Origin of the sequence: Collinsella aerofaciens (assembly GCF_009876115.1) — a bacterium.
GTDB classification, from domain to species: Bacteria; Actinomycetota; Coriobacteriia; order Coriobacteriales; family Coriobacteriaceae; genus Collinsella; species Collinsella aerofaciens_N.
Map to the genome: position 1 here is coordinate 1 of NZ_WWSY01000015.1, position 49418 is coordinate 49418.

General features: G+C 59.7%; 45 protein-coding genes and 1 pseudogene. 39 read left to right on the plus strand and 7 right to left on the minus strand.

The genetic code is table 11. The features are described from left to right. Positions 1-156: 156 nt before the first annotated feature. Positions 157-933 carry a biotin--[acetyl-CoA-carboxylase] ligase gene (locus tag GT571_RS07730; RefSeq protein ID WP_161156480.1) on the minus strand — a complete coding sequence of 259 codons (777 nt, stop codon included), beginning with the start codon at positions 931-933 and terminating at the stop codon, positions 157-159. Positions 934-1109: 176 nt separating this feature from the next. Between GT571_RS07730 and GT571_RS07735 the strand changes: the two genes are divergently transcribed. The 27 genes and pseudogenes from GT571_RS07735 to GT571_RS07865 all read left to right on the plus strand — a co-directional run bounded on the left by GT571_RS07735 (position 1110) and on the right by GT571_RS07865 (position 22063). Further along, complete coding sequence (locus GT571_RS07735; RefSeq protein WP_161156482.1) at positions 1110-2069, plus strand: 3-oxoacyl-ACP synthase III family protein; 960 nt, start codon at positions 1110-1112, stop codon at positions 2067-2069. A gap of 52 nt (positions 2070-2121) precedes the next feature. Next, positions 2122-2358, plus strand: a complete 237-nt coding sequence (locus GT571_RS07740; protein ID WP_006235019.1) for an acyl carrier protein — start codon at positions 2122-2124, stop codon at positions 2356-2358. Positions 2359-2360: 2 nt separating this feature from the next. Further along, positions 2361-3305: an enoyl-[acyl-carrier-protein] reductase FabK gene (gene fabK, locus GT571_RS07745; RefSeq protein WP_161156485.1), complete on the plus strand. Its 945-nt coding sequence runs from the start codon at positions 2361-2363 to the stop codon at positions 3303-3305. Beyond that, complete coding sequence (locus GT571_RS07750) at positions 3293-4219, plus strand: ACP S-malonyltransferase (protein WP_161156486.1); 927 nt, start codon at positions 3293-3295, stop codon at positions 4217-4219. The genes fabK and GT571_RS07750 overlap by 13 nt, the downstream gene beginning before the upstream one ends. Positions 4220-4249: 30 nt before the next feature. After that, positions 4250-5023: a 3-oxoacyl-[acyl-carrier-protein] reductase gene (fabG, locus tag GT571_RS07755; RefSeq protein WP_118266299.1), complete on the plus strand. Its 774-nt coding sequence runs from the start codon at positions 4250-4252 to the stop codon at positions 5021-5023. A gap of 39 nt (positions 5024-5062) precedes the next feature. Then, the gene (fabF, locus tag GT571_RS07760) at positions 5063-6310 is read left to right on the plus strand and encodes a beta-ketoacyl-ACP synthase II (protein WP_117629228.1); all 1248 of its coding nucleotides are present in this window, start codon (positions 5063-5065) and stop codon (positions 6308-6310) included. Positions 6311-6313: 3 nt separating this feature from the next. Then, positions 6314-6787 (plus strand): acetyl-CoA carboxylase biotin carboxyl carrier protein, encoded by a 474-nt coding sequence (gene accB, locus GT571_RS07765; protein ID WP_118266298.1) that lies wholly within the window; start codon positions 6314-6316, stop codon positions 6785-6787. A 9-nt stretch (positions 6788-6796) separates the two neighbouring features. Further along, positions 6797-7219 (plus strand): 3-hydroxyacyl-ACP dehydratase FabZ, encoded by a 423-nt coding sequence (fabZ, locus tag GT571_RS07770; RefSeq protein ID WP_099432064.1) that lies wholly within the window; start codon positions 6797-6799, stop codon positions 7217-7219. Positions 7220-7229: 10 nt separating this feature from the next. After that, on the plus strand, positions 7230-8573 hold the full coding sequence (locus GT571_RS07775) for an acetyl-CoA carboxylase biotin carboxylase subunit (RefSeq protein WP_117647602.1): 1344 nt from the start codon (positions 7230-7232) through the stop codon (positions 8571-8573). Then, the gene (accD, locus tag GT571_RS07780; protein WP_089572485.1) at positions 8560-10284 is read left to right on the plus strand and encodes an acetyl-CoA carboxylase, carboxyltransferase subunit beta; all 1725 of its coding nucleotides are present in this window, start codon (positions 8560-8562) and stop codon (positions 10282-10284) included. The genes GT571_RS07775 and accD overlap by 14 nt, the downstream gene beginning before the upstream one ends. Before the next feature lie 40 nt (positions 10285-10324). Continuing rightward, complete coding sequence (locus GT571_RS07785) at positions 10325-11539, plus strand: PTS sugar transporter subunit IIC (RefSeq protein ID WP_161156488.1); 1215 nt, start codon at positions 10325-10327, stop codon at positions 11537-11539. 150 nt (positions 11540-11689) lie between these two features. After that, a complete protein-coding gene (locus tag GT571_RS07790; protein ID WP_240136147.1) occupies positions 11690-12844 on the plus strand; it encodes a cation diffusion facilitator family transporter in 1155 nt (384 codons plus the stop codon). A gap of 39 nt (positions 12845-12883) precedes the next feature. Then, entirely contained in the window at positions 12884-13510 is a 627-nt protein-coding gene (locus tag GT571_RS07795; protein WP_089572482.1) for a histidine phosphatase family protein, read from the plus strand. 450 nt (positions 13511-13960) lie between these two features. Continuing rightward, the gene (rplC, locus tag GT571_RS07800; RefSeq protein ID WP_035137484.1) at positions 13961-14581 is read left to right on the plus strand and encodes a 50S ribosomal protein L3; all 621 of its coding nucleotides are present in this window, start codon (positions 13961-13963) and stop codon (positions 14579-14581) included. Positions 14582-14627: 46 nt separating this feature from the next. Further along, positions 14628-15254 (plus strand): 50S ribosomal protein L4, encoded by a 627-nt coding sequence (gene rplD, locus GT571_RS07805; RefSeq protein ID WP_006235032.1) that lies wholly within the window; start codon positions 14628-14630, stop codon positions 15252-15254. Further along, entirely contained in the window at positions 15255-15542 is a 288-nt protein-coding gene (gene rplW, locus GT571_RS07810; RefSeq protein ID WP_022094197.1) for a 50S ribosomal protein L23, read from the plus strand. Positions 15543-15721: 179 nt separating this feature from the next. Beyond that, the gene (gene rplB, locus GT571_RS07815; protein ID WP_055250219.1) at positions 15722-16552 is read left to right on the plus strand and encodes a 50S ribosomal protein L2; all 831 of its coding nucleotides are present in this window, start codon (positions 15722-15724) and stop codon (positions 16550-16552) included. A 32-nt stretch (positions 16553-16584) separates the two neighbouring features. Next, positions 16585-16845: a 30S ribosomal protein S19 gene (gene rpsS, locus GT571_RS07820; protein WP_006235035.1), complete on the plus strand. Its 261-nt coding sequence runs from the start codon at positions 16585-16587 to the stop codon at positions 16843-16845. Between the two features lie 14 nt (positions 16846-16859). Then, complete coding sequence (rplV, locus tag GT571_RS07825) at positions 16860-17231, plus strand: 50S ribosomal protein L22 (protein WP_117773442.1); 372 nt, start codon at positions 16860-16862, stop codon at positions 17229-17231. Between the two features lie 6 nt (positions 17232-17237). Then, positions 17238-17948: a 30S ribosomal protein S3 gene (gene rpsC, locus GT571_RS07830; protein ID WP_006235037.1), complete on the plus strand. Its 711-nt coding sequence runs from the start codon at positions 17238-17240 to the stop codon at positions 17946-17948. Beyond that, positions 17948-18364, plus strand: a pseudogene (gene rplP / locus GT571_RS07835) (50S ribosomal protein L16); the annotation flags it as partial. The gene rpsC and the pseudogene rplP, both read left to right, overlap by 1 nt. Positions 18365-18450: 86 nt before the next feature. Further along, a complete protein-coding gene (gene rpmC, locus GT571_RS07840) occupies positions 18451-18666 on the plus strand; it encodes a 50S ribosomal protein L29 (RefSeq protein WP_006235039.1) in 216 nt (71 codons plus the stop codon). A gap of 16 nt (positions 18667-18682) precedes the next feature. Then, the gene (rpsQ, locus tag GT571_RS07845) at positions 18683-18943 is read left to right on the plus strand and encodes a 30S ribosomal protein S17 (RefSeq protein WP_006235040.1); all 261 of its coding nucleotides are present in this window, start codon (positions 18683-18685) and stop codon (positions 18941-18943) included. A gap of 118 nt (positions 18944-19061) precedes the next feature. Next, positions 19062-19430: a 50S ribosomal protein L14 gene (gene rplN / locus GT571_RS07850; protein WP_006235041.1), complete on the plus strand. Its 369-nt coding sequence runs from the start codon at positions 19062-19064 to the stop codon at positions 19428-19430. Between the two features lie 13 nt (positions 19431-19443). Further along, positions 19444-19749: a 50S ribosomal protein L24 gene (gene rplX, locus GT571_RS07855; RefSeq protein ID WP_099432059.1), complete on the plus strand. Its 306-nt coding sequence runs from the start codon at positions 19444-19446 to the stop codon at positions 19747-19749. A 484-nt stretch (positions 19750-20233) separates the two neighbouring features. Beyond that, complete coding sequence (locus tag GT571_RS07860; protein WP_161156492.1) at positions 20234-21313, plus strand: Gfo/Idh/MocA family protein; 1080 nt, start codon at positions 20234-20236, stop codon at positions 21311-21313. A 3-nt stretch (positions 21314-21316) separates the two neighbouring features. Next, the gene (locus tag GT571_RS07865) at positions 21317-22063 is read left to right on the plus strand and encodes a DeoR/GlpR family DNA-binding transcription regulator (RefSeq protein WP_161156494.1); all 747 of its coding nucleotides are present in this window, start codon (positions 21317-21319) and stop codon (positions 22061-22063) included. A 115-nt stretch (positions 22064-22178) separates the two neighbouring features. Here the strand turns inward: GT571_RS07865 and GT571_RS07870 are convergent, their stop codons facing one another. Together GT571_RS07870 and GT571_RS07875 are read right to left on the minus strand one after the other, a co-directional pair. Continuing rightward, on the minus strand, positions 22179-22838 hold the full coding sequence (locus tag GT571_RS07870) for an RluA family pseudouridine synthase (RefSeq protein ID WP_233508892.1): 660 nt from the start codon (positions 22836-22838) through the stop codon (positions 22179-22181). 15 nt (positions 22839-22853) lie between these two features. Then, a complete protein-coding gene (locus tag GT571_RS07875; protein ID WP_161156496.1) occupies positions 22854-25349 on the minus strand; it encodes a U32 family peptidase in 2496 nt (831 codons plus the stop codon). Between the two features lie 300 nt (positions 25350-25649). On the opposite strand from GT571_RS07875, the gene GT571_RS07880 reads away from it, so the two are divergent. Beyond that, positions 25650-26027, plus strand: coding sequence for a RidA family protein (locus GT571_RS07880; RefSeq protein WP_035137477.1), 378 nt, complete (start codon positions 25650-25652; stop codon positions 26025-26027). 112 nt (positions 26028-26139) lie between these two features. Here GT571_RS07880 and GT571_RS07885 read toward each other — a convergent pair whose 3' ends face one another. Then, the gene (locus tag GT571_RS07885) at positions 26140-26796 is read right to left on the minus strand and encodes a helix-turn-helix transcriptional regulator (RefSeq protein WP_338400646.1); all 657 of its coding nucleotides are present in this window, start codon (positions 26794-26796) and stop codon (positions 26140-26142) included. Between the two features lie 352 nt (positions 26797-27148). Between GT571_RS07885 and GT571_RS07890 the strand changes: the two genes are divergently transcribed. The 5 genes from GT571_RS07890 (at position 27149) to xdh (ending at position 36525) form a co-directional block, all read left to right on the plus strand. After that, a complete protein-coding gene (locus GT571_RS07890; protein ID WP_055285183.1) occupies positions 27149-28543 on the plus strand; it encodes a uracil-xanthine permease family protein in 1395 nt (464 codons plus the stop codon). Positions 28544-28738: 195 nt separating this feature from the next. Beyond that, positions 28739-30094 carry a putative aminohydrolase SsnA gene (gene ssnA, locus GT571_RS07895; RefSeq protein WP_161156498.1) on the plus strand — a complete coding sequence of 452 codons (1356 nt, stop codon included), beginning with the start codon at positions 28739-28741 and terminating at the stop codon, positions 30092-30094. A 150-nt stretch (positions 30095-30244) separates the two neighbouring features. Further along, positions 30245-33244, plus strand: a complete 3000-nt coding sequence (gene ygfK, locus GT571_RS07900; protein WP_161156500.1) for a putative selenate reductase subunit YgfK — start codon at positions 30245-30247, stop codon at positions 33242-33244. An 11-nt stretch (positions 33245-33255) separates the two neighbouring features. Further along, on the plus strand, positions 33256-33735 hold the full coding sequence (locus tag GT571_RS07905; protein ID WP_055252516.1) for a 4Fe-4S binding protein: 480 nt from the start codon (positions 33256-33258) through the stop codon (positions 33733-33735). 12 nt (positions 33736-33747) lie between these two features. Beyond that, positions 33748-36525 carry a selenium-dependent xanthine dehydrogenase gene (gene xdh / locus GT571_RS07910; RefSeq protein WP_161156502.1) on the plus strand — a complete coding sequence of 926 codons (2778 nt, stop codon included), beginning with the start codon at positions 33748-33750 and terminating at the stop codon, positions 36523-36525. Between the two features lie 344 nt (positions 36526-36869). Here the strand turns inward: xdh and GT571_RS07915 are convergent, their stop codons facing one another. After that, on the minus strand, positions 36870-37868 hold the full coding sequence (locus GT571_RS07915; RefSeq protein ID WP_161156504.1) for a hypothetical protein: 999 nt from the start codon (positions 37866-37868) through the stop codon (positions 36870-36872). 529 nt (positions 37869-38397) lie between these two features. On the opposite strand from GT571_RS07915, the gene GT571_RS07920 reads away from it, so the two are divergent. The 6 genes from GT571_RS07920 to GT571_RS07945 all read left to right on the plus strand — a co-directional run bounded on the left by GT571_RS07920 (position 38398) and on the right by GT571_RS07945 (position 48088). Further along, positions 38398-39789 (plus strand): ATP-binding protein, encoded by a 1392-nt coding sequence (locus GT571_RS07920; RefSeq protein ID WP_161156506.1) that lies wholly within the window; start codon positions 38398-38400, stop codon positions 39787-39789. A 275-nt stretch (positions 39790-40064) separates the two neighbouring features. Continuing rightward, positions 40065-41270 (plus strand): ATP-binding protein, encoded by a 1206-nt coding sequence (locus GT571_RS07925; protein ID WP_338400647.1) that lies wholly within the window; start codon positions 40065-40067, stop codon positions 41268-41270. A 449-nt stretch (positions 41271-41719) separates the two neighbouring features. Further along, the gene (locus tag GT571_RS07930) at positions 41720-42460 is read left to right on the plus strand and encodes a 3'-5' exonuclease (RefSeq protein ID WP_204987216.1); all 741 of its coding nucleotides are present in this window, start codon (positions 41720-41722) and stop codon (positions 42458-42460) included. A 191-nt stretch (positions 42461-42651) separates the two neighbouring features. Next, positions 42652-44982 (plus strand): EcoAI/FtnUII family type I restriction enzme subunit R, encoded by a 2331-nt coding sequence (gene hsdR / locus GT571_RS07935; protein WP_138113050.1) that lies wholly within the window; start codon positions 42652-42654, stop codon positions 44980-44982. A gap of 19 nt (positions 44983-45001) precedes the next feature. Next, entirely contained in the window at positions 45002-46480 is a 1479-nt protein-coding gene (locus tag GT571_RS07940; RefSeq protein ID WP_006235244.1) for a class I SAM-dependent DNA methyltransferase, read from the plus strand. Continuing rightward, positions 46481-48088 (plus strand): restriction endonuclease subunit S, encoded by a 1608-nt coding sequence (locus GT571_RS07945; protein ID WP_138113048.1) that lies wholly within the window; start codon positions 46481-46483, stop codon positions 48086-48088. On the opposite strand, the gene GT571_RS07950 is transcribed toward GT571_RS07945, so the two are convergent. Then, positions 48078-48872 carry a tyrosine-type recombinase/integrase gene (locus GT571_RS07950; protein WP_161156510.1) on the minus strand — a complete coding sequence of 265 codons (795 nt, stop codon included), beginning with the start codon at positions 48870-48872 and terminating at the stop codon, positions 48078-48080. The two genes, GT571_RS07945 and GT571_RS07950, sit on opposite strands and share 11 nt — an antisense overlap. A 33-nt stretch (positions 48873-48905) precedes the next feature. Then, a partial coding sequence (locus GT571_RS07955) for a restriction endonuclease subunit S (RefSeq protein WP_192934321.1) occupies positions 48906-49418 on the minus strand: 513 nt, incomplete at its 5' end.

The window sequence follows — 49418 nt, forward strand, 5'->3', positions numbered from 1 at the left end:
GGAGGAATTCCGGAATCAGTCCCTATGTGCGGCGTAGGCCGCTTATTAGCCCGTCCAAGAATTGGGGCGCAGTTCATTACGGTAGCGGGGCTCTTTTGTTTTGCATGATGGGTTTTGACCGCCTGGTAATGCTGCTGAGTAGGTGGCTGCGGCGCCCTATTCGCCCAAGGGGCGCAGCGACGCCTCCTCAAAATGGAAGGATCGCAAGCCGTCTTCCTTTTCGATACACGCGCGTCCAAAGGTATCGACGGTTTTAAAGATGCCTCGCGCCAGCTCGTCACCGGCAGGGGAGCGGGCGATAACGTGCTTTCCAATCCAATTGAGGTGAGCGACATATTCGCCGTGGACGGGCGCGAGCGGTCCGGCGTTTTCTTCCATGGCGTTGAGCAGATCTGCCCACGCGTCTACAGCGTTTACGACGGTGTGATAGACCTCATCGAGGAGCATATCGACGGCGGGAACGTTCTCGTTGAGGTCCGAGAGACCGATTGCCGGCAGGCCACCATCGGGCACCTCCGCGGGCACATAGTTCACGTTGACGCCGATGCCACAGACCGCAAAGGGGTTGCCTTCGTTATCGCGTGCGGCTTCGACCAGAATGCCGCCGAGCTTGCGTCCTCGCGCGACCAGGTCGTTGGGCCATTTGAGGCCAATCTCGTTTGCAAGACCCTGCTTTTCGAGCGCCTCGAGCACCGCTAGGCCGCTGACGGCGGCAAGGCCAGAGTACTTGGCGGGATCAACACGAGGACGTAGGACAATCGAGAGTAACAGATTGCCGGCGGTTGAATCCCACTTGTGGCCGCGTCGGCCGCGTCCTGCTGTCTGAGTCCGGGCGGCAAGTCCTGTGCCGTGCGGCGCTCCCTGTTTTCCTGCTTCGAGCAGGTCATCGTTGGTCGATCCGGTTACGTCGACTATCGTTAATTGGGCATCCATAGCGGCTGCTACCTCCCTAATGAATAAGTGAATGACGCAATGGTGTCGATAGATAGACACAATGTGAAGCCTTTGTCGCATTTGGACAATTTAATGTTAACACGTCAACAAGGTGAAGAATGCGCTATCCTCTCTTGGTCGATGTAAACACGTCAACAACTCAAAGGAGGTTAGTGATGGGTTTCACGATTCTTGGAACAGGCTCGGCGCTTCCCAAGCGCAGTGTTTCCAATGACGAGCTGTCCGAGTTCCTCGATACCTCGGATGAGTGGATTTTTACCCGCACAGGCATCAAGAGCCGTCATGTGTGCACCACCGAGTCGCTCGACGACCTTGCCGTGGCAGCGAGCGAGCAAGCGCTCCAGACGTCCGGAATCGATGCGAGCCAGCTGGATCTTATCGTCTGTTCGACGACGACGGGCGATCATCTCGTTCCTGCCGAAGCGTGCGCCATTGCTGAGCGCCTGGGTGCCACATGTCCTGCTTTCGACGTTTCGGCGGCCTGTGCCGGCTTCGTATTTGCGCTCGATGTCGCCGAGGGCTATATCACCCGCGGTCGTGCCGAGCGTGTGTTGGTCATTGCTGCCGAGCAGATGACGCGCGCGCTCGACTGGACCGACCGCGCCACCTGTGTGCTCTTTGGCGATGGGGCAGGCGCCGCGGTGATTGAGGCTGGGGGAGACAGCCCCCTTGCCGTTGAGCTTTCGACGGCGCCCGACGTCGAGACGCTGTGCGTTCCCGGTCTGGTCGGCACCTCGCCGTTTAAGGCCTCCGCAGATAGCGAGAGCGTGCTGTCCATGAATGGCCGCCGCGTGTTCAAGTTCGGCGTCAACGCCATCTGCGACACGGTCCATAAGCTTGCGAGCGATGCGGGCATTTCGGTCGAGGGCATCGACCATTTTGTATTCCATCAGGCTAACGAACGAATCCTGAGTCAGGCGGTCAAGCGCCTCGGCGTGCCAGGCGAGCGCGTGGTTCGAACGCTGCGCGAGACCGGCAACATTTCGAGCGCCTGCATTCCCTTTGCGCTTGACCGGCTGGCACGCACCGACGCACTGAATGCGGGCGACACCATCGCCCTCGTTGGATTTGGCGCCGGTCTGGATATAGGTGGCTATCTACTTCGTTGGAAGTAGCCGCACATAGGAAATAAAAACGCCCCTAGGGCACAAACAAAGGAGAACTACCATGGCAGATCAGAAGACCTTCGAGCGCGTTTGCGATGTTATCCGCGAGACCGCCGGTCTTGACGACGTCGAGATGAAGCCCGAGTCCACGCTCGAGGAGATTGGTCTCGACAGTCTGGGCACCGTCGAGATCCTCGTCGCCGTTGAGGACGAGTTTGGCATCCAGCTCGATACCGAGGAGAACCCCAAGACGGTCGGCGAGTTCGCCGATACGGTCGAGGCGGCATTGGAGAAGTAGAGATGCTCAAGACTCCTCTCTGCGATCTGCTCGGCATCGAAAAGCCCGTGTTCCAGGGCGGTATGGCCTGGATCGCCGACGCCTCGCTGGCGTCCGCAGTGTCCGAGGCGGGCGGCTTAGGGATTATCGCGGCCATGAACGCCGACGCCAACTGGCTGCGCGACCAGATTCATGAGCTGCGCGCCAGGACGGATAAGCCCTTTGGCGTCAACGTCATGCTCATGAGCCCGTTTGCCGACGAGGTCGCGCGGGTCGTGATTGACAAGCGAGTGCCGGTCGTCGTGACGGGTGCCGGCAATCCCACCAAGTACATGAAGGCGTGGAACGAGGCGGGCATCAAGGTCATCCCGGTCGTTGCCTCGGTGGCGCTGGCGCGTCTCGTGGCGCGTCGTGGAGCCACTGCCGTGGTTGCCGAGGGTACCGAATCAGGCGGCCATATTGGCGAGACCTCGACGATGGCACTGGTGCCACAGGTTGTCGATGCGGTCGATATTCCCGTGGTTGCGGCTGGCGGTATCGCAGATGGCCGCGGCGTGGCGGCCGCCTTTATGCTGGGCGCCGCCGGCGTGCAGGTGGGTACGCGCTTTCTGATCGCAGATGAGTGCACCGTATCGGAACAGTACAAGGAGATGGTCCTGAAGGCCAACGACACCTCGACGCGTGCGACCGGCCGCTCGACGGGACACCCGGTGCGTGCCCTCAAGAGCCCCTTCACCAACGCCTACGCAAAGAGCGAGGCGGCGGGCGTAAGCGTCGAGGAGCTCGGGGCCATGGGCACGGGCGCCCTTCGCAAGGCCGCCAAGGACGGCAATTACGAAGAGGGCTCGTTTTTGTGTGGACAGATTGCCGGCATGGTCAACGAGCGCCAAAGTGCACGTGAAATCGTTGACGACCTGGTCGATGGCGCCGAGCACGTCCTGAAGGGTGCGTGCGCATGGGTGGCGTAGCGTTTCTGTTTGCCGGCCAGGGCGCCCAGCACCCCGCGATGGGCGTCGACCTGATCGAGGCATCGCCGGCGGCCGCCGAGGTGTTCGCCATTGCCGACGAGGTGCGCCCGGGGACCAGTGAGCAGTGCCGAAGCGCCTCCAAGGAGGAACTCTCGCAGACCGAGAACACGCAGCCGTGCGTGTTCGTTCACGATCTGGCAGCGGCTGCCGCCCTGCGTGAGCGCGGCGTGGTACCTACCGCCTGTGCGGGTTTTTCGCTTGGCGAGGTCGCCGCGCTCACCTTTGCGGGGGCGTTCGATACGCGAGCGGGCTTTGAGCTCGTGTGCGAGCGCGCGGCGCTGATGGCCGCGGCTGCCGAGCGCCATCCGGGCGGCATGCGCGCCGTCATCAAGCTCGATGCGGCGCAAGTCGAGAACCTGGCAAAACAGGCCGGCGAGGACTGCTGGCCGGTCAACTACAACAGTCCGCAGCAGACGGTTGCTGCCGGAGCGCCCGAGGCGCTGCAGGAGCTCGACGTCCTAGTAAAAGAGGCTGGTGGCCGCGCTATGAAAGTCGCGGTGTCGGGCGCATTTCATAGCCCCTATATGGCCGAGGCGACTGAGGGGCTGGCGACGTATATCCAAGCCGGCCACGCGCCGTCACCGCTGCTGATTCCGGTCATGGCAAACATGACGGCGGCGCCCTATCCGGCGGACCCGCGAGCGGCATCGGATGTCTTGGCCAATCAGGTGAGTCATGCCGTTCGTTGGGTCGACACGCTGCATACTCTGCAGAATCAGGGCATCGACACGTTTATTGAGGTCGGCCCTGGCAAAACGCTGTCGGGCCTGGTCAAGCGTACGCTGAGCGACGTTCGCGTGTATTCGTGCGAAACGGCCGAGCAGGTCGCAGCTATTGCCGACGAGCTCGCATAGTCCACAGGGCTGTAACCCGAAAGGAATGACATGGGCAACTTGAACAACGGCGCGCTCGAGCGCAACGACTCACGTCGCGTGGCACTGGTCACGGGTGGCTCGCGGGGTATCGGCCGCGCCTGCGCTGTCGGTCTGGCGGAGGACGGCTTTGATATCGCCGTCGTCTATGCCGGCAGCGTCGATGCGGCGCGCAAGACGTGCGAAGCCTGTGAGGCGGTTGGCGCCACGGCACGCGCATATCAATGCGACGTGACCGATCCCGCTGCCGTCAACGCGTGCGTGGAAGCGGTCCTCAACGACTTTGGTTCCATTTGGGCGCTCGTCAACAACGCCGGCATCACCCGCGATGGCCTGCTCATACGCATGGGCGATGACGCATTCGATCGCGTGCTCGATGTCAATCTCAAGGGAACATTCAATATGACGCGCGCGCTCACCAAGACCTTTATGCGCCAGCGCGGCGGTTGCGTCGTCAACATGAGCTCGGTCGTGGGCCTGATGGGCAATGCCGGGCAAGCCAACTACGCTGCTTCCAAGGCAGGCGTGATAGGGCTTACCAAGGCGGTGGCGCGCGAGCTTGCGCCTCGTGGCGTACGAGCGAACGCGGTCGCCCCCGGGTTTGTCGAGACAGATATGACGGCAAAGCTCTCGGAGAAGGTGCGTACGGCAACCGAGGAACAGATTCCCCTTAAGCGCATGGCACGTCCCGAGGAAGTGGCCGGCGTGGTGCGCTTTTTAGCGAGCGATGCGGCTGCTTACATTACGGGCGAGGTCGTGCGCGTCGACGGCGGAATGGCGATGTAGAAACCAGGGCCGAAGAACGGCTTGGATGAGGAGACCATGATGGAACAGAGAGTTGCAATCACCGGCATCGGTGCCGTATCGCCGCTCGGCAACACCGCGCTTGCCACCTGGGCGGCCATGTGCGCCGGGACCTGTGGCATCGGCCCGATCACGCACTTCGATACCGATGCGTTTACCGTCAAGGTGGCGGCCGAAGTCAAGGGCTTTGACGGCAACGAGTACTTTGGCAAGCGTGACGCCAAGCATCTGGACCCCTGCGTTCAGTTTGCGATGGCGGCTTCGGACGAGGCAATGCACGATGCGGGCTTTGATGTCGAAGGCGCCATCGATCGTGAGCGCCTGGGCGTCTACGTGGGCTCGGGCGTGGGCGGCATGACGACGCTCGTCGACAACGTCCACACGATCGCCGATCGTGGACCTCGCCGCGCATCGCCCTATATGATTGCGATGATGATCCCCAACATGGCTTCGGGCAATATCGCGATCCGCCACAAGGCAAAGGGACCGACCCTGCCAGTCGTGACTGCTTGCGCGACCTCGGCCCATGCGGTGGGCGAGGCGTTCCGCGCCATCAAGCACGGCTATGCCGACGCGATCCTCGCGGGCGGCGCCGAGGCGGCCATTATCCCCGATGCCGTTGCAGGCTTTACGTCCTGCCGCGCATTGACCACCAACCCCGATCCTGCGACGGCTTGCCGCCCGTTCGATGCAGACCGCGACGGCTTTGTGATGGGCGAGGGCGCTTGCGTGCTGGTACTCGAGAGCATGGAACATGCGCAGGCGCGCGGTGCGCACATTTATGCCGAGGTCGTGGGCTACGGCAACACCGATGATGCTTATCACATCACGAGTCCCGATCCCGAGGCTGCCGGCATTGCCCGCGCGATATCGCTGGCGGTGGCCGAGGGCGACGTCAAGCCTTCCGAGGGCCTCTACATCAATGCCCACGGCACCTCGACCAAGCTTAATGATTCGTCCGAGACGGCGGGCATTAAGCGAGCGCTCGGCGAGGACGCGGCGCGCGCCGCACATGTCTCGTCGACCAAGTCGATGACGGGGCACATGATCGGTGCCACGGGGGCCATTGAGGTCATGGCCTGCGCCATGGCACTCGAGCAGGGCGTGGTGCCGCCGACCATTAACTACCACACGCCCGATTCCGCCTGCGATCTTGATTACACGCCCAATCGCGCGGTTCGCGCCGACCTTACCTGGGCGCTTTCGACCAACCTAGGCTTTGGCGGGCACAACGCCGCCATCGCGCTGCGTAGATATACGAGGAGCTAGAGCATGGATTCCAAAAGACTTGCCGAGATAGCCGATGTGATGGAGGACCGCGGCCTCACGCGCGTACGCGTTGAGGAGCCCGATGGCACCGCGGTCGAACTCGAGCGCGCGAGTGTGGCGCAGCCGGTTGCCGTGCCCATGCCTATGCCGGGTGCCGTGGCCGCTCAAGTTGCAGCTCCCACAGTCGCGCCTGCCGCACCGGAACCCGCCACGCAGACACCTGCCGCCGCGCCGGAGCCCAAGGGCACCGAGGTGACTGCTCCCATGGTGGGCGTCTTCTATGCTGCCCCTGCGCCGGGCGACGAGCCATTTGTGCGCGTGGGCTCCAAGGTCAAGGCCGGCGAGACCCTCTGCATCATCGAGGCCATGAAGGTTCTCAACGAGGTGACGGCCGAGGCAGACGGTGAGGTGCTCGAGATCTGCGTGGCCGACGGCGACCTCGTGGAGTTTGGCAGCTGCCTCATGAGGATCGGATAGGTGATATCCATGAACAAAGAAGAGCTCAAGAAGCTGTTACCGCATCGCGAGCCGATGCTTTTGCTCGACGAAGCCGAGCTGGTGGGCGACGAGGCCCACGGCAAGATCACGATTACAGGCGACGAGTACTTTTTGCAGGGACATTTTCCGGGAAACCCGGTCGTTCCCGGCGTGATTCAGTGCGAGATGCTCGCCCAGAACTGCTGCGTGCTGCTGATGGGCGATGAGGAGGCGCGCGGCGCGACGCCGTTCTACACGAGTCTGGACAAGGTGCGCTTTAAGCGTCCGGTGCGCCCGGGCGACACGGTGGATCTAGTGTGCTCCATCACGCGTGCGCGCGGGCCGTTCCGCTTTGCGACGGGTACTGCGAGCGTCAACGGTGAGGTTTGCTGCCGCGCCGATATGTCTTTTGCACTCATGCACGAAAGTTAAGGAAGGCTCCATGTTCGACAAAGTGCTCATCGCCAACCGCGGCGAAGTTGCGGTCCGTGTTATCCGCGCGTGCCGCGATATGGGCATCAAGACCGTCGCCGTTTATTCCACGGCCGATGCGGACGCGCTACACGTGCAGCTTGCCGACGAGGCGTATTGCATCGGCGGCCCGCGTCTTGCCGAGAGCTACCTCAACGACGATGCCGTGCTCACCTGTGCCGTAAAGTCGGGAGCTAAGGCAATTCATCCCGGCTATGGCTTCTTTTCCGAGAAGGCGAGCTTCGTGCGCGACTGCGACAAGTTCGGTCTGGCGTTTGTCGGTCCTTCGGCCGAGGTGATCGACAGCATGGGCGACAAGGACGCCGCACGCCGAACGGCCGCTGCTGCGGGCGTGCCCATCGTGCCGGGCTGCGATTTGCTCAAAAGCCCCGAGGAAGCAACGGCCGAGGCCGAGCGCATCGGCTGCCCCGTGCTTATTAAGGCGCGCGCGGGCGGCGGCGGTCGCGGTATTCGCAAGGTCGAGCGCGTGGAAGATGCGGCAAAGGCGTTCATCGAGGCGCGTGCCGAGGGTGAGGCCGTTTTTGGCGACGGCGAGTGCTACATGGAGAAGTTCGTTGCGCCGGCGCATCACGTTGAGGTACAGATTATGGCCGATAAGCAGGGCCATGTGTTTTCGCTCGGCGAGCGCGAGTGCTCGGTGCAGCGCCGCAACCAAAAGCTGATCGAGGAGAGCCCCGCGCCGTGCCTCGACGGACGCGATGATATTCGCGCGCGCATGCACAAGGCCGCGCGCGACCTGGCTCGTGCCGTTGGCTATGAGGGCGCTGGCACCATCGAGTTTTTGTACTCAGATGACGGCAATTTCTACTTTATGGAAATGAACACGCGCTTGCAGGTGGAGCATCCGGTTACGGAGTTTGTGACCGATACCGACCTGGTCAAGTGGCAGCTGCGCGTGGCTGCCGGCCAGCCTCTGCCCTTTGAGCAGGAGGACGTACCGGTCCGCAACCACGCCATGGAGTGCCGCATCAATGCCGAAACGCCGGACTTTCTACCGTCATGTGGAACGGTCACCGCGTTGCGTGTGCCGGGTGGTCCGCGCGTGCGCTGGGATTCCGCCATGTTTACCGGAGCGAAAGTTCCGCCGTACTACGACTCCATGCTCGGCAAGCTCATCGTGTGCGCGCCCACGCGTGACGGTGCCATTCGCAAGATGCGCTCGGCCCTGGGCGAGCTCGTGATTGAGGGCGTGAGCGAAAATAGCGAGCTTCAGCTCGACGTGCTGGCAAACGACGAGTTTTTGTCGGGCATGTATCACACCGATCTGATGGGGCATCTCTATGCTGATGAATAGAAAAGCGAAGACGGTCAATGTCCTTGAGGGGCCGATAACCGAGTCGTGCGCCGAGTTCCCCGCGCGCCACGTGTTTGTCAAATGCCCGGAGTGCCGCCGTGTGATCGATGAGGCGCGCCTGCACGACAACCTCGAGGTCTGCCCTCGTTGCGGCAAACACTTTCGCGTGAGCGGTCGCGCGCGCATGCGCATGACGGTCGACGCGGGTACCTTTGAGGAATGGGATGCCAATCTGGCGTCGAAGGACTTCCTCTCGTTTCCCGGTTATGCCGACAAGCTTAAGAGCGTGAGCGAGCGTTCGGGCGAGCGCGATGCCGTTGTGTGCGGCAGGGGCAAAATCTGCGGCTGCGATACCGCGCTCTTCTTTATGGATGCCAACTTTATGATGGGCTCAATGGGCTCCGTGGTGGGCGAGAAGATCTGTCGTGTCTTTGAGCGCGCGGCCGAGTTGGGGCTGCCGGTCGTTGGCTTTACCGTATCGGGCGGCGCCCGCATGCAGGAGGGCGTGACCTCGCTCATGCAGATGGCCAAGATTTCTGCGGCGGTTAGGCGCCACAGCGAGGCGGGCGGCCTGTATATCACGGTGCTCACCGATCCCACGACCGGAGGTGTAACCGCGAGCTTTGCCATGGAGGGCGACATTATCCTGGCCGAGCCCGATGCCCTGACGGCATTTGCCGGCCCGCGCGTGATCGAGCAGAACATGCACAAGCGTCTGCCCAAGGGATTCCAGCGTTCCGAGTTTTTGCTGGAGCACGGCTTTTGCGATGCCGTTGTTCCGCGTGGTGAGATTGCGCTCACGGTAGGCGAGCTGCTGGCGCTGCACGAAGGGCACGCGCCCGGCCTGGGGGCACCGCATGAGATCGTGCATACGGGTCGTCGCGACAAAAAGCTGGGACACTTGTTTAAGCGCTCGGCCGCACCAAAAAGCGCGCTCGAAATCGTCAAACAGACTCGCTCGGCGAACCGCGCCACGGCAGGCGAGATGATCTCGTTGGGTCTCGACGGATTCGTAGAGCTGCACGGCGACCGCTACTTTGGCGACGATGCTGCCGTGGTGGGCGGCATCGGCTGGAAAGACGGGCGACCCGTGACGGTTATCGCCATCGAGCGCGGTACCACGACCAAAGAGCGCATGCGTCGCAACTTTGGCATGGCGCATCCCGAGGGCTACCGCAAGGCACGTCGCCTGATGCACCAAGCCGAGAAATTTGGTCGGCCGGTTCTGTGCCTGGTTGATACTTCGGGCGCGTTTTGCGGCATCGGTGCCGAGGAGCGCGGCCAGGGCGAGGCGATTGCCCAGAATCTCATGGAGATGAGCGGCCTTAAGACGCCGATTGTCTCGGTGGTGACAGGCGAGGGCGGCTCTGGTGGCGCGCTGGCGCTGTCCGTGGCCGACCGCATCCTGATGCTCTCGAGCTCGGCCTATTCGGTCGTGAGCCCCGAGGCCTGTGCGTCGATCCTGTGGAAGGATACCGAGCGCGCGAATGAGGCCGCTGAGGCGCTTAAGCTCACGGCCCCCGATCTGTTGGCGCTCGGCATCATCGACGGCATTGTTGACGATAGGGGCCTGTCGCATGAGGAGATCGCCGGTGTCGTCATGTCCTCGGCATTTGATGCCTTCGATACGCTTGGGCAGCTCGACGACGCGACCCTCACAAACCTCCGCTACGAAAAGTACCGCGCAATCGGTCAGTACCGCACGATGTGACAAAGGGACAGTCCGCATGTCACATTGGGAAAGGCGTTCCATGTCACAAGTTTCTAACACCTCGTTTACAACGACGGTTTCATCAAACGCCATGGCCGTGGTGGACTATCTGTCCAAAAGCATGATGTCGGCGTTGCCGTTTATTGTCTGCGCGGCGCTGTTCCGCACCGTTGCCGTCATTATGGGCGAAGGCATGCTTGGTCTATGGCCTGCCGATTCCGAAATCTATCGCCTGTTTTACAGCTGGCTGTATAACGCCGGCTACTACTTTTTGCCCATTTATCTTGGTTGGGCCGCTGCCCGCCAGCTCGGTTGCTCGGAGCAGCTGGGCATGATGCTGGGCGGCGTATTGATTGTGCCCGATCTGCTTAAGCTCGTCGATGCCGCATCGACGACGGGGGCATCGATGACTTTCGTGTATGGTCTGCTTCCCGCGCCGGTCAACGATTACACAACGACTGTTATTCCGGTTCTCATCTCGGTACCCGTGCTATGGCGAGTGGAGTGTTTCTTCCAGCGCGTTATCCCTAAGGCCGTGGCGTTTTCGTTTGTTCCGTTTGCAACCATGCTCGTCATGGTTCCGGTCTCGCTGTGTATTACGGCGCCGGCGGGCAGCTATCTGGGCATGCTGTTGGGACAGCTTATGTTTATGCTTGGCAATTCCGGTGGCATCGTGTCGCTGCTCACGCTTATGGGGCTTGCCGCGGGTTGGGAGTTTCTTAAGATCGCGGGTGTCAGCAACGTTGTCCTATCGCTCGCCTATGCGCAGTTTATGAGTGTGGGAACGGATTCGTGCATTCTGATCGCCGCGACGATGGCGACGTTCGCCGTTTGGGGTATGCCCTTTGGCGCGTCGCTCCGCGTTGCGGATAAGGACGAGAAGGCGCTCATGCTGGGCTATTCAATCTCGGGTATTCTTGGCGGCGTAAGCGAGCCAGCGCTGTACGGATGCGGCTTTAAATATGGCAGGTGTCTGACGTGCATGGCCGTTGGCGGCGCCGTCGGAGGCCTTGTTGCGGCCGTAGGCCACGTTACGGCTTATACTATCGGTATGACGAATGTCCTTATGGTCATTGGCTTTGCCACGGGCGGCATTTCGAACCTGCTGTGGTGCTGCGCTGCCGGTGGCACGGCATTTGCGGTGTCTGCGGCGCTGAGCTGCTGTTTTGGCGTGGTGCCGACAAAGGTGCAGGCGGCAGAAGACGAAGTTGATTCGCTCGAAACAGTGGCGAGCGCTGCTGAAGCAAACGCATAAATCTGTGCGACAAAAGGACGATTCCTTTGTCATATTCCAAGGCTGCGGCCCGTGTGGGTTGCGGCCTTTTTGTATCTGGGGGACAAAGTGGCTACACTACAATCCGTTTGAGCAATAGATATATAGGTAGTACCGTGGGGGCGGATGCAGATGGTCGAGTGGATTGTTCGTCGTGCGCAGGGCGACCGTGCACGCGTGGGAACGTTGACGGGCATGGTGTGTATTCTCGCCAATGTGGCACTATGCGCTGCGAAGGGTGCAATTGGCGTGCTGTCGGGATCGGTTTCGATTGTGGCGGACGCTATGAACAACCTGTCTGATGCCAGCTCGAACATCGTGAGCGTGCTTGGCTTTAAGCTGGCGGGCAAGCCGGCCGACCCCGAGCATCCTTACGGACATGGCCGCTACGAGTATCTCTCGGGTCTGGTCGTGGCGGCGCTCGTGCTGCTGATTGGCGTTGAGCTGGTGAAGTCCTCGGTTGAGCGCATCATCCACCCCGAACCTGTCGAGTTCTCGCTTGCCCTGGTGGCAGTCTTGGTGCTTTCGATGATTGTTAAGCTCTGGATGGCGGCCCTCAACCAAAAGCTCGGCGATCGCATTGAGTCCGAGACGCTGCATGCGACCGCTCAGGACTCAAAGAACGATGTCCTAGCTACGGGCGCCGTGCTGGCGTGCGCAATTGTTTCGCAGGTGACGCACATCAATCTTGACGCATGGGTCGGCCTTGCCGTTGGCGCCTATATTGGCTGGAGCGGCTTTGAGCTTATCCAGGATACGGTGAGCCCGCTTTTGGGCCAGGCGCCCGATCCTAAGCTGGTCAAGCACATTCGAGACAAGATCATGAGCTACCCCGGCGTTTTGGGCGTTCACGATCTGATGGTTCACGACTACGGCCCGGGCAGGAAGTTCGCAAGCGCTCACGCTGAGATGGCAGCCGAGGCAAGCCCGCTGGAAAGTCACGACACGCTCGATAACATCGAGCAGTCGTTTAGAAACGAAGACGGCATGATCGTCACGCTCCATTACGACCCCATCGTGACCGACGACACCAAAGTGGCGAGCATGCGCCTGCGCATCAACGCCATGGCTCAGGAGATTGATAGCCGCCTTTCGATTCACGACTTGCGTTGCGTACCGGGCCCCACGCACACCAATGTGATTTTTGACTGCGTGCGACCCTCGGATTTGGCGATGAGCGCCGAGGACCTAAAGCGCGCGTTGGCGAAACGTGTCGAATCGGAATATCCCAAGTCGATTGCCAAGATCACGATCGACGAAGACTACGTAGGGCATACCCACGAGTAAGGCTGTGCCGGCAAAGCAGGTTATGCAGAAGGGGAGAGCATGAAGAAGCTGTATCTACTCCGCCACGGTCAGACGGAGTTCAACGTCAAAAAGCTGGTCCAGGGCCGCTGCGATTCACCGCTGACCGACCTGGGTCGTCAGCAAGCCGGGATGGCAGCCGCGTGGCTCAAAGCCCACAACGTCGTTCCCGACAAAGTGGTCTCTTCGCCCTTAGGCCGAGCCATGGACACGGCAAGTCTCGTCGCAACCGAACTCCTCGGCCGGGATGCAGCAGTCGAGCCCTGCGAAGGCATCATCGAGCGCAGCTACGGCACCTTCGAAGAAGGCCCCCACGACGCCCTACCCACCGACGTCTGGGACCCCGGCGAGGACCTGATCCCATTTGGCGGAGAAGGAAGCCATGCCCTGCAGGAGCGCATGGTGGGCACCCTCACCAATCTCATGGGCGCCGAGGGCATCGAAACCCTCCTAGCAGTAAGCCACGGCAGCGCCAGCCGCCAATTCATCAAGGCTGCAGCCCCAGAGGGCTTCGAGCTCCCAACAAAACTCCCCAACTGCGCCATTATGATTTTCGATTTTGATGAGGCGGAGCCACAAGTAGAGGGCGAGCCAATGCAATGCAAGTTCACCCTCCAGCAAATAGTGGACCCCCAACAAAGTCATTAGCCTGAGCGAGCAGAGTTAAGCAGACATCAACGTGTCGTCTCCCGAGCACGGCGGAGGGCCGGAGAAATATATTAAGGTCATCGCGAGTTCCGCACGCAAAGGAGAGCACTTAATGTGCTCTCCGTCTTGCGCAGGACTGTAGAGCAGGGACCTTAATATATTTCTCCGGCCCTCCGCCGTGCTCGGGAGCCATCCACGCACTTTACCTGCGTAAACAATGTGAGTGAAATATGAATCTCGATGGATACGCCCGCAGCCGTGTATACTAAACAGCTGTGTGAAACCAGGGGAGTATTCTGGCTGGACAAAATGCCTGCTTAATAGGGTTGTCAGGTAGTCCGGGCGAAATACAAGGCTGGGGAGCACGTCGTGTAAGTAGTGGTCCTCTAGGGGCGTACGCTCGGTGGTGTACGCATTGTCCCAAGACCACGCGAGAGTTGGGATCATATCTTGATCAGCATGATTCTCGGCCGCAAGATTGGCATGACCCAGGTTTGGGACGAGGACGACAACGTCGTTCCCGTCACGGTCATCCAGGCTGGCCCCTGCGCTGTCTCGCAGGTTAAAACTCAGGCAACCGACGGCTATGACGCCGTCCAGATCGGTTTCGGCGACATCAAGGCCAAGAACGTGAACAAGCCCATGGCTGGTCACTTCGCCAAGGCTGGCGTCGAGCCTGTCCGCTTCCTTCGTGAGGTCCGCGTCGAGAACGGCGAGGAGCACAAGGTCGGCGAGGTCGTCACCGTCGCTGATTTCGCTGATGTCGAGAAGGTCGACGTCATCGGTACCTCCAAGGGTAAGGGCTTCCAGGGTCGCATCAAGCGCTGGGGTCAGCGCCGCGGTCCTATGACGCATGGTTCTCACTTCCAGCGTCACCCCGGTTCTATCGGTCAGTGCGCCTATCCTGCGCGCGTCCTCAAGGGCGTCAAGATGGCCGGTCACATGGGTAACGAGCGCGTTACCGTCAAGAACCTTTCCGTTGTCCGCATCGATGCCGAGCAGAACCTCATCTTGGTCAAGGGCGCTGTCCCGGGTGCCAAGAATGGTCTCGTCGCCATCCGTATGGCCTAAGGGCCCAGCCCATTTAGCCCAGCGTCATACCAAGGAGAACACTTAAATGGCAAAGTTTGAAGTAAAGAACAGCGAGGGCAAGAAGGTCGCCGAGGCCGAGCTCGCCGCTGAGGTGTACGGCATCGAGCCGAACATCCACGTTATGCACCACATCGTCAAGTGCCAGATGGCCTCTTGGCGTCAGGGCACCCAGTCCGCTAAGGGCCGCTCTGAGGTTTCCGGTGGCGGCAAGAAGCCTTGGCGTCAGAAGGGCACCGGCCGTGCCCGCCAGGGTTCCATCCGTGCTGCCCAGTGGCGTCACGGTGGCGTTGTCTTCGCCCCCAAGCCCCGTTCCTACGCTAAGCGTATGAACAACAAGGAGGTCAAGCTGGCTATGCGCTCCGCGCTGTCCGCCAAGCTGGCCGATGGCGAGCTCGTGCTCGTCGACGACTACGGCTTCGAGAAGCCTTCCACCAAGGCTGCCGTTGCCATGCTCAAGGCTCTTGGCCTTGAGGGCAAGCGTCTGACCATCATCGTTCGCGATGAGGACGTCAACGCCTACCTGTCGTTCCGCAATATTCCCAAGACGTTCATCATCACCGCTGACGAGGCCAACACCTACGATCTCGTCAACAACAACGCTGTGCTGATGCCCGCCGACATCGCCGCTCACTTCGGGGAGGTGCTTGCATAAATGACCGCCCACGAGATCATCATCCGTCCGATCGTGTCCGAGCGTTCCTTCTCCGGCATGGAGCTGAACAAGTACACGTTCGAGGTCGCCAAGGATGCTAACAAGTATCAGATCAAGGACGCTGTCGAGGAGATCTTCGGCGTCAAGGTCGTTCGCGTGAACACCCTGACGGTCAAGCCCAAAACCAAGCGTGTGCGCTATGTCGCCGGCAAGACCCGTTCTTGGAAGAAGGCCATCGTCACGCTGGCCGAGGGCGACACCATCGAGGTCTTTGGCAATCAGGCCTAAGACTCGCTGCTGTTGAGTGAGCTCATGCCTCCCAAATAGGGGAGGCGAGAGCTCAAGGTTTCGGGCGTATAAAATGGACACGCCCGGAACCGTGTATACGTCCGGTGTCATCGCACCCGAGGCAGAACCTCGAATCCCTGTCTGCGATGGCTAACGGATTCCTATTGAAAGGGATTGTAATGGCTGTAAAGCACCTTAAGCCGACCTCCGCTGGTAGGCGTTGGCAGACGATCTCCGATTTCTCCGAGATCACCTGCACCAAGCCCGAGAAGTCCCTTCTCGAGCCCCTGCCCAAGAAGGCCGGTCGTAACAACAACGGCCGCATCACCACCCGCCACCAGGGCGGCGGCGTGAAGCGTCGTTACCGCGTGATCGACTTCAAGCGCAACAAGGACGGCGTGCCCGCCAAGGTTGCCACGATCGAGTACGATCCGAACCGTTCCGCTCGCATCGCTCTGCTGCACTACGCTGACGGTGAGAAGCGCTACATCCTGGCCCCCAAGGGCCTCGAGGTCGGTCAGACCATCATGTCCGGTTCTGACGCCGACATCAAGCCGGGCAACGCTCTGCCCCTCGCCGACATCCCCGTCGGTACGCTCATCCACGCCGTCGAGTTCCAGCCGGGCAAGGGCGCTGCTATCGCCCGTTCCGCCGGTAACTCCTGCCAGCTGATGGGTAAGGAGGGCAAGTACGCTATCGTCCGTATGCCTTCCTCCGAGATGCGCCGCATCCTCGTTACCTGCCGCGCCACCGTCGGTGAGGTCGGCAACGCCGATCACGCCAACATCGTCATCGGCAAGGCCGGCCGTAAGCGTCACATGAACGTGCGCCCGACCGTCCGCGGTACCGTCATGAACCCTGTCGACCACCCGCACGGCGGTGGCGAGGGCAAGAACCACACCTCTGGTCGTCCCTCTGTTACCCCCTGGGGTAAGCCGACGAAGGGCCTTCGTACGCGCAAGAAGAAGAAGGTCTCGAACCAGCACATCATTCGTCGCCGTAAGAAGTAATTTCGGATACCGAGTTTTAGGAGAAAGCACTTATGAGCAGAAGTCTCAAAAAGGGCCCGTTCGTGGAGACTCGCCTTCTCTCGCGTATCACCGCGATGAACGAGGCTGGCAAGAAGGACGTCGTGAAGACCTGGTCCCGCGCGTCCACCATCTTCCCCGAGATGGTTGGTCACACCATCGCCGTCCACGACGGCCGCAAGCATGTGCCCGTGTATGTTACCGAGTCCATGGTTGGTCACAAGCTCGGCGAGTTCGCGCCGACTCGTACGTTCCGTGGCCACAAGGCCAAATAGGGGGTTAACCGTAAATGGCAACTAAGTCTATTGAAACTGAGGCCACCGAGGTTCGCGCCGTCGCTAAGTACGTGCGTGTTTCCCCCAGCAAGGCCCGCCTGGTGGTCGATCTGATCCGCCGCAAGCCTGTCACTCAGGCCTTCGACATCCTCCACTTCTGCGACCGCGCCGTCGCCGTGGATGTCGAGAAGGTTCTCCGTTCCGCCGTTGCGAACGCCGAGAACAACAACGGTCTGCGTGCCGACAACCTGGTTGTCGCCGCTGCCTATGTTGACGAGGGTCCGACGCTTAAGCGCATCCGTCCCCGCGCCAAGGGTTCCGCTTCTCGCATTCTGAAGCGTACTTCCCACATCACCGTCGTCGTTGCTCCTCGAAAGGAGGCGTAAAGCTGTATGGGTCAGAAAGTCTACCCCACCGGCTTCCGTCTTGGCATCACCGAGAACTGGCGCTCCCGCTGGTTCGCAGAGAAGGATTACGCTAAGACCCTCGGTAACGATCTCGAGATCCGCAAGTACCTCGAGAAGCGTCTTTCCCGCGCAGCTGTCTCCCGCGTCGAGATCGAGCGCGCTGGCGACAAGGTGAAGGTCATCATCCTCACTGCTCGCCCCGGCGTTGTCATCGGTAAGAAGGGTGCCGAGATCGATACCCTCCGCACCGAGCTCGAGAAGGTCGCTGGCGTCTCCAAGGGCCAGCTCTCCGTCGACGTTGTCGAGATCAAGCGCCCCGAGCTCGACGCCAACCTCGTTGCTCAGTCTATCGCCGAGCAGCTCGAGGGCCGCGTTGCCTTCCGTCGCGCTATGCGCAAGGCTGTCCAGTCCGCCCGCAAGGCTGGCGCTAAGGGCATCCGTATCCAGTGCTCCGGTCGTCTCGGCGGTGCCGAGATGGGCCGTCGTGAGTGGTACCGCGAGGGCCGCGTGCCTCTGCACACCCTCCGTGCCAAGATCGACTACGGCACGGCTGTCGCCAGCACCACCATGGGCGCTTGCGGCGTGAAGGTCTGGATCTACCTGGGCGAGAAGCTCCCGGGCCAGCCTGTTCCCAACCCTGCACTCGAGGGCTCTTCCCGTCCTCGTCGTCGTAACTCCGAGAGGAGGGGTCAGTAGTGCTTGCCCCTAAGCGTATTCTTCACCGCAAGGTGCAGCGTGGCTCCATGAAGGGCCAGGCCAAGGGTAATACCGAGCTGCATTTCGGCGAGTTTGGTATCCAGGCTCTCGAGGCCCATTGGATCACCAACCGTCAGATCGAGGCCGCTCGTATTGCCATGACCCGCTACATGAAGCGTGGCGGTCGTGTCTACATCACGATCTTCCCCGATAAGCCCATCACCAAGAAGCCTGCCGAGACTCGCATGGGTTCTGGTAAGGGTAACCCCGAGGAGTGGGTGGCCGTCGTCAAGCCCGGCCGCATCATGTTCGAGGTCAAGGGCGTGCCCGAGGAGGTCGCTCGCGAGGCTCTGCGTCTTGCACAGCACAAGCTTCCCATCAAGACCAAGATTGTTGCTGCTAAGAACGCTGAGCAGCGCATCGAGAAGGAGATGGCTGAGGAGGCCGCTCTCGAGGCCAAGTGGGCTGCTGAGGACGCCGCCGCCGCCAAGGAGGAGAACTAATGAAGCCCGCAGAGATTCGTGAGCTCTCGGACGCTCAGCTCGTTGAGAAGCTGAAGGAAATGCGCGCCGAGCTCTTTAACCTTCGTTTCCAGATGGCCACCAGCCAGCTGGACAACACCGCTCGCGTCAACACCGTGAAGAAGGACATCGCTCGCGTCCTCACGGAGCAGCGCGCCCGCGAGATCGCAGCGGAGAAGTCCGCTGTCGCCGAGTAGGACCTAAGGAGAGAACATGACTGATTCGCGTAACTCGCGTAAGGTCCGTACGGGTGTCGTTACCTCCGTCTCCGGTGCCAAGACCATTGTTGTCACCATCACCGAGCGCAAGCGTCACCCCAAGTACGGCAAGATGATGACCAGCTCCAAGAAGCTGCACGCTCACGACGAGGAGTGCACGGCTGGCGTGGGCGACACCGTCCGCGTTATGGAGACCCGTCCTATGTCCAAGATGAAGCGTTGGCGCCTCATCGAGGTCGTCGAGCGCGCTAAATAAGCAGTCGCTCTTACGACTTGTACGTTTCCGAAGATGTGCGTATGCCTGGCTTGCATACCACGGGCCGTATACAGGCTGCGCACCTCTCTTCGGTTCTTAGTTCGGAGGAACATCTACCATGATTCAGATGCAAACCATGCTGAACGTCGCCGACAACTCCGGCGCTCGCAAGATTCGCTGCATCAAGGTGCTTGGCGGTTCCAAGCGTCGTTATGCAGGCATCGGCGATGTGTTCATCGGTGCTGTCCAGGAGGCTACCCCTGGCGCCAACGTCAAGAAGAAGGACGTTGTCCGTTGCGTCGTCGTTCGCACCGTTAAGGAGATCCGCCGCAAGGATGGCTCCTACATTCGCTTTGATGAGAACGCCTGCGTTGTCATCAACAACGATGGTTCGCCCGTCGGCACCCGTATCTTCGGGCCCGTCGCTCGCGAGCTTCGTGACAAGAAGTACATGAAGATCGTCTCGCTCGCTCCCGAGACCCTGTAGTTAGGGGAGATATATGTATATCAAGAAGGGCGATAAGGTCCAGGTTCTCTCTGGTAAGGATCGCGGCAAGCAGGGCGTTATCCTGCGTGCTCTCCCCGCCGAGAACAAGGTCGTTGTCGAGGGCGTTTCGGTCGTCAAGAAGGCCGTCAAGCCCAACGCTGCCAACCAGCAGGGTGGTATCGTTTCGCAGGAGGCTCCCATCGATGCCTCCAACGTCAATCTCGTTTGCCCCGAGTGCGGTAAGGTTACCCGCGTCGGTCACGAGAAGGACGGCAAGAACAAGCTGCGCGTCTGCAAGAAGTGCGGCCACAAGTTCTAAGCTGCCCGCAACATCAAGTTGCTAGCAAAGGCCCGGATGCCCCACGGCACCCGGGCCTTTTTCTATCCCTACTCATTGCACTCATTGGGGACAGACTTAAATGAGTGGGGTAGCCGTTGGGGAAGGTCCTTCGCGGGCAGGGCGATCTTCATGGCATTCCTAGGGTCCTTTCGACCGATATCTCCTGTGCAAATCTTCCGGCCTGAGACGTATCGGGGATCAACCTACTGGATGCATCAAGCATAGATTCTTATCCGCCTAAGAGCCAATATCGGTCGCGCGTCGTGCTCTGTAAATTGCATGCTTGCGTGTCTGTGCGCGTTCCTTTGCGTTTTATTGCGCACCCCCGCGTATATATGCGCCGTTTACGGGGAAAAAATGACCGTTTAGAGGTAAGATACGCAAAAACGCGCATAGACGCGCGTGTTTGTGCGAATATAGAGCTATCAGAAATGCAAGACGTTCTATGACACAGGAGGCACATATGGCAGATTCCAAGCAGGCTCCGCTCGACGCCGCGGCAGCCGCCAAAGCAGCGTTCGCTTCGGTCCAGGACAAGTCGTTCCCCGACGATATTTTTACGGCTCCCGAGCTTCGTTGGGCCGTGATCGGTTGCGGCGTTATCGCCAACCAGATGGCTCAGTCCCTCGCTCTTGCCGGTCGCAAGCTTGCGGGCGTTGCCAACCGTACGCTGTCCAAGGCTCAGGCTTTTGCCGAGCAGTATGGCGTCGAGAAGGTCTACGACACGGTTGAGGACCTCTACGCCGATCCTGACATCGACGCCGTCTATATCACCACGCCGCACAACACTCATATCACCTATCTGCGCGCTGCCCTGGCAGCCGGCAAGCACGTGCTCTGCGAGAAGGCCATTACCCTCAACTCCGCCGAGCTCGACGAGGCCCGTGCCATTGCCGACGAGCACAACGTGGTCCTTATGGATGCCACCACGGTGCTCCACATGCCGCTGTATCAGGAGCTGCGCCGCCGCATGGATGCCGGTGAGTTTGGCCGCATGAATCTCGCCCAGCTCAACTTTGGCAGCTATAAGGAGTACGGCGACCTGAGCAACCGCTTCTACAACCGTAGTCTTGCCGGCGGCGCCATGCTCGATATTGGCGTGTATGCACTGTCCGTCATGCGCCTCTTTATGGCAAGCCAGCCCGCTGAGGTCGTTTCGCTGGGCAACACCTGTGAGACCGGTGTCGACGTTGCGGGCGGCATCGTCTGCCGTAATGCCGAGCAGCAGCTGGGCGTCGTGAGTCTTACGCTTCACTCCAAGCAGCCCAAGCGCTCGATTATTAGCTTCGATAAGTGCTATATCGAGGTCAACGAGTATCCACGTGCCGATCACGCGAACATCGTGTGGACTGCGAACGGCCATCGCGAGGAGGTCCACGCCGGCACCGAGGCTTACGCCCTGTGCTACGAGATGGCCGATCTTGAGAAGGCCGTTGCCGGCGACGACTCCAAGCGCGAGCAGCTGGATTATGCTTCTGATGTTATGGAGCTTATGACCAAGCTTCGCGCCGACTGGGGAGTCGTGTACCCCGAGGAGGAGTAAGCGATGCTAGCGGAAGATAGGCTCAACGCGATTGTGTCGATGGTGCAGCAGGCTGGCTCGGTTACTGTGCCAGAGCTTGCCGATACCCTGGGCGTGACGGCGTCTACCATTCGGCGCGACCTGCAGACGCTCGATCGAGCGCACCGCATCGCCAAGGTCCACGGTGGAGCGACGAGTCTTGAGCGCGCGCATGTGACGCGCAACCTAACGCTCAATGAGCGCAGCGACCTCCATAACGACGATAAAGAGCGTATCTGCGCCCGCGCTGCGGCGCTTGTGGAGCCCGAGAGCTTTGTATACATCGACTCGGGCTCGACGACGCTCAAGCTCATCGAGCATCTTCCACACCTTGAAGGTGTCACCTTTGTGACCGATTCCGTGCTTCACGCTCAGCACCTTGCTTTGCGCGGCATGCGTACCGTGGTGTTGGGTGGCGAGCTCAAACCCGAGACCGAGGCACTCGTTGGCCCCGATGCCTTGGCAACCTTAGACCGCTACAACTTCAACTGTGGCTTCTGGGGCTCCAACGGCATTGCCGCCGAGCAGGGTTTTACGACTCCCGATATCGAGGAAGCGCAGGTCAAGCGTATCTCGATGCGCCATACGGCCAAACGCTTCGTAATCTCGGACGCCAGTAAATTTGGCATGGTGGCGCCCGTCAAGTTCGCGGACTTCCGTGACGCAACGATTATTACCGCAGGCGATGTCCCTGCCAAGTACCGGGCAATGGACAACGTCATCACGGTCTAACAGCAGGGGACGGGCTAAGGCCAAAACCACCGCGAAGGGGCAGGAACCTTTGTGGTGGTTTTGACGTTTGTCAGATAAAACCTGCCAAAATAAACCTGTCCCTTTTCGGCAGGTTTTAGGGCTCCCAGGGGCAGGGGGCTTCGATGTGGATGTGCTCGCCGGTTACGGGATGCGTAAAGGACACGCTGTGGGCATGGAGCATGAGGCCGCAGGGGCGCGGCGTTCCGTACAGGTCGTCGCCAACTAGGGGATGATGCTCGCTTGCCAGGTGCACGCGAATCTGATGCTTGCGGCCGGTGAGCAGCTCGACATCGATATATGAGCGCGTGGGCAGGCCGCGGCGGCTCTTAAGGCGCTTGAGCACCTTCACGCGCGTTTGAGACGGCTTGCCGCTGGCGCCGACGCGCATCTTTCGGCTGTCGTGACGGTCGCGGGCGATGGGCTTGTCGATGAGCTTTTCGTTCCAGTCGATCTTGCCCTCGGCGAGCGCCAGGTAGTGCTTTTCGAACGCGTGGTCGATGACCATCTGGTCAAAGGCGGGCTGCGTCTGCTTGTCGAGCGAGAACAGCACCACGCCGGTGGTGTTGCGGTCCAGGCGATTGAGCGGCTGCATGTCGGTCGCGGCAAAGCCATCGCCCATCGCCAACAGCAGGTCGCTGGCGTAGTCGGTGAGCGTGCGCTCGCCGGTGCCGTCGCCGTGGACGATCATGCCGGCGGGCTTGTCGATGGCCATGAGCCAGGCGTCGCAATAGAGGACTTGAGGTTCTTCGTTCACGTGTAAGCCTTTCGGTTAGCTAATTCCCACAAACATGCAGCCCGAGGTGGCGCCGCGCAGGCGGGCAGCTGGCTTGCGGCCGGCTTGAGCCGCCTCGACGGCGCGACGGACGCGGGCGACGGCACGGCCCACCTCATCCGTCTCGAGCAGCGTTCCGTCCACCATGAGACGACGCACGCCAGCATCGAGCAGCTGAGGAACCTGCGGCGTGAGGTCGATGGGGTAGGCGTCGTACAGGCGAGAGCGGCCGTGGATGTCGGTGCGGACGGGCATGACCTTTCCGTCGATATTCTTGAGCGAGAGCTTGCGGGCACGCAGGCGGCAGTTGGCACAATCGTGGATGCAGCCGTTGACAACCTGCAGAATGCAATGCTCGCTTGTCATGACGCGCGGCCGGCCAAAGACGGTGATGCCCAGAGCCGCGGGCGCGGTGGCGCCGAGCGAGACAATCTCGTCGAGCGTGATCTCGGGCGAGAGCCAAAACGCACCGGCTCCGCGCTCGGCAAGCGCCTCCATGCAGGGCGTGTTGTGTACCGGCAGGCAAGAGCGAATCTCGGCCGTGGCGCCAACCTGGGCGGCCAGGGCAAGCTCAGAGATGTTGCCAATAGCGACCGTGGCGCCGGCAACAACCCATGGGTCAACGCGGACGTGGTCAACGGCGCGGCAGACCTCATCGAGCACGGGTACGATGCCCTGCTCAAACGTATCGGCGGTGGAGAGCTTGGCCGCATCGAGCGCGTCGGTGGTCATGTAGATGCGCGTTGCACCCTCCGCCCGCGCCGCCTCGGCGGCCTCGAGCGAGGTGACGGTGGCGCAGATCTGCGGCTCGTCGCGGTAGTGCTCGGGCGCGGGGCGGGAATCACTGGTGACAATCGCCGGCAGCTCGAGCGTTTTTGCGCGCTCCGCGTACGGCGCCAGAATGGCCTCTTCCAGCGCCTTGCAAGCGGCGGCGCGCACCTTATGTACGGCGGAGAAGCCCATGCCGCAGCCCTCATCGAGTGCCACATCAAAGCTTGCGGCCTCAAAGGGCGAGGAACCCATGCGGCCCACATGCTCAACCAGATCGGACGCCTCGACCGCGCGGGTCTTGGCGGCCTCGACGGTAAAGCCCGTGGCCGTGGCCGTAAGCGATGGGTCGTCGCAGCAAGTAAGCGTGACGGCAAACGGTTCGCCCAGACGCGCCACAACGGTTACATCAACGGCGCGGCGGCGCAGCACGTCGCGCTTGAGCGCGGCGCCGGCGGCGTCGATGGCGCGCTGGCTGCGGATGACACGCACGCGGCAGCCCTCGGGCATGCTGCGGGGCACGCGACACTCGATGATGTCACCGGCGGCGGCATCATCGGTAGCGATAGTGGTGAGGAACTGGTCGAACTCGTCGTCGTGGCGAAGTTCCAACAAGTCGCCCTTGCCCACGGGCTCAAACAGCTCAATGCGGGCGATGGCGGCGCGGCGACGACGGTCGTCGGGTTTGAGCCCACGCACGTCGCGGTTGGCCAGACGGCTGCCCAGTACCGTGCCCACAATCTGGCCACGGTTGTTGGAACGCTCGTAACTCATCATCTCGTCGCCCGAGGTGCCGTCCTGATAGGCGTGCGTAAAGTCGCGGTTAAAGCAGCGCTTGAGTTGGCGCTGGCGAGCGGCGTCCTCGTGCTTATCTACGGCGACCCCGGCGAGCATGTCATCGATCTGATAGCGATACACATCGACGATGGAGTACACGTAGTCGGGCGCCTTCATGCGGCCCTCGAGCTTGAGCGATGCGGCGCCGGCGTCATACAGACGGCGAACGAGCTGCGAAGTGTTGGTGTCGCGCGGGCATAGAGCGCGCTCGCGACCGGCGGGGGAGAGCGTACGGCCGTTCTCGTCGATTAGCTCGTAAGGCAGGCGACAGGGCTGAGCGCACATGCCGCGGTTGGCCGAGCGGCCCGCCATGGCAAAGCTCGACAGCAGGCACAGGCCCGAGTAGCAAAAGCAGATGGCGCCGTGGCTAAAGACCTCCAGGTCAACGTCGGGCGCGGCATTGTGAATGGCGGCAATCTCGTCGATGGAAAGTTCGCGCGAGAGGGTCACACGGTCGGCGCCCTGCTCGCGGCACCAGATAGTTCCGCGGTCATCATGGATGTTCGCCTGGGTCGAGATATGTGTCTCGATGCCGGGCATGGTGCGCTTGACCTCAAAGAACAGACCCCAGTCCTGGATAATGAAGGCATCGGCGCCCAGCGTGGAGCAGCGGTGGATGAGTTGCAGCGCATCGCTCATCTCGGACTGCTTGATGACGATGTTGACCGTGACGTAGACGCGCGAGCCGGCCAGGTGTGCAGCACGGCAAGCCTGCTCAAAGGCCTCGTCGGTAAAGTTCGTTGCCTTGCGGCGGGCGTTGAAGCTGCCCATGCCACAGTAGATGGCATCGGCGCCGGCGGCGAGTGCGGCGGCAAAGGGCTCCGGGCCTCCGGCGGGGGCCAAGAGCTCGGGTCTGCGGTTGGTGGTTCGACTGGCGGTTGCGGTCATATCCTGCCTTTCAAAATGCTCAGATACTCAAAAGTATAGTGGTGCCGTCGCGGCAGACGATGCCCGTGCTCCAAGCGGGATAAAGTCTTCAGCAGCTTGGACTGGCTGCTCCACATGTGAACCGTTCAGCGGTCCGGGGAAACCGTTGGGCGATAAAATATTCTCGCAAGCTGATAATTATCTTGCATCAAACGGAAACCTTGAGTACTATCCCAATCAAGCGCGGTGTTCAGACCGAACTGTGCCTCCCGGTGTGAACGCCGCGCTCACGCTTTCTCAACTGATCGTAAGGAGATAAACATGAGCAAGACCGTCGTGTCTTCCGATAACGCACCCGCAGCCATCGGCCCGTATTCCCCTGGTATCCAGACCGGCAACATGGTGTTCCTGTCCGGCCAGCTGGGCATCGATCCCGCAACTGGCAAGATGCCCGAGGGCGTCGAGGCCCAGGCCAAGCAGTCCCTTGCTAACGTCGAGGCCCTGCTGACCGCCGCCGGCGCCACCTTTGCCGATGTCGTCAAGACCACAGTCTACCTGGCTGACATTGCCGACTTCGCTGCCGTAAACGAGATCTACGCCTCCAAGTTCGAGGCCCCGTTCCCCGCGCGCAGCGCTTTCCAGGTTGCCGCTCTTCCGGCTGGCGGTCTGGTCGAGATCGAGGTCGTCGCCGCTCTCTAAGGCGTTGGCCACAACTAAACATGACATGCAAAAAGACCCTGCAGCGCGTGCGAGCTGCAGGGTCTTTTGTCAAGTGACGAATCGCTTGTGGAGCCGCGCTCCATTTTGCTCGTTAGCCCTCCTTGCGGACTTTTTGCAGGTAGCGGTACACGCTGGGCTCCGAGATGCCCAACGCGGTGGCAGCGCAGGTCACGGCGCCCTTGAGCATGAACACCCCGTTGCCGTTGAGGTGGCGAATGACGTCCACGCGGTCGCTCTGACCAAGCGACGCTACATCCAGCCCGCGCGCGCTCAGCAACTCGGCAATGCTGCGGTCGATGAGCTCCTGGGTGGACTCCGAAAGGCTTTCGACCTCGATAGGGGCGGGCTCCGTGCGCGTCGGCGCTGCGTCGAAGCACGCCATGAGCTGCTGCGCCATGGCGTTTATGGAGCGTACGGTCGAGAGGTCGGTGTTGACGCAGAGCATACCGACGATCTCGTCATCCTCGCGGATAAAGAACGTCGCGGACTCCAGCGTCTTGCCTCCGGCGCCGCGGCCCTCGTAGCCCGTAATAAACGGCAGGTCGCGATACTTGGCATCGTGCATGATCTTGAGCGCCAGATCGGTGGCGGGACCGCCGACCTTACGGCCGCTCACAATGCCGTTGCGAATATCGACGATGGCGTGGTCGGGATCCGAGAAATCGTGCAGCACGATCTCGCTGTTCTTACCGAGTATCTGCTCCAGGAAATCGACCATCGGCAAAAAGCGGCGTACGGTCTCGTTCACGGGCAACTCCTTTGGGTGAAATCGGAAATGTTCATAACAATTTTTTCTCATGGTAACACGGTGTCTATTGACTCGCATATTCGCAGGTACATTGCGTAATACAGACGAGCGGTAGGATTTTGGCGGTAAACGGTTGACCAAAAGAAAAGTTAGATGTTATTTTGACCGGACACTTTCCTGACCTGCGGAAATGCATTGTCTCAGCTTAAGAATAGTCTGATAACAAAAAATTATTATTGAGAATGAGAATCATCTTTAATACGATATGCAACGAAGGCACAACCTCAACCCCGCACTGCGTCACAATAGAGCGTTAGATGCGAAAACAACTACTTCGAGGATTGGTGGTCAAATGACCCAGGAGACGGTTACGAACGGCACTGAAGCCCTGTTCACTCGCGAAGGCATGCCTCCCGTTAAGGAAATGATCCCGTGTGCCCTTCAGCACGTACTGGCATCGTTTGCCGGCATCATTACCCCGGCGGTCATCATGGCCGGCGTCTACGGCTTTAATAGCCAGCAGAGCACCGACATCATTCAGGTCGCGCTTATTCTTTCGGCGATCGATACGGCCCTTCAGGCCTTCGCTCCCTTCCGTCGCATCGGCGGCGGCCTGCCCATCGTCATGGGCGTTTCGTTCGCGTTCCTGCCGGCCCTGCAGGCCATGGGTGCCTCGGGCTTTAGCTTTGGTGCGCTGCTGGGCGGCGAGATCGTCGGCGGCGCCGTCGCGGTCCTCTTTGGTCTGGCCTACAGCAAGATCAAGTGGCTGTTCCCGCCCGTCGTGACCGGTACGGTCATCTTCTCCATCGGCGTTTCGCTGTATCCCACGGCCGTCAAGTATATGGCCGGCGGTATGGGTACGCCGCTGTGGGGCACCCCGCAGGCCTGGTGCGTCGCTCTTATCACCTTCGCCGTGGTCTTTGCGCTCGCTAACTTTGGCAAGGGCACGCTCAAGCTGGGATCCGTGTTCTTTGGCATGATCGTTGGCATGATCGTCTCCATTCCCTTTGGCATGATCGACTTCTCCAGCGTCGCCACCGCTCAGGTCTTCGCCCTTCCCAAGCTCATGCCCTACGCGCTCGAGTTTGATCCCGAAGTCTGCATTACCCTCGCCGTCGTGTTCCCCATGGTTGCCATCCAGGTTATCGGTGACGTCTCCGCCGCCTGCCTGGGCTCCATCGACCGTATGCCCACCGAGCGCGAGCTCTCCGGCGCTATCGTGTCCCAGGGCCTCACCTCTATGGTCGGCGGCCTGCTGGGCGGTCTTCCCACCAGCGCCCTTGGCCAGAACGTGGGCATCATCTGCTCCAACAAGGTCGTCAACAAGTGGGTCTTTGTGATCATCGCGGCCGTCTTTGCCATCGCCGGTCTGTTCCCGCAGCTCTCTGCCGTCCTTTCCGCTATCCCGCAGCCCGTCATCGGCGGCGCGACCGTCGGCGTCTTTGGCACCATCACCATGAACGGCGTGCGCATGTTCACCCGCGAGGGCCTCACGCAGCGCACTACCACTATCGTCGGCACCTCCGTCGTCTTTGGCCTGGGTATCTGGATGGCCAGCGGTTGCCTTGCCGGCGAGGGTATGCCCGCCTGGGTGTCCACCGTCATCGGCTCCAATGCCGTAACCCCCACCGCCATCATGGCCATTGTCCTTAACCTGATCCTTCCGCAGACGCCGGTCGTGGCTCAGCACATCGATGCTGCCAAGGACGCTGCCGTGGATCTGGTCTTGCCCGAGAGCAAGAAGTAACCAATTCGGTGCTATTCGTCGGCGGACGTATCGCCTCGTCCGCCGACGTCATGCGGCGCCAGGCCGCACTTCAAAGGGTTTGTCCCTTTGGTGAAGCGTTGACGGGAGAGGGCCCGTTTCCGGTGTAGGCCGGCGCTTCGCACTCCGCCATGTCAGAGGTGTCAAACCCCGCCTCTGATGTCGAAGGGAGCATCCATGCTTCTGGTCGCTAACGGTTCCGTTTTTACCCGCAACGTTCAGACCCCGTTCATTCCAAACGGTGCGGTCGCCATTGACGGAGATACGATCGTCGAAGTGGGCCCCGAGTGCGAGCTCAAGGCCAAGTACCCGGATGCCGAGTACGTCGACGCCCAGGGCAACCTCATCATGCCCGGAATTATCAACTGCCACACCCACATCTACTCGGGTCTGGCCCGCGGCCTTGCCATTAAGGGCTGCAACCCCACCAACTTCCTGGAGAATCTTGAGCAGCAGTGGTGGAAGATTGACGACAACCTGACGCTCGACGGCACCAAGGCCAGCGCCTATGCCACGATTCTGGACTCCATCCGCGATGGCGTCACCACGATCTTCGATCACCATGCGAGCTTCGGCGAGATCCCGGGAAGCCTCTTTACCATTAAGGATGCAGCTCAGGAGCTGGGCATGCGTTCGTGCCTGTGCTACGAGGTCTCCGATCGCCGCGGTCAGGAAAAATGCGACCAGGCCATTGCCGAGAACGCCGAGTTTGCCCAGTGGGCCGCCAAGGAGCGTCGCGATAACGACAACCATATGATCGCCGCCATGTTTGGCGGTCATGCCACCTTTACGCTTTCGGACGAGACCATGGACAAGATGGCCGAGGCCAACAACGGCCTGACCGGCTTCCACATCCATGTGTGCGAGGGCATGAACGACGTGTGGGATTCCCGCCTCAACCGCGGCGGCATCAGTCCCGTCGAGCGCCTGCTGCAGCACAACCTGCTGGGTCCCGACACCATGCTGGGCCACTGCATCCACGTGACGCCTGCCGAGATGGATATTGTCAAGGAGTCCGGCACCTGGCTCGTCAACAACCCCGAATCCAATATGGGCAACGCCGTGGGCTGCGCCCCCGTGCTCGAGTTCTTCCGCCGCGGCATCCCCGTGTGCATGGGCACCGACGCCTACACCCACGATATGCTCGAGAGCCTTAAGGTCTTCCTGATCATTCAGCGCCACAACGCCGCCATGCCCAACGTGGGCTGGTGCGAGGCCATGACCATGCTGTTCGAGAACAACGCCAAGATGGCGAGCAAGTACTTCGATCGCAAGCTCGGCGTACTCGAGGCCGGTGCTGCCGCCGACGTCATCGTCATGGACTACAAGCCCTTTACGCCGCTGAGCGAGGAGAACATCGACGGCCACATGCTCTTTGGCATGATGGGCAAAAACTGCCGCACCACCATCATCAACGGCCGCGTCCTGTACAAGGATCGCGAGTTTGTCGGTATCGATGAGGACAAGATCAACGCGTGGACCATGGCCGAGTCCAAGAAGCTCTGGAGCACGCTCAACGATCGCACCTACTAATTCACAAGTAGATTCGCGCGCGTCGGATGTTTCGCCGCATCCGACGCGCGTATAGGCGACCTCCGCGGGGTCGCCGGCGCTTGTGCTAGCGCTACACCGTATTTGCGCCCGCCGCGCGGTCTCGCCGGGCGTTACAGAGAGGAGCTCGCTATGAGCGACATCATGAGGCCGATCCCGTTTTCGCAGCTGATGAACTGGATCATCGAGGAGCACAAGACCCAGGGCGCCATCTTTGGCGTTCGCAAGATGGTCACGACCAACCAGGAGGGCGCGCTTCCCATTTTTGACGAGCGCATCGAGACTCCGTTTGGCCCGGCTGCCGGCCCCAACACGCAGCTGGCCCAGAACATCGTGGCCTCCTACGTGGCCGGTTCCCGCTTCTTTGAGCTCAAGACCGTCCAAGTTATGGACGGCGAGGAGCTCTCCAAGTGCGTCAACAAGCCCTGCATTGTGGCGCAGGACGAGTGCTACAACTGCGAATGGTCGACCGAGCTCGAGGTTCCGCAGGCCTTTGCCGAGTACGTGAAGGCATGGTTTGCCTGCCACCTGATCGCTCGCGAGTACGGTCTGGGCAGCCCGGACGGCTTTGTCTTCAACATGTCGGTGGGTTATGACCTCGAGGGTATTAAGAGCCCCAAGGTCGACGCCTACATCGAGGGCATGAAGGACGCCAGCGGCTCTGACGTCTGGAACGAGTGCCGCGCATGGGCGCTCGCCAATCTGGACAAGTTTGAGCATGTCGACGCCGCGTTTGTCGAGTCCATCCCGGCTCGCGTGTCCAACTCCATCACCGAGTCCACGCTGCATGGCTGCCCGCCGGCGGAGATCGAGCGCATCGCGACCTATCTGATCACCGAGAAGGGCCTCAACACCTACATCAAGTGCAACCCCACGCTGCTGGGCTATGAGTTTGCCCGCCAGCGCCTCAACGAGCTGGGCTTTGACTACATCGTCTTCGATGACACGCACTTCCGCGAGGACCTGCAGTGGGCCGACGCCGTGCCCATGTTCGAGCGCCTGATTGCCCTGTGCGCCGAGCGAGGCCTGGAGTTTGGCGTCAAGCTGACCAACACGTTCCCCGTCGACGTGACGAGAAACGAGCTACCTTCCACCGAGATGTACATGTCCGGCCGTTCGCTGTTCTCGCTGACCATCGAGGCCGCCCGTCGCATTACCGAGCAGTTCGATGGCAAGCTGCGCATCAGCTACTCCGGTGGTGCTACGGTCTACAACATTCGCGCCCTGTATGACGCCGGCATTTGGCCCGTCACCCTGGCGACCGACGTGCTCAAGCCCGGTGGCTACGAGCGCTTTAGCCAGATGGCTGGCGAATTTACCGATCTGGACGGCAAGCCGTTCGCGGGCGTCTCGCTCGAGGCCGTGACTGCGATTCAGACCGACTCGCTCACCAACCCGCTCTACAAGAAGCCGCTGCGCCCGCTGCCCGACCGCAAGGTCGCCGGCAAGAGCCCGCTTTCCGACTGCTTTACCACGCCGTGCCGCACGAGCTGCCCCATCCAGCAGGATATTCCCGCCTACCTGGCGGCTGTTGACGAGGGCCGCTACGAGGACGCGCTCAACATCATCATCGAGCGCAACGCCCTGCCGTTCATTACAGGTACCATCTGCCCGCATCCCTGCGGTCGTGCCTGCGAGCGTGCGTTCTACGAGCCCGAGGGCGCTCAGATTCGCGCCAGCAAGCTCAAGGCCGCCCGCGAGGCCATGACCGCTGTGCTGCCCAAGCTGCGCGCCCAGGCCATCGCCAGCGACGGCGAGCGCAACGTTGCCGTTATCGGCGGCGGCCCGGCCGGCTTGGCGACGGCGTTCTTCCTGACGCGTGCCGGCGTGCCCGTCACCATCTTTGAGGCTCGCGATTCGCTCGGCGGCGTGGTCCGTCACGTCATCCCCGAGTTCCGCATTGCGAGCGACGATATCTCGCACGACGCCGAGCTCTGCCTGGCCTTTGGCGCCAAGGTACAGCTCAACGCCCGCGTGGATTCCATTGACGAGCTCAAGGCCCAGGGCTTTACCGACGTTGTCGTGGCCACCGGTGCGTGGATGCCCGGCTCTGCAGGCTTGGGCGAGGGTGCCGAGCTCGACGTGCTGGAGTTCCTCGAGGCCGCCAAGAAGGGCGAGAAGCTCGAGCTGGGCGAGGACGTCGTGGTTATTGGCGCCGGCAACACCGCCATGGACGCGGCCCGCGTGGCCAAGCGCCTGGCAGGCGTGAAGAACGTGCGTCTGGTGTATCGCCGCACCAAGAAGCAGATGCCCGCCGACGAGGAAGAGCTCGATCTTGCTCTTGCCGACGGCGTTGAGTTCTGCGAGCTGCTGGCGCCCAAGGCGCTCAACGGTGCCGTGCTGACCTGCGATGTTATGGAACTTGGCGAGCCGGACGCAAGCGGCCGCCGCAGCCCCGTAGCCACGGGCGAGACCGTCGAGCTTCCCGCCACCACGGTGATCTGCGCCGTGGGCGAGGGCATCGACGCCAGCCTGTACGATGCCGCGGGCGTCGAGCACGACCGTCGCGGCCGCCTTGCCGCCACCTCCACCGGCGTCGAGGGCGTCTGGGCTGCGGGCGACTGCCGCCGCGGTCCTGCCACCGTGGTCGAGGCTATTGCCGACGCCGCCGAAGTTGCCCGTGCCATCGCCGGCGTGGACTTTAACAAGTACGCCGACTGCAACGAGCAGGCCGGTCGCGAGGACACCTGCTACGAGCGCAAGGGGTCATTGTGCCGCGACAAGTGCAACTGCACCAAGACTCGCTGCCTGGGCTGCGGCTCGGTGTGCGAGGTCTGCTGCGACGTGTGCCCCAACCGCGCCAACGTTGCCATTAAGGTGCCGGGCCTGGCCAAGCATCAGGTCGTCCACGTCGATGGCATGTGCAACGAGTGCGGCAACTGCGCCGTGTTCTGCCCCTACCAGGAGGGTCGTCCCTACAAGGACAAGCTCACCCTGTTCTGGAGCGAGCAGGACATGGAGAACTCCGAGAACGAGGGCTTCCTGGCCGTGGACGAGGACCACTTTAAGGTCCGCGTCGCCGGCACGGTCCGCACCGTCTCGGTCGATGCCGTCAACACCGGTCTTCCCGAGGCCGTCCGCCTGACCATCAGGGCTGTGCGTGACAACTATTCGTACCTTCTTAAGAAATAAGCGAGTCTCTTATGGCCAAATCCATTCAACATAACGTGGCCTACGTTGCCTGCGGAAGCGGTTGCGCCTCCGCAGGCGGCGACGCCCGCTGCAGCGAAGGCTGCATTGGCTGTGGTGCCTGTGTCACGGCCTGCCCCCACGGTGCCATTGCGCTGGTCGATGGCATCGCCCGCGTGGATCGCTCAAAGTGCACGGGCTGTGGCCTGTGCGGCATGGCGTGCCCGCAGCGCGTGATTGCCTTCGTTCCCGGCTACCAGAACATCCTGGTGCGCTGCAACAACACCGATAAGGGCGCCATTGCGCGCAAGATCTGCGACACGAGCTGCATCGGTTGCGGTATGTGCGCTAAAAAGTGCCCTGCCGGCGCTATCCGCATCGAGGACAACTGCGCCCATATCGATGGCGCGGATTGCCTGTCGTGCGGCATGTGCGCCGTCGTCTGCCCGCATGGCGCCATCCACGACCGTACCGGCATCGCCGCCGGCGTGTAGAAGGGAATCACCATGGCACAGGAATTCACTTTTACCGTTAACGGCGTCCAGCACACGACGACCCAAAACAAACCGCTGCTGCGCTACCTGCGCGACGACCTGCACATCCATTCCGCCAAGGACGGCTGCTCCGAGGGCGCCTGCGGTACCTGCACCATCCATGTGGACGGTGCGGCCGTCAAGGCCTGCGTACTGACCACCGCCCTTGCCGCCGGCCGCAACATCGTGACCGTCGAGGGCCTGCCCGAGGACGTGCGCGAGGCCTTTGTGTACGCCTTTGGCGCCGTGGGCGCCGTGCAGTGCGGTTTTTGTATCCCAGGCATGGTCATGGCGGGTGCGGCGCTCATCGCCGAGGACCCCGAGCCCACCGAGGAACAGATCAAGTACGCCATTCGCGGCAATGTCTGCCGTTGCACCGGCTACAAAAAGATTATCGAGGGCATTGCGCTGGCAGCTGCGGTGCTCCGCGGCGAAAAGCAGATTGACGAGGACTTGGAGCGCGGCGACGACTACGGCGTGGGCAAGCGCGCCTTCCGTATCGACGTGCGCAAGAAGGTGCTCGGTGAGGGCAAGTATCCCGACGACATCGACGAGCTCGATCAGCCGGGCCTGACCTATGCCAGCGCCGTGCGCTCCAAGTACCCGCGCGCCCGTGTGCTCTCCATCGATACCTCCAAAGCCGAGGCCCTGCCCGGCGTGGTGGGCATCCTGCGCGCCGAGGACGTGCCGGTCAACCAGGTCGGCCACCTTATCCAGGACTGGGACGTCATGATCGCCCAGGGCGATATCACCCGCTGCGTGGGCGATGCCATTGTGCTGGTGGTCGCCGAGGACGAGGCGACGCTCGAGAAGGCCAAGAAGCTCGTAAAGATTGATTACGAGCCGCTGGAGCCCGTGCGTAACATTGTCGAGGCCAGGGCTGCCGACGCCCCGCGCCTGCACGACAGCTTCTTTGCCTTTGGCAACACAGTGGAGCTCAAGGACAACGTGTGCCAGAGCCGTCACGTGACGCGCGGCGACGCCGCCAAGGCGCTGGCGGAGAGCGCGTTTACCGTGACGCAGCGCTTTACCACGCCCTTTACCGAGCATGCCTTCTTGGAGCCCGAGTGCGCCGTCGCCTTCCCGTACAAGAACGGCGTCAAGGTGCAGTCGACCGACCAGGGCGCCTACGATACGCGCAAAGAGTGTGCCCACATGTTTGGCTGGGATAGCGAACCCGAGCGTGTGGTCGTCGAGACCATGCTCGTGGGTGGCGGCTTCGGCGGCAAGGAGGACGTGTCCATCCAGCACCTGGCCGCGCTCGCCGCATATAAGTTCCAGTGTCCCGTGAAGTGCAAGCTCACGCGTGCCGAGTCGCTCGCGTTCCACCCCAAGCGCCATGCCATGGACGGCACCTTTACGCTGGGTTGCGACGCCGAGGGCAACTTTACCGGCCTGGACTGCGAGATTAACTTTGATACCGGCGCCTACGCATCGCTGTGCGGCCCGGTTCTCGAGCGCGCCTGCACGCATGCCGTCGGCCCCTACAAGTACCAGAACACCGACATTCGCGGCTTTGGCTACTACACCAACAACCCGCCCGCCGGCGCGTACCGAGGCTTTGGCGTTTGCCAGTCCGAGTTTGCGCTCGAGAGCTTGATCGACTTGCTGGCAGAGAAGGTCGGCCTGGATCCGTGGGAGATTCGTTACCGTAATGCCATCGAGCCGGGCGAGGTTTTGCCCAACGGCCAGATTGCCGACTGCTCCACGGCACTTAAGGAGACGCTGCTCGAGGTCAAGGATGCCTACTATGCGCATCCCGGACACGCCGGTATCGCCTGCGCCATGAAGAACGCCGGCGTGGGCGTGGGCCTGCCCGATGCCGGCCGCTGCAAGATTCGCATCGAGAACGGCGTGGCCGTGGTCTACGCCGCCACGTCCGACATCGGCCAGGGCTGCAACACGGTCTTTTTGCAGGACGTTGCCGAGGCCTGCGGTTTGCCGCTTCACTGCATTGCCAACGGCGAGTGCTCCACCGAGAACGCTCCCGACTCCGGCACCACGTCTGGCTCGCGTCAGACGGTCGTGACCGGCGAGGCCGTGCGCGGCGCCGCCTTCCTGCTGCGCGATGCCATGCTTGGCATCGAGGCCGGCAAGTCTGCGCCCGCCGCTCCCGTGAGCGCGCATGGCGACGGCGTCAAGATTGAGTACGACGACGGTCGCGCCTATCAGCTGCACACGCAGGAGCTCGTCGCCGGCCAGGGCGTGCATCCCCAGGATCCCGCGGCCGCCATCAAGGCGCTCGAGGGATGCGAGTTTGGCTACGTGTACCTGGAGCCGACCGACAAGCTGGGCGCCGACGTTCCCAACCCCAAGAGCCACATCTGCTACGGCTTTGCCACGCATGTGGTCATTTTGGACGACGGCGGCCGCGTGAGCGAGGTCTATGCTGCGCACGATTCCGGCAAGGTGGTCAACCCCATCTCCATCCAGGGTCAGATCGAAGGCGGCGTGCTTATGGGTATGGGCTATGCGCTTACCGAGGACTGGCCGCTCAAGGACTGCGTGCCCCAGGCAAGGTACGGCACACTCGGACTGTTCCGTGCGCCCGAGATTCCGGATATCCACGCCATTTACGTGGAGAAGGACGAGCTGTTGCCCGTGGCATACGGCGGCAAGGGCATCGGCGAGATCGCAACGATCCCCACGGCGCCCGCCGTGCAGAACGCCTATCGCGCATTTGACGGCAAGCTGCGTCCGGATCTGCCCATGGTGGATACGCCGTACAGCCGCGCTCGTCACCGCGGGTAGGGTAGGGCGCGGACAGCCATTGCTGACTGCCGTCTGCGCTTGCCATCAACTGTATAAGCTGCGCCTTTGGCCCCAGCTCCATCGTGAGCCGGGGCCTTTTGCTTGGAGCGGAAAGCGTGTCCCGGAATGAGCGCTCAGAATGGGATGCAGTTTCCCCTTGGAGCCCTCGGCGGAAATTACATCCCAGAATCGATGCTCAGAATGGGATGCGCTTTCCGGTAGAGCCTCTGGCGGAAAGCGCATCCCGGAATTCGGCTCCAGAGTGGGACACACTTTCCGGTTGGAGCTTCAACCGGAAAGTTTGTCCCGGTTTGGCAGGCAGACGGGCATAAGCTCAACAGCTCCTACAACTCCACCTCGTTGAGCCATGCCGGCAGAGCGGTCTGCCGGATGCCTGCCGTCTGCAGCTTTTTCGCGAGCATGCCTGCCGAACGGACTTCGATCATGGTAAAGCGGATGAGCGGATGGCCGTAGAGCGATAGGTGCGCCTCGCGCTGTCGTTCGGCGACGAGCGCCTCGGCGGTGGTGCGTCCGGCCAGCATGGTCTGGTCGGTATATTTGATGAGCCCGTCGAGCTCGCCCAGCGTGAGTTCCCGCGCCTGGCGCTCCCAGGCAAAGTCCGTTCGTATGGGCTTGGTCGAATTGAAGGGGTCCGTCAGCTCGTATTGAAGCCAATCGGGCGCAAAGCCCGTCTCGATCATGATGGCTCGGGCGACCGATTCCCCGCCGCTCTCGGCGCGGGCGTCGGCATATCGAAGTGTCGTGAGGGCGGTGCGAATCGTGCGACCATTGCGGGCGGTCGCTCGTTGCTCGACGGCCTCCATCAGCTGTTCCCGCGCAAGGCCGAGCTTTAAGATCGTCGAATCGGCAATGGGCATGCCGTCGGCAAAACCGGTCTGCAACAGGCAATCTGTGACTGTTTGGATGGGCGGCGTTACCGATATGCCGGCTCTGCGTATTGCTCCGGCCGGCTCAATCTGGTGCCGCTGAATATGTGCGCCCGGGCGAGCCGACGGCTTTGTCGAGCTGCAGACACGCACGACATTCAGGTGTCGCCACGAGACCTCGAGCCCCAGCAGACAGGCGGCCGAAAACGAGCAGAACGTCCAATCGGGGTGGATGATCGCAAGGGCGCGGAGGATTTCGCAATGGCGTTGCGCTCGGTTGAGTTCATCCCAGCGCGTTTTTCGCGCAAACAACCCCGGCATGGGCGAGACAACCGTGCCGCCGGTGCGCCGAAGGAGCGCTTTTCGGATCGCCGTGCTCGGGGGAATCAGACAGCGCCCCTCTTGTTCGGCTTGAGTGAGCAGTTGGTCGATGAGCTGGTCATTGCAATGGGTCATGAGCTACCGCCTCCTTTTGGGTAGCAAAAACGTATCAGCTGGAACTTGCCGCTCAGCTGACCAAAAGCTGACCAAAATCTAACCATGCAGGTAGATGGCCTGCTTTTGGCGACATATTTCTTGTTTGAATCGGTGGGCGGTAATCGGCGACCGTGAACGGTAGCTGGATATGAAGTCTTGGTAAGTTTCGGGACGTGTACTTTTTGAAAAAGAGCATTCTATCTGCTGTTTTGTGTTTCTGGATCGCATATTTGAAGGCATGTGATAAGGCCGGCGGACTGTCGCCTTGTATCTGCGGAAACTGTGACCCGGAATTGTCGCTCGGAATGGGACGTGCTTTCCGGATGGCATGCTTGGCGGAAACTACGGCCCAGTTTTTGGCTCCAGAACGGGATGCATTTTCCGGAACGGTCCACGTGCGGTGGTGTACCGCCCCTTTCGTGTGCGCCGCTTGTCGAATTACGTTATAGCTAGCTATATTATAGGAAGGTATAATATAGCTAGCTATAACGTAAAGGAAGGATGGTCTATGTTTGTCGGAAGAACAGCGGAAATGTCCGAGCTCAATCGACTGTATGGCACGGACTCCTTTGAGATGCCTGTGATTTACGGCCGCCGTCGTGTGGGTAAAACGCGCCTTATCACAGAGTTTATCCAAGGCAAGAAGGCTATTTACTTTCAAGCTCGTCGCACCAATGCAGAGGCAAACCTGCATGGCTTTAGCCAGGCGATACTTGCGGGCTCCGTTGGTGTTGCTGGCGTGTCGTTTCGTAGTTTTGACGAGGCGTTCGATGCATTGGCTACCATGGCTCGTACGGAACGTTTGATTGTCGTGATCGACGAGTATCCTTATCTCGCCCAATCGAATCCCGAGATCAGCTCGTTGCTGCAAGACAAGATCGATCACTTGTACAAAGAGACCAAGCTTATGCTTATCCTGTGCGGGTCGTCGCTTTCGTTTATGGAAGAGCAGGTGTTGGGCTACGAGAGTCCGCTATACGGTAGGCGTACGGCCCAGTTTAAGATCATGCCGCTCGATTTTATGACGACCCTCGGCCTGTGGCAGAGCATGGGTCGCGAAGACGCTGCAGTTTGCTATGGCATGACGGGTGGCATTCCTGCATATATCGAGAAAGTCGATCCTGCCGCACCGCTCAAGGACAACATCAAACGTCTTTTTCTTACTCCTACGGGCTATCTCTTTGAGGAGCCGAGTAACCTGCTATTGCAGGAGTGCCGCAATCCCGAGCAATATGATGCGATCGTGCAAGCAATTGCCCAGGGGCGCTCGAAGATCTCGGAGATTGCGAGCTCTACGGGAATCCCTGCGAGCAACGTAAAGAGCTATGTGGATAAGCTGGCGTCGCTTGGGATTGTCGAGCGCGAGCTGCCCCTAAACGAGACGAGCAATAAGCGAGCCGTGTATCTGCTGAGCGATCAGATGTTTAGGTTCTGGTACAAGTTTGTTCCGCAGAACATCGGGCTGATTCAAAACGATATGGCCGAGATGGCGTATGAGCGCATTGAGCCGCACGTATCGGATTACATGGGTACGGTCTTTGAGCTTATATGCAGACAATACGTGTACGAACTCGCGCGGGCGGGCCAGCTTGATGTGGTTCCGGCAAGCGTTGGGCGCTGGTGGGGGACGGATAATCGCACGCATACGCAGGAAGAAATCGACTTGATTGTTGACGATGGCGAGGGCACTGCGCTGTTTGCGGAATGCAAATGGCGCAATGAACCGGTGGGCGAAGACGTGCTGCAAAAGCTCGTGCATCGAAGCGAGCTCTTTAGGCGGCAGCACAAAAGCTATGCGATCTTCTCGAAGCGAGGCTTTACGCAAGGATGTCAGGAAGCTGCGGCGAGCAGGGGAGATGCCAAGCTGATTTCGTTTGCCGAGATGTGCGAGCGGAGATAACCAAGCACGCTCTGATGTGATGCTCGGAATGGGTCGCGCTAAGGATGCCAAGCGTAAAACCTTCAATGAAAATGGCGTAAAAACTACATCTGTCATGGCGTAAAAACTACATTGAAAGTAGCGTAAAATCAGCATTGAGAATGGCGTAATTTCGCATATCGCGTGATAGAGAGGGACGGCCGTCTATGGATGCACCAAAGAGATTGACCCAAAAGGGATATAGGCCCCGGCTCATAGAGGAGCGCCTCGACACCCTTATGCGGGCGTTTGGCTGTGTGGAGATCAACGGCCCCAAATGGTGCGGCAAGACCTGGACGGCGCTCTCTCGCTCGGCGAGCGTCTCCAGGCTCGATGAGCCTGCGCAGCGTGCGGCGGCAGAGGTCGACCCAAGCCTGGCGCTCATCGGCGATGCGCCACACCTGGTCGATGAATGGCAGGAGGTGCCCGAGGTTTGGGATGCCGCCCGGCGTTTCGTGGACGCGAGCGGCAACGAACGGGGGACACTTTTGCTCACGGGCTCGACCGCGCTCAAAAGCGAGGAGCGCAGCCATGTTCGTCATTCCGGCACGGGTAGGATCGCCCGTCTGTCAATGCGCCCCATGGCCCTGTGTGAGTCGGGCGACGGCGAGCCGCTCGTGTCACTGGCAAGCCTCTTTAAGGGCGAGGATTTTGCCCCTCAGCGTCGCGAGAGCACGGTGGATGACGTCGCCCGCTGGTGCTGCAGGGGCGGTTGGCCTGCAAATCTTGGGCTTTCGGAAGATCTTGCGCGAGAGACGGCAAGCCAGTACGTGCACTCGGTGCTCGACGTCAACGTGCTGGACGAGGGCATGTCGCCTGAGCTTGCACACGGCCTTTTGCGAGCTCTTGCCATGAACGAGAGCCAGGCTGTCACGTACAAGACGCTCGTAAAGGACGCCTCGTACGGTGAGGCGGGCCCCGACGAGAGGACCATCGCTGCGTACTTGGACCTCTTCAACAGGCTCAAGCTGACCGAGGACCTGTGCGGATGGGAGCCGCCCATGCGCTCGAAGGCCCGCGTTCGCGTGCGCCCCAAGCGCTACTTCTGTGACCCGTCACTTGCGGCGGCGTTGCTGGGGGCTACCCCTGAGCGGCTGCTTGGCGATATGCAAACGCTGGGGATGCTCTTTGAGAATCTCGTCCTGCGCGACGTGCGCGTGTTCCTTTCCACCTACGGCGGTGTCGACAACAGTGTCCATTATTTCCGAGATGAGAAGGGCCTTGAGGTCGATCTGATCGTTGAGCACGACGGGCGCTGGGGAGCCATCGAGGTCAAGCTGAGTGATGCGAAAGCAGACGATGGAGCGAGAAATCTCAAGGCGCTGGAGAGGAAAGTGCTCTCCAATCCTGCCGCCCAGAATGCCACGCCGGCGTTTTTGGCGGTCGTGGTTGGAAAGGGGAGCATTGCCTACACACGCGACGACGGCGTGGCGGTGATTCCCATGGCGGCACTTGGGGCGTAGTGGTTTTGCGGGCGTGCCGTGCTTCCTTTACCGAAAATCCATTTGGTAAACCAGATGCTCGCGGATAGAATAAAGTTGACGGCAGCCCAAGGGTGATAGCTGGGCAGCGCCGTTGCTTGGTCAAGAGGTCAGTGCCTTAATGGCAGCGACTTGTTATGCTTCGAATGCTGCTTGAGTGCCTCGGAAAGTTCGATAAGCGCCGTGAAGAGCGAGACCAAAGCAACCAAGAGCTCTGTGAGCTCTGATGGGCCCGGGATGACCTCTGATTCAAGTCACCGGGCCTCAATCTTTTTCATGCATTTGAATAGAGCGGGCGACTCTCTTGGGGCCGTCTGCATGGCGTGTGCTTGGCGCATGGTATTGCGCCCCGCTTTCATGTCCGCGCGGGCGCCTATCCTTACGGCAATGTAGCCGCCTATGTAGCAAGCGGCAGTTGACGGAGAAAGGCCATGACCGTGTCAGCTGAAAAGACGCCGGGTATCTCGGCTATCGACACGACGAACTTTGCGCGCCAGATTGTGCTGGACTTTGAGTTTGCGCCGGTGCCAAAGCAGCGCCAGCGCCGTGGACTGCGCAATGAGATTATCGAGGTCGGCGCCGTCAAGCTCGATTACCACGGCAACGTTATGGGCGAGTTCTCGCAGTTTGTGCAGACGGAATTTACCGAAGGCGTTGCGTTTCCCGTCCGCGAGCTCACAGGTATATCGGCCGTGGACACCGCGATGGCCGACCCACTCTACATGGTGATCAAAAGGCTCAGCGATTGGATCGGCCGCTACTCCGCCCAGATAGTTTGCTGGAGCGGGACGGACCGTCGACAGCTTATGACCGAGTGCCAGGCAAAGCAAATCGACCTTGCCGCATTTCCTACGGACTGGGCCGATCTGCAGGCGTTTTACACCTCGATCATGGACGTGGGCAGCCACGAGTGCGTCTCTTTGAATGACGCGGCGACGTGGTTTGGCATCGAGTTTGACGAGTCGACGGGTCACGCCCACAGTGCCCTAGCCGACGCGCGCGTGACCGCCAAGTTGCTCAAGCAGGTGATGGACGGGGACTATCGCGTGAGTCCGCGTGCTCAGGAGATCCGCCAGCGGTGGAGGATGGGCGATCGAGCCCAGATGCGCCTTTCCAACAAGTGCCCCGAGCTGGGCGACCTGCTGCTGAAGCTGAAGGCGGAGGGGAGGTAGGCGGGGCTCCGGGAATGACCTCTGACTCAAGTCAACGGGGCTCATTTTGCTTTCTTTGGAGCTTTCTCACGGGGCTGACTTTACTTCGTCTCATTTAGTATAAAGCGGCTGCTAGATTGCATAGTGATGATAAAATTAATCAACTCAACATCAATAGCTGTCGCTTTGCGCAATGAGGGGTTCCGAGACGTATGAACGAGTCTGACACACGGCTTAAACTCATTGATCCTGCGATTATGAAGTCGTGGGATCGCAATACCCAAGTCTTCACTGAGTATTTCTTTACCAGTGGCGAGATTGTTGTGCGCGGAAGTATGGTCACCCGTAAAGACAAGAAGAAGGCTGACTACCTTCTGATGTATGCTCCGGGCATCCCTATCGCAATCGTCGAGGCTAAGGATACGGAGCACACCGTTGATGCCGGTCTCCAACAGGGGATGGGATATGCCCAGCTGCTCGATATTCCGTTTGCGTACAGCTCAAACGGAAAGGGTTTTGTTGAGCACGATTTTCTTACCGGGAAAGAGCGCGCTCTTGCCATGGACGAGTTTCCCACTCCGGCGGAACTTTGGACACGATACTCAAAAGCTAAGGGGCTTGAACATCCGTATAGCCAGGAGATTGTGACCGCTCCGTATTACCAGGAGCACGGCGGCAATCATCCTCGCTACTATCAGTGCATCGCCATCAATCGTACGCTTGAAGCTATTGCGCGAGGTAAGAATCGCATCTTGCTCGTTATGGCAACGGGAACGGGAAAGACTTTTACGGCTTTTCAAATCGTTCATCGCTTGCGACAGACTACCGAGGTTCGTAAGGTTCTCTATCTGGCGGACCGCAATATTCTCGTCGATCAGACCATAGACGGCGATTTCAAGCCTCTCAAGAGGGTTACAACCAAGGTCGTAGGTCGAAAGCTCGATTCTGCTTACGAGGTCTATTTCTCGCTCTACCAACAGCTTGTTGGAGAAAACGGTGAAGAAATATTCCGCGAGTTCGACTCGGAATTCTTCGATTTGATTATCGTCGACGAGTGCCATCGCGGAAGCGCCGCGGCGGACTCCGCATGGCGTAAGGTACTTGAGTATTTCAATTGTGCAATTCAAATCGGTATGACGGCTACGCCAAAGGAGACTGAAGAGGTTTCAAACATTACCTACTTCGGCGAACCTGTCTACACCTACTCCCTTAAACAGGGAATCGAGGATGGCTTTCTCGCCCCGTATAAAGTTATTCGTCCTAAGCTGAACGTCGACATTTACGGATACCGTACTGAGGAAGGCACCATAGATGATCGCGGCGAAGCTCTGCCCAAACGTGTTTTCGAGAAGCAAGACTTCGACAGCGAGATTGTCATCAAAGAGCGCTACGAGGAAGTTGCCAAGCGGATAACTCAATTTCTAAAGGAGACGGATCGTTACTCCAAGACCATAGTCTTTTGCGTTGACATCGAGCATGCCGAAAATATGCGACGTGCCCTTGTAAACGAGAACGCCGATATCGTAAGAGATCACCCCACCTACATCATGAAGATTACGGGTGACGACAGGGAAGGTAAGGCTCAGTTAGATAACTTCATCGACCCCGACGAGAAATACCCGACCATCGTTACGACTTCGAAGCTTCTCACCACTGGTGTTAATTGCAAGACGTGTAAGGTAGTCGTGCTCGACAACAAGTTCGGTGAGCACGGAATGACGGAGTTCAAGCAGATTATCGGCCGCGGAACCCGTATCTGTGAGGACTACGACAAACTCTATTTCACCATCCTCGATTTTCGTGACGCATCGCGTTTGTTTGCAGATCCCGAGTTTGATGGCGAACCTGTTGTTGTGTTTGAGCCTAATCCGGGTGACCCCATTGCGGATCCGGGTCCCGGCGGCAATGGCGGCAGTCCCGTTCCGCCTCCGTCTCCGATCGTAGACCCACCCGTATTGCCGCCGGACGATCCGTCCTCCCATGTGAAATATCACGTTCATGGGGCCGACGTCTATGTAGTGTCGGAGATGGTGCAGTATTACTCCTCCGATGGCCTTCTTGTAACTGAGAGCCTTAAGGACTATACGCGAAAAAACATTCTCGGCGAATACGACACTCTTGACCACTTCCTAGCGGCGTGGAACTCTGAACATAAGAAACAAGCGATTATCGATGAGCTGCGCGCGCGTGGCGTATTCCTGGATGAGCTGCGGCTCGAGACTGGACAGGAGCAAATGAGCGACTTTGACCTCATTTGCCACATTGCTTACGACCAGAGACCTCTTACGCGCAGCGAGAGAGCCAATAGTGTCAAGAAAAAGGGCGTGCTCTATGAGTATGCCGGCGTCGCGCGTGAGGTCCTTGAAGCGCTTCTCGACAAATATGCGACGTCGAACCTCGTAGACTTGGACGACACCCACGTCCTCGACCTCGAGGAATTCCGTCGGTTTGGCAGCCCAATGAAGATCGTCGCCGCATTCGGCGGCAAACAACAGTACATTCAGGCAGCGCAGATGCTCGAGGACGAGCTCTACATCGCATAGAGAAAGGTAACGATAGCAAATGGCACTGGGATCTCTCGTAAAGACCCTGCAGAACATCATGCGCAAAGACGCCGGCATCAATGGCGATGCGCAGCGCATTGAGCAGATGACTTGGCTTTTCTTCCTCAAGATTTACGATGCCAAGGAGCAGGAGTGGGAGTTTCACGATGACTCCTATCAGTCCATCATCCCCGAGCGCCTGCGCTGGTATAGCTGGGCGCACGATGCGAAAGACGGCAAGGCGCTTACTGGCGATGAGCTTCTCGACTTTGTGAACAATGATCTATTCAAGACTCTTGAGAGTCTTGAGCTTGCACCTGATGCGCCTTTGCGACACGTCGTCGTCAAGGCTGCTTTTACTGACGCCAACAACTACATGAAGGATGGGATTCTACTTCGTCAAGTCATCAACGAGATTGACGAGTCGGTTGATTTTACCGAGTACAAAGAGCGCCACGCCTTCGGTGAAATTTACGAGACCATCCTGAAAGACTTACAGTCCGCGGGTAATGCCGGCGAGTTTTACACGCCCCGAGCGGTGACTGACTTTATGGCCCAGGCACTTGCGCCCAAGCTCGGCGAGACTGTGGCTGACTTCGCGTGTGGCACGGGCGGCTTTTTGACGAGCGCCCTCAAGATTCTCGACTCCCAGGTTCAGACTCCAGCCGATCGTGAACTCTATGCAAGATCGGTCTACGGCATCGAGAAGAAGCAGCTCCCTTACCTGCTGTGCGTGACCAACATGCTGTTGCACGATATCGATAATCCTGAAGTCTTTCACGATAACTCTCTCGAGAAGGATGTTCGCGAGTGGAAGCACAAGCCTGACGGCCAGTTTGACGTCGTACTTATGAACCCGCCCTATGGCGGGTCCGAGAGTGCATCGGTGCAAAACAACTTCCCTGTTGCACTCCGTAGCTCCGAGACCGCAGATCTATTCCTTGGACTCATTCTTTATCGTCTTAAGCGAGGCGGCCGCGCTGCTGTTATCATTCCGGATGGTTTTCTCTTTGGCCAGGATAGTGCAAAGACGGAGATCAAGCGTCGCCTGCTTGAGGACATGAACTTGCATACTGTCTTGCGCCTTCCACAGAGTGTTTTCGCTCCGTACACGAGCATCACTACTAACGTTCTGTTCTTCGATAATACGGGGGCCTCTGAGGGCGTTTGGTTCTATCGCATGGACATGCCCGAGGGGTATAAACACTTCTCTAAGACCAAGCCCATTAGGATCGAACATTTTGCACCTGTAAAGGAATGGTGGGAGAACCGTCGGGATATCGAGGAAGACGGCAATCCCAAGGCCAAGTACTATACGGTTGACGAGTTGCGAGACGGCGGTTTTAACTTTGACGTGTGCGGCTATCCTCACGAGGAAGAGGAGATCTTACCGCCTGACGAACTGATCAGGAACTACAAAGAAGAGCGCGCTAAGCTCGATGCCGAGATTGACCAGAAGCTTGCTCGTATTTGCGAGATTCTTGGGATTGAGGCGTAGATGAAGGCAAAAGACCTGAAGAACTCAATCCTGCAAATGGCGATTGAGGGAAAGCTCGTTCCACAAGACCCGAGTGATGAGCCTGCAAGCGTCCTGCTTGAGCGTATTCGTGAAGAGAAGCATAAGCTTATTGCTGAGGGTAAGGCTAAATTCCCGAAGGGCGGGGAGAGCATTATCTATATCGGTTCCGATGGCTCCCCCTATGAGAAGAAGGTGGATGCCAAGGGTCGCGTGACTAGCGATAAGTGCATCGCGAACGAAGTGCCGTTTGAGGAGCTGCCCGAGGGGTGGGCTTGGGCAAGGCTGGAAACCGTATATAACTTCATTGATTACAGGGGTAAAACACCTCACAAATCACCTTCAGGTGTTCGACTAATGACTGCGAGCAACATTCGCCAAGGCTATATTGATTACACACGCGAGGAGTATATTTCAGAAGACGAATATGCAACACGCTTGTCTCGCGGAGAGACCCACCGTGGCGATTTGCTGTTTACAACCGAAGCCCCGATGGGGTATTGCGCGATATGCGAAATGAAACGTTGCAGCTGTGGACAGCGTGTCATTACCCTTCAGAATTACGGCACAGTTGGTCCAGACAATGCCCTGTTCTGCCAAATAATTCTATCTCCACTGTTCCAAATTCAAGTTAAGGATCATGCCACGGGGACGACCGCAAAAGGAATCAAAGCAGCAGTGCTAAAAGAGCTATTTCTTCCGATTCCGCCTCTCGCCGAGCAGCGCCGCATCGTCGAGCGGGTGAACGAGCTCATGCCCCTGGTCGAGGAGTACGGTGAGCTCGAGGACGCCCGCGAGGAGCTCGACGCCGCGCTGCCCGGCCGCCTGCGCAAGTCGGTGCTGCAGCTGGCGGTTCAGGGAGGGCTCGTGCCGCAGGACCCCGCAGACGAGCCCGCCGGCGTTCTGCTGGAGCGCATCCGCGGGCAGCGCCGGCAGCTCGTGGCCGAGGGGGAGATGAAGGCCCCGAAGGGCGGTGAGTCGATCATCTTCGCCGGTTCCGATGGCCGCCGCTATGAGAAGAGGGTGGACGCCAGGGGCCGCGAGTCCGAGCCCGTCTGCATCGAGGACGAGATCCCGTTCGAGATACCCGAGAGCTGGGAGTGGCGTCGTTTAGGGTCTCTTGTCTTGAATCGCGGGCAGAAGAGGCCTGAGGCGCGTTTTGCCTATATCGACATCTCGTCGATTGACAATGTGAACCAAAAGCTCGGACAAGAAACTGTTATAAATGCAGCTGACGCGCCCTCACGAGCAAGAAAGCTAGTCGCAAAGAATGATGTGCTCTATGCGACCGTCCGCCCTTATTTGCATAATGCCTGTATCGTAGATAAGGATTTTAATATTAAGCCCATCGCAAGTACTGGGTTTGCTGTCCTTTCATGTCTTGACGGATTCCTTCCTAGTTTTCTTCTCTACTTTTTGGTTTCTCCTAGCTTTGACTCTTATGCAAATGCCAATGAGAACGCGAAGGGGGTTGCCTATCCGGCAATCAATGACAACAGGCTGTATCGCGCTCTAGTTCCTGTTCCCCCGGCCAGCGAGCAGAAACGAATTGTTTCTAGAGTCACCGAAGTATTTGCTCTTACCAATTGACTGCTTCATCAACCGCGGCGCGCTGTTCATCGGCAGTGCGCCGCAGATAGATTCGCGTTGTCTCAATGCTTTCGTGTCCCATAAGATCAGCAAGCAGTGAAATATCTGGGTTGCGGTTGATAAAGTTTTTTGCGAACAAGTGCCGAAATGAATGCGGGTATACGACGTCTTGGCCGACGCCATAGCGCAGTGCGGCACGCTTCAACCCTACGGATATGCCGCGCGAAGTAATCGCGTTGTCGTTTTTGCCTGGAAATAGAAGGCCATTCATTGGCTTGGCTTTCCATGTAAGACTTTCTTCACGCAAAGAGTCAGGTATCCAAATTCTCCTGAGCTTCTGGCCTTTTGAAACAATGTCCATATATCCAGCGGTAACGTGTTCTACTTTGAACTGTCTTAACTCACTTACTCTCGCACCCGTACAACCAAGAAAGCGAACGATGAAATACCAAAACCAATCACCGTCTTGCTTCAGGCCGCTGATTAACTGCATGTATTGTTCATTGCTGATGACATTGTCGAGAAACGGCTTCTGTTGAATTCGCACTCCTTTGAGTCGGATTCCATCGAAAGCGATGAAATCAAGGTAGGTGTTAATTGCGCCGATGCGGTTGTTAACCGTTTTCGGAGCGAATGAAGAAACCAGCCACTCTTTGTGCGCAAGAAGTGACTGGTTTGTTAGAGACTGAGTTTTATCGATAAGCTGGCATATTGCAAAGGAATAAGAATCAACAGTGTTTTCCGCATAACCCTTTTCCTGCAAGTATTGTACAAACATTCTCATGACATCTTCCTTTCGACGAGGTCATGAAAACAGTTAGACAAGTATTTTGAAAAGCCAGTCAACTTCATAAACGATGCGACGCTGCTCGGCGAGGGGCGGAACTGGGATTAGGTAGTTTCTGACCGTCTCCTGCGCAAGCTCTTTCTGCTTCGTGCTGCCGCTTGCCTGGTCTTCAATTTCAGACTGGACTGACGGCCCCGCGAAATAGGCGAAGGCAAACCGGTGATCAAGCCAATCTTCCCGCGTCCTGATCACCGTCACGTGGCTGTCGGCGACGGCCCAGCCGTATCTGTTTTTCGCCGAGTCATAGACCGCCATCCTGCCCAACGTGCCGAGGCCGGTCGAGTTCCAGAGAAGGTCACCATCCTTCAGAATCCGCTCATCCGCGTACTTGGATACGGTGGCTGGGTCGATGAACCTCGCCTTTTCCACGGAGAATCCGCTCCATTGGTTGCACTTTTGGGCGATCACGGGGTATTTCTCGACGGTCGAATACTTCGGCGACTTGCCCCTCTGGATGTAAGTGGTGACGCTCTCGAGCCTCGC

Excerpts from the sequence above, each read along its gene's own strand:
- GT571_RS07730 (WP_161156480.1), bottom strand. The coding sequence starts at position 933 with ATGGATGCCCAATTAACGATAGTCGACGTAACCGGATCGACCAACGAT.
- GT571_RS07735 (WP_161156482.1), top strand. The coding sequence starts at position 1,110 with ATGGGTTTCACGATTCTTGGAACAGGCTCGGCGCTTCCCAAGCGCAGT.
- GT571_RS07740 (WP_006235019.1), top strand. The coding sequence starts at position 2,122 with ATGGCAGATCAGAAGACCTTCGAGCGCGTTTGCGATGTTATCCGCGAG.
- fabK (WP_161156485.1), top strand. The coding sequence starts at position 2,361 with ATGCTCAAGACTCCTCTCTGCGATCTGCTCGGCATCGAAAAGCCCGTG.
- GT571_RS07750 (WP_161156486.1), top strand. The coding sequence starts at position 3,293 with ATGGGTGGCGTAGCGTTTCTGTTTGCCGGCCAGGGCGCCCAGCACCCC.
- fabG (WP_118266299.1), top strand. The coding sequence starts at position 4,250 with ATGGGCAACTTGAACAACGGCGCGCTCGAGCGCAACGACTCACGTCGC.
- fabF (WP_117629228.1), top strand. The coding sequence starts at position 5,063 with ATGGAACAGAGAGTTGCAATCACCGGCATCGGTGCCGTATCGCCGCTC.
- accB (WP_118266298.1), top strand. The coding sequence starts at position 6,314 with ATGGATTCCAAAAGACTTGCCGAGATAGCCGATGTGATGGAGGACCGC.
- fabZ (WP_099432064.1), top strand. The coding sequence starts at position 6,797 with ATGAACAAAGAAGAGCTCAAGAAGCTGTTACCGCATCGCGAGCCGATG.
- GT571_RS07775 (WP_117647602.1), top strand. The coding sequence starts at position 7,230 with ATGTTCGACAAAGTGCTCATCGCCAACCGCGGCGAAGTTGCGGTCCGT.
- accD (WP_089572485.1), top strand. The coding sequence starts at position 8,560 with ATGCTGATGAATAGAAAAGCGAAGACGGTCAATGTCCTTGAGGGGCCG.
- GT571_RS07785 (WP_161156488.1), top strand. The coding sequence starts at position 10,325 with ATGTCACAAGTTTCTAACACCTCGTTTACAACGACGGTTTCATCAAAC.
- GT571_RS07790 (WP_240136147.1), top strand. The coding sequence starts at position 11,690 with ATGGTCGAGTGGATTGTTCGTCGTGCGCAGGGCGACCGTGCACGCGTG.
- GT571_RS07795 (WP_089572482.1), top strand. The coding sequence starts at position 12,884 with ATGAAGAAGCTGTATCTACTCCGCCACGGTCAGACGGAGTTCAACGTC.
- rplD (WP_006235032.1), top strand. The coding sequence starts at position 14,628 with ATGGCAAAGTTTGAAGTAAAGAACAGCGAGGGCAAGAAGGTCGCCGAG.
- rplW (WP_022094197.1), top strand. The coding sequence starts at position 15,255 with ATGACCGCCCACGAGATCATCATCCGTCCGATCGTGTCCGAGCGTTCC.
- rplB (WP_055250219.1), top strand. The coding sequence starts at position 15,722 with ATGGCTGTAAAGCACCTTAAGCCGACCTCCGCTGGTAGGCGTTGGCAG.
- rpsS (WP_006235035.1), top strand. The coding sequence starts at position 16,585 with ATGAGCAGAAGTCTCAAAAAGGGCCCGTTCGTGGAGACTCGCCTTCTC.
- rplV (WP_117773442.1), top strand. The coding sequence starts at position 16,860 with ATGGCAACTAAGTCTATTGAAACTGAGGCCACCGAGGTTCGCGCCGTC.
- rpsC (WP_006235037.1), top strand. The coding sequence starts at position 17,238 with ATGGGTCAGAAAGTCTACCCCACCGGCTTCCGTCTTGGCATCACCGAG.
- rpmC (WP_006235039.1), top strand. The coding sequence starts at position 18,451 with ATGAAGCCCGCAGAGATTCGTGAGCTCTCGGACGCTCAGCTCGTTGAG.
- rpsQ (WP_006235040.1), top strand. The coding sequence starts at position 18,683 with ATGACTGATTCGCGTAACTCGCGTAAGGTCCGTACGGGTGTCGTTACC.
- rplN (WP_006235041.1), top strand. The coding sequence starts at position 19,062 with ATGATTCAGATGCAAACCATGCTGAACGTCGCCGACAACTCCGGCGCT.
- rplX (WP_099432059.1), top strand. The coding sequence starts at position 19,444 with ATGTATATCAAGAAGGGCGATAAGGTCCAGGTTCTCTCTGGTAAGGAT.
- GT571_RS07860 (WP_161156492.1), top strand. The coding sequence starts at position 20,234 with ATGGCAGATTCCAAGCAGGCTCCGCTCGACGCCGCGGCAGCCGCCAAA.
- GT571_RS07865 (WP_161156494.1), top strand. The coding sequence starts at position 21,317 with ATGCTAGCGGAAGATAGGCTCAACGCGATTGTGTCGATGGTGCAGCAG.
- GT571_RS07875 (WP_161156496.1), bottom strand. The coding sequence starts at position 25,349 with ATGACCGCAACCGCCAGTCGAACCACCAACCGCAGACCCGAGCTCTTG.
- GT571_RS07880 (WP_035137477.1), top strand. The coding sequence starts at position 25,650 with ATGAGCAAGACCGTCGTGTCTTCCGATAACGCACCCGCAGCCATCGGC.
- GT571_RS07890 (WP_055285183.1), top strand. The coding sequence starts at position 27,149 with ATGACCCAGGAGACGGTTACGAACGGCACTGAAGCCCTGTTCACTCGC.
- ssnA (WP_161156498.1), top strand. The coding sequence starts at position 28,739 with ATGCTTCTGGTCGCTAACGGTTCCGTTTTTACCCGCAACGTTCAGACC.
- ygfK (WP_161156500.1), top strand. The coding sequence starts at position 30,245 with ATGAGCGACATCATGAGGCCGATCCCGTTTTCGCAGCTGATGAACTGG.
- GT571_RS07905 (WP_055252516.1), top strand. The coding sequence starts at position 33,256 with ATGGCCAAATCCATTCAACATAACGTGGCCTACGTTGCCTGCGGAAGC.
- xdh (WP_161156502.1), top strand. The coding sequence starts at position 33,748 with ATGGCACAGGAATTCACTTTTACCGTTAACGGCGTCCAGCACACGACG.
- GT571_RS07915 (WP_161156504.1), bottom strand. The coding sequence starts at position 37,868 with ATGACCCATTGCAATGACCAGCTCATCGACCAACTGCTCACTCAAGCC.
- GT571_RS07920 (WP_161156506.1), top strand. The coding sequence starts at position 38,398 with ATGTTTGTCGGAAGAACAGCGGAAATGTCCGAGCTCAATCGACTGTAT.
- GT571_RS07930 (WP_204987216.1), top strand. The coding sequence starts at position 41,720 with ATGACCGTGTCAGCTGAAAAGACGCCGGGTATCTCGGCTATCGACACG.
- hsdR (WP_138113050.1), top strand. The coding sequence starts at position 42,652 with ATGAACGAGTCTGACACACGGCTTAAACTCATTGATCCTGCGATTATG.
- GT571_RS07940 (WP_006235244.1), top strand. The coding sequence starts at position 45,002 with ATGGCACTGGGATCTCTCGTAAAGACCCTGCAGAACATCATGCGCAAA.
- GT571_RS07945 (WP_138113048.1), top strand. The coding sequence starts at position 46,481 with ATGAAGGCAAAAGACCTGAAGAACTCAATCCTGCAAATGGCGATTGAG.
- GT571_RS07950 (WP_161156510.1), bottom strand. The coding sequence starts at position 48,872 with ATGAGAATGTTTGTACAATACTTGCAGGAAAAGGGTTATGCGGAAAAC.